Genomic DNA, 46,410 nt, shown 5'->3' on the forward strand with positions numbered 1-46,410 from the left:
ATGGACTCTCACGAGCCTTCGGCTTGAGTCCCGGACGTGCGCGCCCCCGGCCGATCCGCCATTTATTAAGAAGCCTCGCTAACAATAGCGGGGTATTTTATCGGATATCACTGCGTCACTTTGTTCTCGTTTCCACCATTTATCTTAAGCCCAAGCAACTATGCTTGGGCTTTTTGACGTTTAGAGGCTTAGACATAAGCAAGACTGGATGGCTTCTGCCTTTTTTGGTGAATCACAAACAAGGTAATTGCTACCGTTAGCGTGACAAATTCGGCGATCGGTAAGGCAGTAAGAAAGTGCTTTTGCTTAAAGTATATTGAGAAGGTCAGAAGGAAGAGTACTGGGAGCAGCAGCCCTCTGCTGAGTGCGATGACTGTTGATTGTATTGGCTTTTGTATTGCTGTGAAGTAGGCAGAGATTAAAACATTGAGGCCGCTGAACAAGAGGCAAGGCCAAATGATCTTGATATATAGCAAAGCCCTTTGTTGCGAAACGTCTTCTGCTTCTGATAGGAACAACTGAGAGAGCTGATGAGGGTACAGAGTACAGACTATGACGAGTACGCTACTAACACTTATAATCGTTATTGCCGCTAACAACATAAACTGTCTGATACGACGAATATGCCCAGCCCCAAGGTTTTGACTCACCAGAATATGGATGGCATCAACAATTCCATAGTACGCCATCATACTGATGAAAAGCACATAATTGGCAATGGAAAAGCCTGCAATAGCAGCATCGTCACCTTCAATGAGTAAGAGCCAGTGAACAGTGAAGATCACGATACCTACGGATATTTCATTAATAAATTCAGAGAAACCGTTGATGAGTGCACGTGCTGACTCTTTGAGTTTTAGTCCTCTTAACGTGAACGTAAGAGTTCTGTGCTTTCGTGTAAAAAAGCAAAGCAATATAGCGAGTTGAATACACTGCGCAAGGGTTGTTGCCCAAGCAGCCCACTCGATGCCAAGCTTCAAATAGCCAAGAAACAGCACGTCTAGCGCAATGTTTGTCAGTGCGCCAATAATCAGAGCCGTTGTTGCTAATACGGGAAATCCATCTGCACGTACAAAGTAGTACAACACCATGGCGCTCAACTGGATGATTAGGCAGTAAGACATAATCCCAAAGTAGCTATCCATGGCTGGGCGTATAGAAGGGGGCGCATTGAGCGCTTCAAAAAGATACTCACTGTTTGGTGTCACTAACAGTGCCATTGAAACCGTAAATAGCCCAGCACAGAGTAGAGATTGGGAGAAGATGGCATTGGCTTTTTTCTGCTTCTTTTCACCTATATACCTTCCCGCTAATACCGTACCTCCTATCGCAATCATTAAGCAGACGGAAAACATAAACGTAAAGTAAGGAATAAGCAGGTTAATTGAAGCAAGTGCCCCTGCTCCTAGATAGCGTCCAACAAATATCCCATCAACAATACTGGCACTGGAGATTGCGAGTAATCCAACGAGAGATGGTATCGCGAAATAGAAGAACGTCGGGATGATCGGAGCATCAGTTGTTCGGGTTTGAGAAGTCATAGAAAGTCAGGCTTTACGATAAAACGAATATCTTGTTCGAGTGGAGGAATTCTATCTATGAGGGGAATATGAATTTGGGATCTTTCTAGTGGGGTGTTGTAACAAAGGTAACAGTTAGTGAAATGATAATTAATATCAATTAGAGTTCTCAGCCTTGTCGAGTGTAGCGCTTAAAACAGTGTTACTTGCTTTTAAGGTGAGGTCATTTTGAGCCAAAACGCAAAAGTCATCGCAGAGATTGCATCATTTCAGGCATTCTTCAACTGCTACCTAAAAGAGATAGATGAAGGGCATTGGTATACCGCGAAACAATGGCAAGATGCGGAGAACAACATCTCATTTGAAAACGGTGCCTGGGTGGTTGAAACGCCCTTGCCTAACCAAAGCACTAAACTTGCCATTGTCGTTAGTTACCGCACCTTGGTAGGCTGCCACCAATTTTCCAGCGCTTATCTATTCAACTCGTTGAGTGGCGACTGGCACGAAGTGCCTTTCTCTAGTGCTGTGCGTCTCCTGATCGACACCATTTTCTCATCCGATATCTTTTCAACATTTAACATTCAGCGTGAAACGAACAAACAGGAACTGCTCTCTAGAGTGACTGAAAGTCGATCATTGATGGAGGCCTATATTGCACGCAGACTTGGCGATACAAAGCTAGCCAGCACCGATTTTATCGATGCGGAACAATCGCTGTTGTATGGACATTGGCAACATCCAACGCCTAAAAGTCGGCAAGGCATGCTTGATTACCATCATGCCTATTATGCACCTGAAACTAAGGGGAGCTTCGCGCTGCACTACTTCAGTATTGCAAGAGACCTAATATGTCAGCGTTCTGCGCTGACGATTTCAGCAGAAGAGATCATCACGTCTTCATTGCCAATATCATCAATGATAAAAGATGATCATTTGGTTCTACCTATGCATCCACTACAAGCTCAATGGCTGCTTCATCAACCGAATGTTCGCCAGTTGATGGAGGATGGTTTAGTCGTTGATTTAGGTATTCAAGGTGTTGAGTTCACCGCAACGTCTTCGGTTCGTTCACTCTACAGCGCGCATTTGTCTTGGATGTACAAGTTCTCGTTACCTGTCAAAATCACGAACTCATTACGCGTGAATAAAAGGCATGAGCTTGATGCCGGTGTAGTGATGGCAGCGCTTTATCGTAAAACTAGGTTCAGTGAAGCCTATCCTCAATTCAAAATCATTACGGATCCGGCATACATAACGGTTGTTTTACCAGGGCAAAGCGAAACTGGCTTTGAAGTCATCATTAGAGAAAACCCATTCTCTGAAGGCAGGGATACCAATGTCGTCACCATTGCGGCGCTAACCCAAGAAGCGCTTCTAGACGATATTTCTATGCTTTCTCGATTTGTAAAAGCCATTGCACTCAGGGAAACATCCTCGTTATCTCAAGTATCCATTAAATGGTTTGCTAAGTATTGGGAATGCAGCATAGAGCCTATGTTAAAACTCTATGATGAGCATGGCATCGCCTTGGAAGCCCACCAGCAAAATAGTGTTCTTCATATAGAAGACGGCTATCCATCAATCTATTACTTCAGAGATAACCAAGGTTTCTACCTGTCGAACGCTTACAGGAACCACCTTGCTGCCATGGATCCTGAGTCCGTTACTGTTGATGATCTTTACTTTGACGATGACGTTATTTGTGACCGATTTGCCTATTACCTTTTGATTAATAACCTGTTCTCGATTATTGGCCGTATGGGAGCAGACAGCTTGGTCGACGAAAGAATACTGATCAGCTTCGTTCAGCAGCGCCTTTTGGCATTGCGTCGCGTATTTACGGGAGCAGGTACGTTATTTGTCGACCAGTTGCTTTCTCAATCCAATATTCCTGCTAAAGGAAACTTACTTACTCGCGTTCATGATGTTGATGAACTCACCGTCGAAAACGAGCAAGCCATTTACTGCCAAATTCCCAATCCACTTGTAATGACCTGCTTAGAAGAAGCGACGGAGGTTTGCTATGCCTCTGCCTAAATGCGAACGGCTGCCGCCAGAAGTACGAGTGATTAAGCAATTACTAGAAGCTCTACTGTTTGAAAAGTATGTTGAGGTATCGGTTTCACCTTGTATTGAAGAGCTCTCGTGGGTGATGGGAAGCGGTGAATACAGCGTGAAGGGGAAGATTGGTGCGTTTGGCCGGTATCGATTAATCATCAACAGCTTGAAAATAAATCAACGATCCATTGATGTGAGTATCGAGTGGTTAGCAATTATTGATGACCTCCCTACAACGAAAGACATCAAGAAAGCACTCATTAAAGAATTTATTCAAACGGTGCAACTAAGCCGTTGGAACTCTCAGCATTTACCCAAGCGGCTTTCACGACGTTCATCAAGTTACTCGGATCTAGAACATCAATTAGATGAAGGTCATCCTTATCACCCTTCATTTAAAGCCCGAACGGGTTTTGATGATGCGGCTCATCGAGCCTTTGGGCCGGAAGCGGGAAATACATTTAACTTGTATTGGTTGGCTATTCGTCATTCACACCTCAAGCTAGCCTTGCCTGTTGACCAAGCTCATTTTTGGAAAAATGAACTTGGGCATGGTCAATGGAGCCGACTGTCTGGCGCGTTAAATGCGCATGATGAAACTTGGGATGACTATGGTTTACTGCCTATCCACCCTTGGCAATGGCAGCAATTAAAAGACGGTTGGCTGGCGAATCACCTTGAGAACAAAGACATCATATTTCTTGGAATTGGCGCGGATAAATACACGGCAACACAATCTGTTAGAACGTTACTGAATAAAGACGTACCACTGCACCCAAACGTAAAGTTGCCAATGAATATGGTTAATACGTCCTCGCATCGAAACTTGGCGGCGCACTCTGTTTGCCTTGCACCTCATGTATCTCAATGGCTTCGAAATGTCATTGATAGCGATGTCGAATTAATAGGCTTGAGCATTCTCAATGAGTACGCTGGCGCTAGGTTCTCCGATGATTCGTTAGACGTCATCTCATCAATTGAATTAGGCCAGTTGGCTGTTATTTATAGAGAAAGTGTTAATAGTCACTTAAAAGAGGGAGATGACGCCATTCCATTTAATGCCATCATGATGGTTGAAAATGATGGCTTACCGTTCATTGCAGGTTGGGTTGAACGTTATGGACTTGATGCATGGATAGAGCAGCTTATCGAAGTGACGGTAATCCCCATTTGGCATCTGCTGGTTAAGCACGGTATCGGGATCGAACCCCATGGTCAGAACTTGGTGCTGGTGCATCGTGATGGTTGGCCTGAGCGCATCATTGTTCGAGATTTTCATGAAAGCGTCGAATACAACACAACATTTATTCGTGATGCTGACTCGGTTCCAAATTTTGCAGAAATCGAACCTTCGCTGCTCGATGCCCCGCTTGATGATTACTACGCAATGAGTTCGGTTGAACTGTTGCGAGAACTGGTCATGGATACCTTGTTTATCTACAACCTTGCTGAAGTTTCACACCTTATTAGCATTTTCTACCCCTTGTCCGAGCGTGAATTTTGGCTCCGGGTTTCTAGCAAACTCGATGAGTATGAAAAGAATCATCCAGAACTTTCAGAACGCTTGTCATTGCTGGGATACCGATCGCCTGAAATCCTCACCGAGTCTCTTATGACAAGAAAATTGAAGGGGAGCCGCGGCGAGTGTCATCACTCTATTCCAAATCCACTATCCATCGAGCACATTTAAAAGTAGGGACGTTATGATTTTCGTTAACGATGAATTCTATGGTCATGAATATTTTCATGACGCTTACGAGACATTTAAAGCCGATCCCATTCTTGGTGACTGTGCGGGCAAACGTTTTGCGATATGCAGCGGTGACTCTGCTTACGTACTATCTGTGTGTCTGTACTTACGTGAACATGGGGGGTCTTTCTATCCCATATTTTCACCAACGCCTCGACTTGCCGCCAAGCGCCTCGCAAACCGAGCTAAGTGCCATTTCTTGCTTTTCGATAAGCATCAACCTGCGATGACATTGCAAAACAGCGCGATAGATAAAGATGCGGTGCTCGTTCAAACCAGTTCAGGAACAACGGGTGAACCAAAAGTCATTACCCGTACTTGGCAATCAGTAGCCGAAGAAGTGGAAAGCTATGTGTCTTTCTTCAGTGCCCCTCAAACCATGACGCCACTTATTGCCTGTCCTATTACGCATTCTTATGGGCTGATTGCAGGAGTGTTTGTTGCGTTAGAGCGTGGGGTAACACCCGTAATCATCAATAACATCAACCCAAAGTACTTGTTAAAAACCTTGCTGAGCACGCCCAATCATCTTTTGTATTCGTCACCAGCGTTAATTCATTCTGTTGTTCAACTCTATCCTAAAGATCAGGTGCTACATGCTGTGATGACGTCGGGCACGGTGCTTCCAGGTGTTTGGTTTGATGCGCTGAGAAAGAAAACGAAACATGTCTTCCAGCAATATGGATGCTCAGAGGCCGGATGTATCGCCATCAATCCATATACGCAAGCAGCAAATCAAATGGGGCTTCCGCTTCCGCATCTCAATGTGACAGCCGGAAAAAGTGAGGCTTTCCCAGAAGAAATCTTGGTGACCAAAGGCGAATGGGTAATTCGCACGCAAGATCTTGGGTATCTCGATGATAAGGGTGAGCTTTGTTTCGTTTCTCGTTGTGATGACATGATCAATGTCTCTGGGCTAAACGTTTATCCGCAAGACATCGAAAATGTCGTGTTGGAAATTCCAGAAGTGACAGAAGCGATTGTCTTTAAACGCCCAGACTCGTTTTCAGGAGAGCGTGTTTGCCTGCAGTTTATTGCGTCAAATCAGATTGAGCCGAGTCGCATTCGCCAATGGTGCGGTACTAGATTAGCGGCTTATCAATTGCCCGTGGATATTGAGCAATGTGAGGAGATTGAAAAAATGGCGAACGGCAAAGTTAATCGAAAAACACTCTCACAAAGTAAAGTTCTAATTCCAGCAATAGGCTAAGGAGGCACCATGCAGCGCGAAGAAATCATTGAAGCAATCCGACAGGTATTGATGGAAAATATGCAAAGTCGACATATGAGCAGCTTTAGTGAGTCGGCAAAGTTAAATGAGGACCTCTATCTAGATTCGGTGCTAATTCTCCAGTTAATTCTTCATTTAGAGCTCGATCTAGGGCTAAGTGTACCGGAGCAAAATATCACGGCTGCAGACTATATAACCGTATCTAGCTTGGCTGATTTTCTGTGCCGAGTGAACAGGAAAAATGAGGTGTTCGACGATCCTGTCACTGAAGAGTTTGAAGACGTAAAAGTGCATTGCTTTGTTAGCTGTGTGTGTGAGTCATTGAAGCGAAAAGGGATCGATCACCGTCCGTTTTATTTTGGCGTGTGGGATGCAACTTTCACCATCAATGACGACTTTCGGCTTCAATACCATTCCGACGATATCAATCATGAACAGTTTCTTTCGTGGTATCAGCGGCTCTATGGTGTTCGTCTAGATTCTTGGTATACGGAAAGTGCGTCTAAGCAAGAAAACATTCAAGTAATGAATAGGTTGCTATCCGATAAATCAAATACAACAAATCTTATGGTGATGTTGGATATGTACCAACTGCCTGAACGAGAAAATAAATTTAGTCAGAACCCTTTTCCTCACTACGTCATGTTAGAAAACACGGACGATCCTAAAAAGATCATGATGCTAGATCCTGATTTTCGCTGGGAGGGTGAACTTGAGCGAGAGCGCGTCTTTAATGCCATTACACAGCCGAGTGTCGCCGGCGGTTATGTGTTTGACGAGCAGGGTTTAAAGCATGCGAAGCCCGAAGATGTGCAAGCCTATTTTGAAGCATGTTTTATCGCGGCATCGAACCCACTGACTGATGCCATTCGCACCATTCTCCACGCCCATACGTCTGGCGACAATGACGTAGCTTTGTCGGCATTGCACCTCGCAGTGCGTGAAATTCGTGTTATTGCCGTGCGCAAATACGCCTATGAGCATGGATTCGCATTTTTCTGGCGAGCCTTAGGTCTCTCAGATGATGATTTTGAGCAGTGGTGCGATGTGATTGAAGAGCTGATTCAGACTTATTCTTCGATTCAGTATCAAATGATGAAACTTGCCGAGACGAATGACCTGTCTCTTCAAGTCGGTATTTACGCACTGCTAAACAAGCAAAACAAAACCGAAATGCGCATTAAAAAGCGACTTCATGAAGTCTACAGAGATTGGTGCGAACTCAATGACTTGGTTGTTGAAAACTGTGCTGAGGCTGTGTGATATGCAACTGTCTATTTGCACTATTTCATTTCGACATCATTTGGTTTCCCTAGAGAACATCGCAGAGTGGGCGAGGAGTCATGATTTTCAAGGCATTGAGCTTTGGGGGGCTCACGCGCTTGGCTTAGAGCACCAGCCTCAATATGATGCCAAATGGATCAATGAGATGGGGCTATCTATCTCTATGTTAAGTGACTATTTGCCCATCGTTGGTGATGAGCGAGAAGCTGAGAAAAAATGTCAGCATATCTGCCGTCTTGCCAACTACTGGGATACATCAAAAGTACGAACCTTTGCGGGACATCAAGCGAGCGATTGTGTTGATGCTAAACAGCGAAAATCGATGGCGCGCCGCCTGCATCAGATCTGTTGTTATGCCGCCGATTTAGGAATAGATGTGCTAGTGGAAACTCATCCTGGGACGCTTGCCGATACGCCAAATTCAACTCTCCAGTTGTTGGATGAGGTCAATCACCCTGCATTGAAATTGAATTTTGATACCTTACATGTTTGGGAGGCTGGTGAAGATCCTGTCGCCTTCCATCGACGTGTAGCGCATTGTGTTGGTCATTATCATCTAAAAAATGTGCGTTCGAGAGAGCAATTGAATGTATTCTCGCCGCACAATGTTTACTCCCCTGCAGGGAGTCGATATGGCATGGTTCCACTTTTAGAAGGAGCGATGGATTATCATCGATTCTTACCAGAGGTGTTGAGAAACGAAGATTCAACAGCGTCGCTGGAATGGTTTGGTAATGACGTGAAGAAAACCTTATTGGTGGACAAAGCTGCACTTGAGTCCATTAAGCAAAACCTTCATATGTATTCATAAGGGAAATAACACAGCCGCCTAACTTACTAGACTCTAATAGTGTGATCTTGATCTAATCTGTGGTGTGATTCTCTTTCATAAAACGTAATGATATTGATAATCGATCTCATTATCGGGCGATGAAACCTTACGGATGGCGTAATGAATGCACAAGTAGCGCAGTACGGACACACTTTGCTGGTTGTTGAGCCTGATAAGAAATACGGAAAAGCACTCGTTGATCAACTTCAACGCAAAGGTTTCTTGGCGCGATGGTGTGTATCTTCTGGCGAGGCGTTAGCACTTGAAGAGCAACTGGCGACTGAACTTATGATGCTATCAAGCTCACTTCCTGAAATGAAAGGGCATTGCTTACTCAAAAATCTGCGCCAAAAGACATCTATTCCGATCGTATTGTTGGCTGAAGAGTATTGCCAACGCACCTGTATCAATAGCTTTATTTACGGTGCGGATGATTACATCACTCGCCAGCAACCCTTTAGCGAAATCGTGTGCCGAACAGCCGCAATACTTAGGCGCACAGCACAACAACCAGCCTCCTCTCACCATTCGCTTATGACTGTTGATCAATTGGTGATGGATAAAAAGCAGCAAGAGGTGATCTATGATGGGCAAATTATCTCTGTTACGCCCATCCAATTTAAGCTGCTTTGGACGCTGGTGGTTCAACAGCATCAAATCCTGAGTAAAGACTATTTGTATCAACGGGTTCTCTCACGAGAATTTCAGAAATACGATAGGAGCTTAGATATGCATTTGAGTCGAGTCCGCAAGAAACTGGTGGCGGCTGGAATGAATGCAGAGCGTCTACAAACAGCCCATGGGATAGGGTACTGTTTTTCTTAGTCACAGACCACTGGCGTGAACCAGTCACTAATAACTTAAAAATCAATATCTTAGTGCATTTGTAACAGTTGTAAAATTCGTTTACAGTACACCACTCTCATTTGATAATAATGAAAATCATTATCGTTATCATATGGAAGTAGAAAGATGTTCCAAGGAAGCCGCTTCAAAGTATCCCCACTTAGTGTTGCAGTATGTACCGCACTTTTCAGCCATATCGCAATCGCGAATACCTCAAACACTGATGAGACAGTTGTTGTTACTGGTAATCCACTTCAAGCTACTGATGTCGCTATTGATGCCAGCCAGCTTGAGAAGAGCCAAGCTAGCGATCTCAATGATATTTTCCGTACCAGCTCGGAAGTATCGGTAGGTGGTAGTACGGACTATTCACAGAAAGTCTACGTGCGAGGCCTTGAAGATACCATGTTGAACGTCACCATTGATGGAGCGGTTCAAGCGGGTTCTTTGTTCCACCACCAAGGCAGTTTGTTTATTGAACCTGAGCTACTTGAACAAGTTGACGTTTTTGCAGGTGCAGGACGTGCGACCGATGGCGCAGGTGCTTTAGGCGGTGCTATCAAGATGAAAACCAAAGATCCTCGTGCGTTGCTCGAAGCGGGTGAGCAATTTGGTGGTCGAGTGAAAACCACTTACTCAGACAATACGGAAGGTTTTAAGACGTCCGCAACGGGGTATGGTGCACTAACAGAGAAAGTCACTGTTCTAGCATCCTTGGGTTATACCGATCAAGATGATTACGTTGACGGAAATGGCGATACTGCTGATTACACAGGGTTTCGTAATAAGTTCGGCTTTGCGAAAATTGTGGGTGAGCTGACAGATTTTCAAACGGTCACTTTCAGTTATGAGCGCAAAGAAGATGATTCAACGCGCTTTGCACGTCCACATATGGGAGATTTCAGTAGAAACTACCCATTGCTACAAAGCACTTATCGTGACACCGCGACGCTAAACTATTTATTAGATTCTGACAGTGCATGGCTGAATCTGGATACCACGTTTTACTACACCGATATAAATCTTGAGCGTTTTAATGATCCTCGATTCGGAACCTATGTTGGTAACACCGAATCGATCGGTGGTGACATTCGCAATACATCTCTCTTCGATCAGTTCACGTTGATTTACGGCACAGACTTCCGTGGTGATGAATCTACGTTTAGCGGTGGAGGCCAAACTTTCGTCGATAAAGGTGACCAATTTGGCGTTTACCTCCAAGGTGACTACAACGCGACACAGTCATTGGTACTAAGCGCTGGTGCGCGTTATGACCGTTATGCCTTAGATGAAGATCTGCGAGATGGTGATTCTCGCTCCGAAGGCAGTGACATTTCAGATAGCGGGTTTAGCCCGAATGCTGCAGCTACTTACTTCATCACTGACGATGTGAATGTCATTCTTGGTTATGCAGAGGCCTTTAGAGGCCCGCAAATTGGCGAATTGTGGTTGTTGGATTACACCTATAGTGATAATGACCGTAAGGGTGAAACAGCAAAAAATACGGAGCTGACCGTTAACTGGAGCTTTGACAACGGGTATTTGTCGGCACAAGTGTTTGATAGCAAAATCGAAGATGTGGTTGATCGTGATGGTGCCGTTTATGAAAACGTTGGCACGTTAGACAATCAAGGGTATACCGTCTCAGCGGGTTACCAGTTGGAAAGCATTGCAGCGACTATTAGTTATACTCGCGCAGAACCAGAGCTAAACGGTGTCCCTTTGAGCGATAGCGACATGAACATTGGTACTTCGATTGGCGATACGTTGGTTACCAGTGTGAACTATTTTGCGACGGAAGATCTTGAGTTTGGTTGGACAGGACGTTTTGTTAGCCGTTTGACAGATGTGCCAGAGGGCTCTGAAGAAAAACCAGGTTATGGTGTTCATGACGTATACGCTCAGTGGATGCCTGTGAACGGCGAAGATCTTACGTTGACAGCGTCAATCAAGAACGTGTTCGACAAAGCATACCGTGACCAAGCGAGTTTGAGTGAAGATTACAATGGTACGTTTGAACCTGGGCGTAACATCAAACTGGGTGTGAATTGGGGCTTCTAATTGGTAATGAAAGAGGAGTCTGAACTTCTCTTTTATCAGGCCTGAGGCTGGCCGTAATTTTGACGAAAAGGAGAAGCGATGCTTCTCCTTTTTTGATTCGGCTTACAATTCTTTCCATCGTTTAACTCTTTAAGTAACCCTTCGTCACTCGCAGTGGTCTAGCCTGCTAAGATCGTAGAGAATTCTTTGTTGTGGGGCTGAGATGACGAAAACCATATTCATGCTTTTTCTAATGGCTTTGTTTTTATGGGGATTAGAAATGGCATTTGCCAATGAATGGGAACGTGTTGATGCCCCTGCATACGGGCAAGATCAATCAATCGGCAGTTATGCCAATGGGTGCCTTCAAGGCGGAGAAGCCATGCCGCTGGTGGGTGAAGGCTACCAAGTTATTCGACCATCAAGAAACCGTTACTATGGCCACCCAGGCATGATTGCTTACCTAACGAAGCTTGCGGCGAGAACCAAAGGCTTTGGTCTTGATGACTTGTTGATTGCGGATATTTCGATGCCACGTGGAGGGAACTTTACGAGCGGGCATTCCAGCCATCAAACGGGGCTGGATGCGGATATCTGGTTAAGCTTTACGCCGGATAGGCTTAAACAAAGTACATTGGAAGCTCCCACTGCAATTAGCATGGTTGATTTAAAGTCCTATTCGTTGCGCCGTGACAATTGGCTTGAGGAACATGCCATTCTTTTCCAAGTGGCCGCGTCAGAACCTGAAGTTGCACGTATTTTTGTCCATCCAGTGATCAAAGAAACCCTGTGTGAAATGGCATGGGAAGATCGTTCGTGGTTACAAAAAGTGAGGCCGTGGTGGGGACATCACTATCACATGCATGTGCGACTGCGTTGTCCTGACGGAAACGCCTCCTGCGTTGAGCAAGCAACGCCGCCGAAAGGGGATGGCTGTGGCAGTGAATTGATCAGTTGGCGACCGAAGCCGAAAGATGAACAGGAAAAAGTCGTCACGACAAAAAAGAAAAAGCGGGTGAAAGTGAAACCAGAGCAGTGCTTGATTGTGCTTCGCCAGTAGGAGCTGAGCGTTTATTTATTGCAGCCAACAAAAAAGCGCCTTTCGGCGCTTTTCTTATGCAAGACCCTGAAGGGTAACAAACTTTTCTAATAGTTCATCGTTCGTTTCACGACGTTCTGGATCAATAATGATGCAGTTCGTGATCGGGCAAACCGACTGACAGGTTGGCTTTTCATAGTGACCCACGCATTCCGTGCATTTGTCTGGATCGATCTCGTAGATCTCAGCGCCGAACGTGATGGCATCGTTCGGACACTCAGGATCGCACATGTCGCAGTTAATGCACTTCTCGGTGATCAATAGCGCCATCGATTACGCACTCACTGTCTGAATGGTATTTGGGTTACGGGTGTTCGCACCGTCGACCAAGTTACGCATAAGCAGGCCGAAATCTAGGTTCATGTCTTCTGGCATTGGGATAAAGACAAAGTGACCGTTACCTTTCGCATCGTCGATCACTTCACTCTTGCGGTTTTCCATGGTTTCTAGCGTGAATACGACATTGCCGCTTGGCGTCATCACTTCCAGTGAGTCGCCCACAACAAATTTGTTCTTCACTTCGACTTCAGCCAAATCACCACGACGTTTACCAGTGAACTCGCCCACGAACTGCTGGGTATCTGAAACAGAGTAACCGTAGTCGTAGTTTTGGTATTCACTGTGGTTGTGACGACGAAGGAATCCTTCGGTGTAACCGCGGTGCGCTAGGCTTTCTAGCGTGCCCATCAAGGTCTCATCAAAAGGCTTGCCCGCGACTGCGTCATCAATCGCTTTACGATAGACTTGCGCAGTACGTGCACAGTAGTAGAAAGACTTAGTACGGCCTTCGATTTTCAGCGAGTGTACACCCATCTTGGTCAAGCGCTCTACGTGCTGGATAGCGCGAAGATCTTTTGAGTTCATGATGTAAGTGCCGTGCTCGTCTTCAAACGCCGCCATTTTTTCTTCTGGGCGGTGCGCTTCGCTCAACAGCACCACTTCGTCTGTTGGTTTACCAAGACCCAATGTGTTGTCTGGACGCTCTTCAACGTCTTGAACTTGAACGGCGTCTTGAATTTCAACGATTTGACCGGTTTCGTCTTCTTGCGCTTTCTCTGTTTTGTATTCCCAACGGCATGCATTGGTGCAGGTGCCTTGGTTCGGGTCACGTTTGTTGATGTAACCAGAAAGCAGACAGCGGCCAGAATAAGCCATGCAAAGTGCACCATGAACGAAGATTTCAATCTCCATTTCCGGCACTTCTTTACGAACTTCTTCGATTTCTTCTAAAGACAGTTCACGTGAAAGGATCACGCGCTCAATGCCTTGGGTTTGCCAGAACTTCACCGTTGCCCAGTTAACCGCATTCGCTTGAACTGACAAGTGAATTGACATGTCAGGGAATGCTTCGCGTACCATCATGATAAGACCTGGGTCAGACATGATTAGGGCATCAGGGCCCATATCAACAACAGGTTTCAGATCGCGAATGAAGGTTTTTAGCTTCGAGTTGTGCGGTTGAATATTACACACCACGTAGAACTTTTTACCCAGTGCATGGGCTTCATCGATACCGATTTGAAGGTTCTCATGGTTGAATTCGTTATTGCGCACACGAAGGCTGTAACGCGGTTGACCTGCGTAAACGGCATCAGCGCCGTAAGCAAAGGCATAACGCATGTTTTTTAGGCTGCCAGCAGGCGATAGAAGTTCTGGTACAAACATATTCTTAGCTTCTGTTGTCTGAGTGTAAGTCAGGCCACATCGGACTTGATGTGGAATAGCGGGCGATTTTACTGTGATCTTGTTAACATAGCCAGTTCCATTCTGGAAACCAATCGAAGAAAATGGTGTCTTTCTTATGGCCTGCCGATTTACGCGTTTTCAGTGCATAAATTGACATAGTGATGTAACGAATTGTACGGTGCTTGATTATACTGAGGCCTGTAGCTTTCGTTGATTGAGCAACATTGAGAAGTGGATTGATGTACGAAAAGAAAACCAAGACGTTTAGTAAGCTGTCTAAAACGATGCTTGGCTTGATGGGGCTATCCCTCATCACAATGGCAGTTTCCGTATCGGTGAACATGAAAAACGACCCGATCAGAATTATCCCATTGAATCTTACGGACTCAGTGATGCCAACTCAGCCAGTGGTCGAGCTAGAGGCTGAAAGTTCGATTGATCTCCCTGCCTATGAATACACCATTCAATCTGGAGATAGCCTCAGCGAAATCTTCATGAAGCTGGGCATTCCTTATAGCGATTTACTTCAGTTGATGGAAGCAGACCTCAACCACCTGCGTATTGATACCTTACAACCGGGTGACATTCTTCGCTTTTGGATTGATGGGGCAGTAAAGCATCTAGAGAAGCTGGAACTAGAATTTAACATTGCTGAAAAAGTACAGTATCAGCGCTTGGGCGATGAAGGCTATGAATTGGTTGAAGTCAACATTCCCGGCAAATGGAATCAAACCGTCACTACGGGGGATATTGAAGGGAGCTTTTCTGTATCAGCCCGTCGTGCAGGACTTAGCTACAACGACGTAGCGGCGATAACGACACTCCTGAAAGATAAGATTAACTTCTCGCGTGATCTAAGAGCGGGTGACAAATTTGAAGTCGTGCGTGCTGAGCAGTTTGTTGAAGGTCAGCCAAGTGGCAATCGAGAGATTCAAGCCATTCGTATTGAACGACGTGGCGCACCAATAACGGCTTACCTGCATAGTGACGGTAACTATTACGATAAAAGCGGCGATAGCTTACAAAGTGCTTTCCAGCGTTATCCAACGGTGAGCAAGAAACGTATCAGCTCCGGTTTCAACCCTAAACGAAAACACCCTGTAACAGGGCGCGTTTCGCCACATAACGGCACTGACTTTGCTGTGCCGACAGGAACGCCAGTTGTATCGACAGGGGATGGTGTAGTTGTGATGGTACGAAACCACCCGTATGCGGGTAAGTACATCGTTGTGGACCACGGCAACCAATTCCGCACCCGATACTTGCACAACAGCAAAATTTTGGTGCGAAAAGGTCAGCGTGTCACTCGCGGTCAGCGTATTGCATTGTCCGGGCGTAGTGGGCGAGTCACTGGACCGCATATTCACTATGAATTGCTGATACGTGGCCGAGCGGTGAATCCAATGACAGCCAAAATTCCAATGGCGACGTCAGTGTCTCGTCAAGAGATGACCGATTTCAAAAAATCCGTTGCCGTGTTCGACAAGATGATGCTGGCGCAGCAATTCAAATAATTCGTCCGCGGATATTGTCATTGTCACTAAGAAATCAGGCGTTCCAACAGTCCAACAGACATAAAAAGGGGCATCATTATGATGCCCCTTTTTATCGTGTTCATGAAGCATTGCGCTGTGTTAGTCAGCAGATTTCTCTACGCCATCCAACTCTTCATAGAGGTTTGGCAAGAAAGCGCCGAGTTCACCGCACATCAGAGAAAGATCAGCATCAAGGCGCTGAGCCATATCTTCACGGTCGATATCTGCGTTTTGGTCGCGTAGCTCTTCAGAGAACTTAATGCGCTTGATAGACATGTCGTCGCAAAGCATCAGATCGATGCGATCTTGCCAATTCAGTGCCAGCTTGGTCACCAACTTTTCCGCTTCGATGTGCGCAAGGATTTCGTCACTCGACAGATCTTGTTGCTTGCAGCGGATCACGCCACCTTGCTCCAAAATCGCTTTCAGCTCAGCTTCATCACCAATGGTGAAACCTTTCGGCGCAGCATTCGAGCGAACCCATTCTGTCATTGCCAGCTCAACAGGCTTGTTGGTTTCAACAGGAACAACAGGAAGGCTGCCCAATGACTTACGCAGCAACGCCAGAATATCTTCCGCTTTTTTAGCGCTACCTGCATCGACAATCACAAAGCCAAGTTTTGGCATGATCAACGCGTAGGTTTGGCTCAAGCGGCTAAAGGCTCGCGGTAGCAAATCCATCACGATGTCATCTTTGATGCTGTCTTTTTCTTTCTTCTTCAGCGGGCGACCTTGTTCTGTTTCCATCGCTTCGACACGTGCATTTAGCGAGTCTTTGATGACAGAAGCAGGAAGCATTTTTTCTTCTTTACGCGCACAGATCAGCAGGTTGCCGTCGCTGACGTGAGTCATCATGTCGCCATGTTTACCTAACGCCGTCGTCCAGCCGAATTTTTGCATGTCTTGGCTGCCGCAAGGCGTGAAGCGAAACTCAGACAATTGCTTCTCAATGTGGTCTGGGTCGAGGTCGATGTCTCGAGTAAGGCGGTAGGCAAAAATATTTTTGAACCAAATCATGACGAGGCTTTATCCATCCGGTAATGACAAAGGCCACATGGTATTGCATTCATCGCAGAATGTCGCTCCAAATGGAGTACAATTTGGCGCAGATCTAAAACAGCGAGCACACAAACGGCAATGAAAATACTTCACACTTCTGACTGGCATTTAGGGCAAAACTTCTTCACGAAAAGTCGTCGAAGCGAGCACCAAGCCTTCCTCGATTGGTTACTTGACCAGATCGATGATCACCAAATCGATGCGGTTATTGTTGCGGGAGATGTGTTTGATACGGGCGCACCGCCAAGTTATGCCCGAGAGCTGTATAACCAATTTGTGGTATCGATTAGTCAACGTCACTGCTCACTGATTGTCTTAGGCGGAAACCATGATTCGGTCTCCACACTAAAAGAATCGAAATCCTTATTGGCCTGCCTTCATACACAAGTGGTGGCCAATACCAGCGACGATCTTCAAGACCAATTACTGACGTTGAAAAACAAAGCAGGCGATGTCGGCGCGATAGTCTGTGCCGTGCCGTTTGTGCGCCCTCGTGATGTCATGACCAGCCGCGCTGGCGAGTCGGGCACTGAAAAACGCCAAGCGTTAGGTGATGCTATCAAGGGCCATTATCACGCGCTTTATCAAGCGGCGGTCGCGCTTCGCGATGAACACCAATGGCAAGTTCCCATTATTACTACCGGGCATTTAACCGCATTGGGTGTGAGCCCGTCTAAATCGGTGCGTGACATCTATATCGGATCGCTCGATGGCTTTGCCGCGGATGGTTTCCCCCCAGCCGACTATATTGCATTGGGGCACATTCATCGGCCTCAAATTGTCGCCAAGTCAGAGCATATTCGTTACAGCGGATCGCCAATCCCTCTTAGCTTTGATGAACTCAAATTTAGCAAGCAAGTCGTGCTGGTGGAATTCGATGGTGAACAGCGTATTGGTATTGAGCCAATCAGTGTTCCGAGCTTTCAGCCTATGGCTGTCCTAAAAGGGTCACTGGAAGAGATCGAGGTACAGCTTTCTGAGTTAAAAGATCATGATGATCCAAAACCTATTTGGTTGCACATAGAAGTCGCGGTGCAAGACTATTTGTCTGACCTGCAGCAATGCATTCAGCTTCTTACCGAAGGCCTAAATGTGGAAGTGCTTCAGCTACAACGTGCTCGCACACAAAAATCGCAAGCGCTGACCCAAGAGGCAAAAGAAACCTTGGCTGAATTAACCCCGCAAGATGTTTTCCAAAAACGCCTCGACTTAGAAGTGTTTGACGGAGAGGTAGAGGATGCACGCAAAGCACGCATTCAAACTCAATTCGCGCAAATCGTCGCGGAAGTTGAGCATGTGGAGGCCAGCGAATGAAAATCCTCAGCTTACGTTTTAAAAACCTGAACTCCCTGAAAGGCGAATGGAAAATTGATTTCACCCAAACGCCATTCGTAGACAATGGTTTGTTTGCCATTACGGGCGCGACCGGTGCAGGTAAAACCACCTTGTTGGACGCTATTTGCTTGGCGCTTTATCACCAAACACCGCGATTGGGGCTGATCTCTACCTCAAGTAACGAAATCATGACTCGCGGCACGGCTGAGTGTGCTGCGGAAGTGGAATTCGAAGTAAAAGGCCACCCGTATCGCGCGTTTTGGAGCATGCGACGTTCTCGCGGCAAGGTTGACGGTAACTTGCAGCAGGCCGATGTTGAGTTGGTCGATGCGAAAACCGACAAGGTGCTGGCAACACAAGTGAAGCAAAAAAATGAGCTGGTGGAAGACATCACAGGTCTCGATTTTTCGCGATTCACGAAATCCATGATGTTGTCGCAAGGCGACTTTGCGGCTTTCTTAAATGCCAAAGAAAACGAACGTGCGGAGTTATTGGAAGAACTCACGGGCACGGAGATCTACGGTCGAATCTCAGAGAAAGTGCACGAGCATTTTGCGGCAGCGAAGCTTTTACTTAGCCAAAAGGAAGCGGAAGCCAAAGGTGTTCAACTGCTGAGTACAGAAGAAGTCGAGGCAGTCGAAAAGGCCTTGGCCGATGTGGATGCTAACCACAAAACCCAGCAAGGACGACAAGTCGAGCTGACGGCTCATCTTGTGTGGTGGAAAGAGCACCACAAGAGCCAGCAAGAAATGACTCAAGCTGAACAGCAGCAACATCTTGCCCAATCAAATTGGGATGCTGCACTGCCGCGCATTGAAAAACTAGAAAACAGTGAACCTGCTGAAAAGCTGCGTATGCCTTACGAATTATGGCAAGCAGCGATGCAGAAAAGTGCATCAAGTGCCGAAGTATTGGCGGCGAAACAGCAAATGCTGTTAACCAGCACAGTCCAAAACGAGACTGCAGAAAAAGCCTTTTCTCAGGCGCAACAAACGTTGACGCAAACAAAAGCGCAGCACCAAGCGCTTGATGCGCTGATCACCGAAAAAGTCATGCCTCTTGATACCGAGATAAAGCACAGCACCCAGCGTCATCAAGACGTCTCTGCGCAGAGCCTAGCACTACAAACCAAGTGTGCTGATCAAACCTCGGTTCGTGATGAAAAAGCGCGAGCTTTAGAGGAGCAAAACCAAGCGCTGGGAGTGGTAACTGCTTACCTTAGCGAGCATCAATCGGCGGGAATGCTCAAGCAGCATCTTGGTCAATGGGCGCAAATGGGTCAGCAGATCCAACAAGAACAATCCGCCATGGGGTCGCTTGCTGAGCAAGAAAAAACGCTCAACGAATCACTGAATGCTGATAAGGCTCGAGCAGAGAAAGATCAGCAGGCGCAGCGTGCCGCAGTTGCAGCTAGTGATTCGGCAAAACGCCACTGGGAAGCCTTGCAGCATGCCTTTGTAGAAGCGACAGCAAAGGGTGATGTGGAAGCCATCGATAAGCAGCGTGAACAGCTCAACACGCAACTCTCAACGCACTTCCAGTTGAGTCAGTGGCAACAGCAGTGGATTGATATCGATAAAGACAATGTCGAGAAACGAACGCTACGTGAACAGCAAACCGTGTTGGCGACAACCCTAGAGCAAGAACTAGTGGCACTTCGTGGTCAGTTCAAGGACAAAAAGCAGCTTATTGACGCGCTAGGCAAACTTGTCAGCCAAGAAGAGCACCTTGCTCAGTACCGCGCAGCACTTCAACCCAATGAACATTGCCCGTTGTGTGGTTCGACCGAACATCCCGCTTTGACTGGTGCGGTGCTGAATGTGTCTGAAACCGTTCAACAGAAAAATAATGCAGAAACAGCATTGGGTCAGTTGGAGGTTACTGGCAAAGAAACCGGCGTGAAGCTGGAGACATGCAAGCGTTACATCACTGAACTTGAGCAGCAATTGGCGCGCGCACAATCACAGCAAGTAGCTTTAGAGCACCAATGGGCTGAAACCTGTGCCGCATTAGGTATTGCATCGACGATACAGCAACAAGACACGTTTGTAGCCTTCAATGAAGAGCAAAAACAAGCCCGAGATACATTGACCCAAACACTGGCTCAGCTAAAAGACCAAGACAAGCACCTTCAACTGGCGAAGCAACAATGGACTGACGCAGAACGCGCTCAATCGGGTGTTGAGCAAGCTCTGTCATTGCTGACGTTAACCATAAAAAATAATGAACAGCAGCTACACCGCTTGCAAGAAGACAAGCGCCTGCGCCTAGACAAACTCGATACCTTACAAGCTGCCTTGAACACCCAAATTGTGGATAGCGGTTACACCGCGCCTGATGCCGACGCGCTATTAATGTGGCTTGAGGAAAGAAAGCAAGATGCGGAGCTGTGGGAGCAAAACGCGCAGCATAAAGACGCACTTGGAAAAGCGGTGGCTTTGTTGGAATCTGAACTCGCTGGCATCTCTCGTGAGTTAATCGCATTGAACGAACAGCGGTTAGGCATGCAAGCGGACAGCGAAAAACTGCTTGGTGTATTGAATGCAGCGAAAGCACAGCGAGACGCGCTATTTGGCGACAAAGTGGCTGAACAAGAACGACAAAATAGTGCAGTGAAATTGGCGAACGCAGAGCAAGCCCTGACGTTATCTCAGCAGCAAGCGCAACAATGCCAAGGTGATTTACGTGCGATACAAGCGGAAGTGAGCAGCTTAGAACAAGCGCTCAATAGCCAGAAAGAAGATACAGCAAACAAAGAAACAACGTGGAATGAACGCTTGGTTGCTTCACCTTTTGCATCACTGGATGCCTTTCAATCAGCCTTATTGCCTGAAGATGAAAAGCAGCAGTTGTTGGCAGAAAAGCGCCAGCTAGAACATGCGTTAGAAGGGGCGAAAGTCTTGCTTCAAAAAGCGCAAAATCATGTGACAGAGGTGTTGGCTCATGAAAACGCAGAGCGATTGCAGCAAACACCACTCGACGAAGTAGAAACTGCGCTTCAGGCGCAAACTGACGTACTCAACCAATTGGCAAAACGCAGTGGTGAGCTAAGTAATGAATTGTCATCTGACAAGCAACGTCGAGAGAATCAACAAGCCTTGTTTGGTGAGATTGAACGTCTTCGCGCAGACTACGATGATATACAGTATTTGCACTCGCTGATTGGCTCACAAAAGGGCGACAAATTCCGAAAATTCGCACAGGGCTTAACATTGGATAACCTGGTGTATCTCGCGAACAAACAGTTGGAGCGTATTCATGGTCGATATCAACTTAATCGCAAGCAGGGCGAAGGGTTAGAGCTCAGTGTGCTCGATACATGGCAGGGCGATATTGAGCGTGATACGAAGACCTTGTCTGGCGGTGAAAGCTTCTTGGTCAGCTTGGCGCTAGCATTGGCACTTTCTGATCTCGTGAGCCACAAAACCAGCATTGATTCTTTGTTCCTTGATGAAGGATTTGGCACGCTAGATAGCGAAACCTTGGATATTGCATTGGATGCGCTTGATAGCTTAAACGCATCAGGCAAGATGATTGGGGTGATCAGTCATATTGAAGCGATGAAAGAGCGGATACCGACACAACTGCGTGTCTCGAAGAAGACAGGATTGGGGATTAGTGAGTTAGAAAGTGACTATCGTATCACGACAGCGTAATCTGCTATAGACCGTATGTTTCGTGGCATGTAGGGATTAATCGACAAAGGTCAACGTTGTCTGGACACGCATTCATAGTTGCGGGTCACAAAAATGTCATATTAAAATCACATAATGGCGCCCATAAATCATAAGTTAACTGGGTATGGAATAATGGTAAGACGGATTCTTGTTGTCGAAGACGAAGCACCAATTCGTGAGATGCTGTGCTTTGTACTAGAACAAAAAGGCTATCAGGCCGTAGAAGCAGAAGACTATGACAGTGCTCTGGAGAAAATCTGCGAGCCTTATCCTGAATTGATCCTGATGGATTGGATGCTGCCGGGTGGATCGGGGATTAACCTGATCAAACATCTCAAGCGAGATGAACTAACACGTCAAATTCCCGTTGTGATGCTAACGGCTCGCGGCGAAGAAGAAGACAAAGTTCGCGGGTTGGAAGTGGGCGCGGATGACTACATCACCAAGCCATTCTCACCAAAAGAGTTGATGGCACGTTTGAAAGCAGTAATGCGCCGTGTTTCGCCAACGTCTTTGGATGACGTGATTGACGTTCAAGGTCTGAAATTAGACCCCGTTTCGCATCGCGTGACGGCGAATGAAAAACCGCTGGATATGGGTCCAACCGAATTTAAGATGTTGCACTTTTTTATGACCCACCAAGAGCGTGTTTATAGCCGAGAGCAACTTCTGAATAATGTTTGGGGTACCAACGTTTATGTAGAAGATCGCACGGTTGACGTACATATTCGTCGCTTGAGAAAGGCGTTGGAAGAAGACGGTCACGATAAACTGGTGCAAACCGTTCGTGGTGCGGGTTATCGCTTCTCAACACGTGCATAGAAAGACATATTACTAGTCATGTTGCTGTCCGATGGCCACTGGATGGCGTGATGGAGACATAGATGGTCGAAAGACTCACATGGAAAAAGCTGGCTCTAGAGCTGGCTTTTTTTTATTTACCTTGGTTCGTGATTGGCTGGTTCTTTGGCGGCTTGTCTTGGTTGTTGCTGATCGCCACCGTGCTGGTCTTGTTGTGGAACTTTTACCACCAACTGAAGCTTTCTGATTGGCTATGGAAAGAGCGTAGCCTCACGCCACCATCAGGCTCAGGCAGTTGGACACCACTTTTCAATGGCATCTATCGCCTCCAAAAGCGTAACCGTCGTCGTCGTAAAGAATTGGCCAACTTGATTCGCCGATTCCGAAACGGTGCTGAATCCTTACCCGATGCCGTCGTCGTGTTTGAACACGATGGTTCGATTGTATGGTGTAACAAGCTGGCACAGGATCTGCTCGGTTTTCGTATGCCAGATGATGCTGGGCAGTATATTGGTAACCTGATCCGCACCCCTGAATTCATTGAGTACCTGAGTCGCGCAGAGTTGGGTGAAGCTTTTGAAATGCGCTCGCCACTGCATGTGTCCAAAACTCTCGAATTTCGTACCATGCCTTATGCCGAAGGTGAATACTTGATGGTGGCGCGTGACATTACGCAGCTCAAGCAACTTGAAGGCATGCGTCGAAACTTCTTTGCCAACGTTTCCCACGAACTGCGAACGCCAATGACGGTATTGCGTGGCTACTTGGAAATGTCCGAAGACCCAGAGATGTTACAAGGCCCAATGTGGGACAAAGCACATGGCGTTATGACAGAGCAGTTAACGCGCATGGAAGGGCTGGTGGAGCAATTGCTGACGTTGTCGAAAATCGAAGCAAGCGCAAAAATTGCCCTCGATCAGACTGTGAATGTCCCCGCGATGTTGGATGTTTTGCAAAAAGAAGCGCAAACACTGAGTGGTGAACATGCGCATGAGTTGGAGTTTGATGTTGACCACTCGCTGAGCGTGCTTGGTGATGATGACCAACTTCGCAGTGCGATTTCCAATTTGGTTTATAACGCGGTCAAACACACACCAGCCAACGCAAAAATTTCGGTTCGTTGGTATCGAACGCCACAAGGCCCACGTCTGGAAGTTAAAGACAGCGGTGAGGGCATCGCACCTCAACACATTGATCGGTTAACAGAGCGTTTTTACCGCGTCGATAAAGCCCGTTCGCGAGAAACTGGCGGGAGTGGTTTAGGGCTAGCCATTGTAAAACACGCGCTGAATCATCATGAATCTGAACTGGAAATAAGCAGCAAGGTCGGAAAGGGGAGCGTGTTTTCGTTTACCTTGCCGGAGCGTTTAGCATGCTAAAATACGCTCTCGTTTTTATCGCGTTTTTATCTTGGTGCTGCACGGCTAACGCTGATGACCACCTTCCGATTTATCATCGAGCGGATAATATCTCAGGTAACCTTTCGACTGTGGGTTCGGACACGCTGGCGAATTTGGTCACTCAGTGGGGGGCTTTGTTTAAAAAGTACTACCCCAGTGTCAACGTTCAAATCCAAACGTCAGGCTCATCGACGGCCGTTCCGGCGTTGATTGAAGCAACGGCACAATTTGGCACCATGAGCCGTCAAATGCGTCCACGAGAAGTCGCGTTATTTGAGCGAAAATATGGCTATCCGCCAACGGCGATTAAAGTGGCGATTGATGCGATGGCTATTTTTGTTCATCAGGATAACCCGCTAACTGCCCTTGATTTGACACAAGTCGATGCACTGTTTTCTGAGACCTTGCGTTGCGGCTCAACGGAGCGTTTTGAAAAATGGGGGCAACTGGGGCTTGGCGGTAGCTGGGACAAGCGCAATATTCAGCTCTTTGGGCGTAACTCAGTGTCTGGGACCTACGGTTTCTTTAAAGATAAAGCCTTGTGTGATGGTGATTTCCGCGCCGATGTGAACGAGCAGCCTGGCTCTGCATCGGTAGTGCAGTCAGTGAGTACCTCGCTAAATGCTATTGGTTATGCAGGCGTTGGGTATCGCACGGCGGGGTCGAAAATGCTTCCATTAGTAGTTGATGGAGAGCAGGTGTTCGCCACTGTTGATAACGTCACATCGGGCGAGTACCCGCTGTCGCGCTATTTATATGTGTATGTGAACAAGGTACCGGACAAGCCATTAGCACCGCTAGAGTCGGAATTTGTTGAGCTGATCCTATCTCGTCAGGGGCAGGCGCTAGCAGCAGGTGAAGGCTTTGTGCCATTGCCAGCAAGTGTGATCGAAGAGCAGCGCAAAGTGTTAGGGTTATAGGTTGTAAGTCTGACACTAAACAATGAATCAATAACAACAAAGCCGATAGGGTCGACCTTATCGGCTTTGTTGTTATTTGCTAGGAGGCTTCGATGGCTAGCGTCCATCCAGCGGATTGCCAGTAGATTTGCTCGGTGGCAAGGTCTGCGGCAAGCAAGCGATTCTGGTTAAGCCAATTTTCAGGGAAGTGTAATGTCCAGTGGTCGTCATTGGCGATGAGTTTTACATCGGGTAACTCGTCTCCTGAACGTTGAACATTGAGCACGCAAGCAAGTCGCAACGCGCGTACCAGTGGGAAAATATGCTTGAGTTTAAACAACGTGAACTCAGGCATCTCTCCCAGTTTTAGAGCTTTGCGATGAAAGCGAGTGAGCGTCGCTAATACGGTTTGTTGCTCTTGGTTAAATCCTGGCAAATTGGTGTTTTGTAAGATGTAAGCAGAGTGCTTGTGAAAGCCTGAATGCGAAATACTGAGCCCCACTTCATGCAGCAATGCAGCCCAGCTCAACAAAATAGCCAGTTCTGCTTTTTTGCTATTTAGCTGAGGTTCCGCCTGCAAATAGAACTTCTCTGCCGCTTGCTGCACATTGTCTGCATGTGTTTGGTCGATGTGATAACGTTCGGCGAGATCGGCCGCCGTTCGGCTTCGGATGTCACTGTGTTGGAATCTGTCTTCCATTTCATAAAGTAGCCCTTCTCTCAACGCACCGTCTGAGAACACCATTTTCTGAATGTTCAATGCATGGAATACACCGGAGAGAATGGCGAGGCCTGAAGCAAAAACGGGTTGCCTGTCTGGAGAGAGGCCAGGAAGAGAGAGTTCTTCGCAGGATTTAAACGTGAGGACTTGGTCAATCAAGTTGTCGAGACGTTTTCGGGTGATAATGCCATCTTCATGACCGCTGGCAATTAAAACTTCCCGTATCGATTTTATCGTTCCCGATGAGCCCACGGCTTCGTCCCAGCCACGCTTAATATACTGTCTAGCGATGCTTTCTAGTTTCAACTCAGCGGCGAGTTGTGCGGATGCAAAGCGTTTGATTGAGAGTTGTCCATCTTTGAAAAATTGTTCGTTAAAACTGACGCAGCCCATACGCTTGCTGTTAACCAATGAGGGGGTAAACCCTTTGCCGATAACGAGTTCGGTACTGCCTCCGCCGATATCAACCACCAACTTTTGACCTTCTCCCGGCTGAGTATGACTGACGCCTAGATAAATTAGCCGAGCTTCTTCAACACCAGGAATGATTTCGATCGGATAAGGAAAGACGTGCTGTGCGCGCTGGAGAAAAATGTGGCTGTTCTTGGCTTCACGCAATGTAAATGTTGCCGCGGTGCGCACGTTTTCTTGGTTGAACCCTTGTAAGCGTTCGGCGAACATTTTTAGGCATTCAATGCCGCGGTTGATAGCGGCATTATCAATGTTAAGTTGCTCATCAAAGCCAGCGGCAAGCCGAACGCGTTGCTTGTGTCGGCTAACAATTTGCAACCCTTGCCCGACAACACGAGCAACGACCATATGAAAACTGTTTGAGCCGAGATCAATCGCGGCAATTTCGCGTGGTTTTTCTGTATTGGTGGTTTCACTCATTCTTCTGCTTGTCCGCTAACCGTCGTCTTTCTGTTCTCTCTATTTGTTTAAGGTAATCGTAAATTTCAACCTGTGATCGTATTTTTTTGCGATTTCCGCGTTTTACATAAGCATTGGACATGTCTTTATCCAAAACACGGGCTTTGGCGCGGTCGGAAAACTGAATTTCTAAGATTTCCATAATGCGGTCTTTTAAGCGCTGATCTTTTATCGGGGTTGCCACTTCTATTCGGTTATCGATATTGCGCGTCATCCAGTCGGCAGAAGATATGAAGACGTCACGATCGCCGCCATTTTCAAACGCAAAAACGCGCGGGTGTTCGAGAAAGCGGTCAACGATACTGATTGCTTTGATGTTTTGGCTAAGTCCTTTTACCCCAGGGATGAGGGAGCACATGCCACGTATAATCATTCGTATTTTGACACCTTCGTTGCTGGCTTTGTACAGCATGTCGACAAGCCCTGTATCAACCAAATTGTTAACCTTTAGGGTGATGCCCGCTTTTCGTTTTGCTTTGGCGTGCTCTATTTCACGCTCAATAAGGCGATACAGTCGGTTTCTTGAGTTGCGCGGCGACACTATTAGATGATTGAACTTGACCGGCTTGTAAGGATTTTCGATGAAGTTGAAAACCTTTCTCACTTCAGTCGTGAGTGATTTATCTGCGGTGAACAAGGAGAAATCAGTATAAATTCTGGCGGTTTTTTCGTGAAAATTGCCCGTGCCAATATGGGCATATTCGCGCAAGCCATCGTCTTCTCGACGTGAGATGAGACAGAGCTTGGAGTGTATTTTTAACCCTGGCGTGCCAAAGACAACTTTGACACCAGCATCGGTTAAAACTCGCGCCCATTCGATGTTGGCTTCTTCATCAAATCGCGCTTGCAGTTCAACGACCACAGTAACCCGTTTGCCATTATTGGCAGCATCGATCATTGAGTTGATGATCCGACTGTTTTTGGCGACACGATAAACATTAATGCGGATGCTTCGAACTTTGGGATCGTAGGATGCCTGACGAACCAACTCGGTCATATGTCTGAAGGTGTGATAAGGGTAGTGCAGCAATATATCGCGCTGGCGAATAGCATCAAACGCATTGGATGTTTGCCTGAAATCGGCGGACTCTATCGGCGGTAGTGGTGGGTTTTCTAAGTAACGCATCCCCACGTTTGGAAAGCCGATAAAGTCTTTGAAGTTGTGGTAGCGGGCGCCGGGTAATACGCTGTCATAGTCCGAGATACGCAGCATCTTGATGATGCGTTTAACCATAGCTTTGGGCATGTCTCTTTGGTAGACAAAACGTACGGGCAATGCCGTCAAGCGTTGGTCCAAGCTGTCGGACATGTTTTCTAACAGGCTGTGATCAACTTCGTTAGTCAGGTCATACTCAGCATCCCTTGTCATTTTCATGGCAAAGGCTTCAATGCTGTCGTAATCGAAGAAACCATCAAAAATTTCGTCAAGACAAAGACGAATGATGTTATCGAGCAAGATGATTGTCTTGCGACGGCGCCGACCTTTTGGCTCTGGCACTTTAATAAAGCGCTCGATTTCATCAGTGGGAATTTCGATCAATGCGTAACGTGTCGCTTGTCCTTCTTTTTTGAGTTCGACAACGAGGTAGGAATAAGCGTCCTTAAGGAATGACAGCAAATCCATGTCATCAGTCAGTATGATTGGGGTGATATGGGGAAGAAGATTGCTGACAAAGTGCCTTTTCAACCAATTTTTTTGGTATTCCGTCAACTGTAATTCGTTGACTAGGAATATATGGCGACGTGCCATTTCCAGTAAAATGTCGTTGTAGAGGTGGTCAAAATCCTGATTGAGCTTGAGTACTTTGTCTTGAATTTTACTAAGTAGTTCTTTAGCTGTTCCGTCAATTCCTTGCTCTTCATTGATCAAGATTCGACGTTTAACATCTGCAAAGCGGACTTGGTAAAACTCATCTAAATTGCTTGAGAAAATACCCAGAAAGCGCACTCTTTCAATGATGGGAACACTCTTGTCTGCTGCTTCTTGCAGCACCCTTTCATTAAAGGATAACCAGCTGAGTTCTTTGTCTATATAGCAATTATTGGCGCTCATTCTTCCCTGTTCCTGTTACTAAATGTCGTTAGCGTCAAACTCAACGATCAAATCGTCAGATAGGCCTTCCAATGCTTCTCCGAGATCATCTAATGATGTTGTGTTGGCAATATCTAAATCAAAATCGGCAGTGAAAATCATGCCACCCGAATTCGCCGCGCTTTGTGCGTTGGTTTCGAGGTTATTAATGTTTATGCCGAATTTTGCAATTTCTCGAGTGACCTCCTGAATAATCCCCGGTCTATCATTACCGGTGACGGTCAGTGAGTGTGTTGTGGAGTCAGGCTCCGATTGGTGAGGTGCGTCGGCGATAAGCACGTCGAGTTCAGGGATCTTGTTAAGTGCGAGAGACAGCGATTTTGCATCGTCATCTTTAATGTCAACTTGAATGATCCCTGCAAATTTTCCAGCGAGTTTGCTAAGACTACTGGCCTGCCAACTGCCATGATGTTGAAAGACTGTGTCGGAAAGTGTTTCTACGAGGCCAGGACGATCAGTGCCGATTAAGGTGATAACTAACTGCTTCATGGTTGATCCTTAACGTTTACAGCGGGAGGAGATTTCATTATTGGAGTTGTATGAAAGCCTGTCTACTGCTGCTTTAATGAGCACTTCCTTTCTGTGCCTCACATCAATGTTAGAGAAGCCTAGACACAAATTGTGACACTTTTATTTCACTTGGTTGACTAAGTATGTTTTTCTGTACTGTCACATTTATGTCATCAAAAAGAAATATTATGTATCGCTTAACTTAGGAAAAGAGGTACCAATGGCAAACGCCACACATTCGCTGATGCAAGGAGACCCTCGTCGGCGTATTAAGGATAAGTTGGCTCGTCTATCTGTGACCGGTGGCGGCCTTGTGGTGTTGTTCGCGCTATTGCTGATCTTTTTCTACCTCGCCTATGTGGTTTTGCCGCTATTCAAAAGCCCTGACGTTACTCTCAGTGAACAGCTTGATTTAAACGTGTCAGGTGCGCCTGTTCAAATTGGGGTCGATGAAAACAATCAACTTGGTTTTCGCTATTCTGATGCGGGTGACTTGACGGTATTTTCACTGCGCGGCGATCATGATGTCTTAGTTAATAGGCAGGTCGCATCATCTCCTACAAGCTTTTTTGCACAAGATGCGTCTACGGGTTTCAGCGCTTATGGCTCTGATGATGGAAGTGTGTCTTTTCAGAGATTGCGTTTTGTTGCGCACTACAACGATGGCGCTCGTCATTTCACCCCTGATGTTCATGTACTCGACACCTTGCAACTTGGCGATGTCGACCAGACGGTTTCTAGTCTCTCTTTTTCCATAAATGGTAATGAGCGCGTGGTGGCTGGTGTGGTAGGCGACACCGTCAACATTGTTACTGAGGTCGAGGCGATTGAACGTCTTCGCGTTGCTATTCCATCAGAAAAAACCGCAACGGTCTTAGTCACCCCCAATGGGCGAAAGCTCTTTGAAATGGTGGGGGACGAACTGAACATCTATAACCTTTCAACGACCAAGCTAGCATTGCGTGAAACCGTGAACATTAAAGATGTGACGGGTCAAAAACCTATTTCGATGACCTTGCTTGCTGGTGGTCACTCTCTTTTGATTCGTCTTGAGGACGGACGCATCGGTCAGTGGTTTGATGTGGTGAAATCCAACACAAGAACTTTGACCATGGTGCGGGAGTTTTCAACGCCGAAAGGACGTCTAGCGGTTGAAGCGCATCGTAATGTGTTTACTAACCTTGCCGATAATGGTGAGTTGTCTCTTTGGCATGCGCCAAGTGAGTCATGGGACGATTTTGAGTTTTTGACTTTGTCTGGTGGTGTCGAAGCCCTGACGTTTTCACCTCGCGCTGACCGTCTCTTGGTTGAGCAAGCACAGCGACTCACTGTACTCGATGTCGATAATTCGCATCCTGATGTGAGTATTACTTCACTTTGGAAAGAGATTTGGTACGAAGGTTATAGCGAACCAGATTATGTGTGGCAGTCAACGTCAGGGAGTGATGCGTTTGAAGGTAAACTGAGCGCAGTACCTGTGGTATTCGGTACCATCAAAGTTGCAGCTTATGCCCTGATTTTTGCAATTCCGATGGCGGTGGGTGGAGCGATTTACACGGCTTACTTTATGCCATCAGGTTTGCGAAAAGTCGTGAAGCCAACCATTGAAATCATGGAAGCTTTGCCCACGGTTATTCTCGGTTTTCTTGCGGGCCTTTGGTTGGCACCCATTGTCGAATCGCATTTACCTGCCATGTTTATCATTTTCTTTGCGATGCCTGTGTCTTTCTTGCTGACGGCGGTGGTTTGGACTTATATACCACGCGGTTGGCGTAAGAGAGTGCCTGCGGGTGGCCACCTCATCATTTTAGTGCCTTTGATCTTGATAATCGGTTTCTCTGCATTTTCTCTGGGGCCTTGGGTTGAGCAAACCTTCTTAGGTGGCGATAGTCGTGTATTTGTGACGGACGTGCTCGGTGTGAATTTCGACCAACGCAATGCCATTGTGGTTGGTATCGCGATGGGCTTTGCGGTGATACCAACCATATTCACGATTGCTGAAGATGCTATTTTCTCTGTACCCAGCCATTTGACTAATGGGTCTTTAGCGCTTGGTGCGACTCATTGGCAAACCCTCACTCGCGTGGTGTTACTAACAGCAAGTCCAGGGGTGTTTTCTGCGGTGATGATGGGGTTAGGTCGCGCGGTGGGTGAAACCATGATTGTATTGATGGCAACGGGGAACACACCGTTGATGGAATGGAATCCGTTCGAAGGTTTGCGTACGCTCTCTGCCAATATTGCTGTTGAAATGCCGGAGTCCGAAGTCGGCAGTTCGCATTATCGGGTATTATTCCTGACCGCCTTCATTCTGTTTAGTTTTACTTTTTTGATTAATACGGTGGCAGAGTTTGTACGCCAGCAGCTACGAGAAAAATACCGTGCGTTGTAATGTCTCCATGCCGATAGATATCTCGTTCCTTCAGGGGAGTGTAGATGTTTAAGCGATTGAACAGCAGTTCGCCTTGGGTGTGGATGACCGCAGGCATGGTCAGTTTGTGCTTGGTCGCGGTATTGGGTGTGATGCTTTTGATTGGCTGGAAAGGGTTAGCCTATTTTTGGCCAGCGCCAGTATATGAATTCCAAGTAAAAACACTGCAGGGTGAAGAGACCCTGTTTGGCGAGATCTATGGCATTGAGTCTGTGTCATCTCTCCAGTTGAAAGAAGCAGGCGTTGACGTTAGTCCAGAATTTCAACTCGACCAAAATCGACTTTTGATAAAAATTGCAAATCGTGAGCGTGAGGCTCATGACTTTGTTTCTGTGCTCGAACAAAACATTCTATCTCAAACACTTCGTGCTGATATTGCCGTCATTGAACGCACTGAACATGGCGTGTTCTTTGGTATTCCTGTTGGCTTCATGGAAAATGGAGCGATTGTCGACAGGGATGTGAGCCCTGCCTTCTATGAAGAAAAGATAGATGTCGCCGAACAACAGCGAACAGCGATTTCAACACTGGAATACAGTGAGATAGAGAAGGTAAATCGACAGCTAAATGCGATAAAAACGGAAGCCCAGTCCTATCAAAAAGCGGACCAATCTATTCCTCAATTCGTTTCTGATGAAATTGCGATACTGACTCAGCGTTATGATGCGCTGGAGACGTCTTTAATGACGCTACGCACTGCTCACGCGCTGGATTATTTATTGGTAAAAGACCGCAACGGCAATTCGGTGAAAGTCCCGCTAAATAATGTTTTAGCCATGTGGTATCCCAATGCAATGAGTGGGCCCGAAAAGCTCTTTCAGTGGGCGCATCAAATTCTACGGTTTGTGACTGAGAACCCACGAGAAGCGAACTCTGAAGGTGGTGTGTTCCCCGCTATATTTGGCACTGTGCTAATGGTGCTATTGATGTCGATAATGGTGACGCCTCTTGGGGTGCTAGCTGCTGTATATCTTCATGAATATGCGGGAAAGAATGCGTTTACTCGCCTCGTTCGGATTGCAGTGGTCAATTTGGCCGGTGTCCCGTCTATAGTATATGGCGTTTTTGGGCTTGGTTTTTTTGTTTACTTTGTCGGCGGAAATATCGACGACCTGTTTTATTCGGATACGCTACCTAACCCAACATTTGGTACGCCGGGGCTACTTTGGTCATCATTAACTTTGGCAATTTTAACGCTCCCTGTTGTGATTGTATCGACGGAAGAGGGCTTGACGCGAATTCCTCTCTCGGTTCGTCATGGGTCGATGGCATTGGGAGCGACGCAAGCGGAGACTTTGTGGCGAATCGTTTTGCCTATGGCAAGCCCAGCGATCATGACAGGGTTAATTCTTGCGATTGCAAGGGCCGCGGGCGAAGTGGCTCCCTTGATGTTGGTTGGGGTGGTGAAAGTCGCGCCAAGCCTTCCTTTGGATGGTAATTTTCCGTTTCTGCATTTGGATCGGAAGTTTATGCACTTGGGATATCATGTTTATGATGTCGGCTTCCAAAGCCCAAATATCGAAGCGGCACGTCCCTTGGTATATGCAACGTCTCTGCTTTTGGTTACTGTGATAGTGAGCTTAAACCTCGCGGCAATCTCTATTCGTAATCATCTTCGTGAAAAATACCGCGCGCTCGAACAAGAACTGTAGGATCCCGAAAGGAACAATCAACGACATGATATCCATCAATGCCAATATCGGACTACCTGGGCCAATTGACTTGTCATCACTCTCTGATGAGCAGACCGCGCTGGTCATCCAAAATCTCGATTTGTATTACGGCAATACGCAGGCATTGTTCGATATCAATATGCGTATTCCAAAGGGAAAAGTGACCGCATTTATCGGTCCTTCGGGGTGCGGTAAATCGACACTTCTTCGCTGTATCAACCGCATGAACGATCTCGTGGACGGATGCCGTGTAACTGGCGAAATTTTGCTACATGGTACGAACGTTTATGACGAAGCTATTGATGTACCAGCGCTACGCCGAAAAGTCGGCATGGTATTTCAACGTCCAAATCCGTTTCCAAAATCGATATATGAAAACGTGATTTACGGCCTTCGATTGCAGGGAGTCAAGAATGTTAGAACCCTAGATGATGCAGTCGAGCGCTCGCTTCGTGCGGCAGCCCTCTGGGATGAAGTGAAAGACAGGCTTCAAGACAATGCGTTTGGTTTGTCTGGCGGTCAGCAACAGCGCCTTGTCATTGCTCGCGCGATTGCGATTGAGCCTGAGGTCTTGTTGTTGGATGAACCCACCTCGGCGCTAGACCCGATTTCTACGTTAACCATTGAAGAACTGATAAACGATTTAAAGCGCAAATATACTGTGGTCATCGTCACTCACAATATGCAGCAAGCGGCGCGTGTCTCGGATCAGACAGCATTTATTAACTTAGGTAAACTGGTAGAATACGCAGATACAGACACACTCTTCACGACGCCGAAAAGTAAGCAAACTGAAGACTATATCACTGGCCGTTACGGCTAAAGGATTCGGACCTGATGGACAATCATAATTTCAGTCGACATATATCGGGCCAGTTTAATGCTGAGCTGGAATCCATTCGTACGCATGTTCTTGCGATGGGTGGTTTGGTTGAAAGACAGCTGACAGACGCACTTCGTGCTATGCATTATCAAGATGTCGAGCTTGCCAAACAGGTTATCCGAGAAGATCACAAAGTGAATTCGATGGAAGTGGCGATCGATGAAGCCTGTACGCGAATCATCGCGAAGCGTCAGCCCACCGCGGGTGATCTGCGGTTGGTGATTGCTATTATCAAGACGATTACTGATCTTGAGCGTATTGGTGATGTAGCCGATAGCATTGCGAAAATGGCACTGGATAATTTCTCGAACCATCAGCAACCGTTTCTTGTTTCGCTAGAAAACTTAGGCCACAAAGCCGCGCGTATGCTTCATGATGTGCTGGATGCGTTCGCACGCATGGACGTTGATGCAGCGATGAAGGTGTATCACAGCGATGATCATTTGGATAAAGAGTATGAAGCGATCATCCGTCAGTTGATGACCTATATGATGGAAGATCCGCGCTCAATACCTAATGTGCTCAAGGTGATGTGGTCTGCACGCGCCATCGAGCGAGTGGGTGATCGCTGCCAGAATATCTGTGAGTACATTATCTACTTTGTTAAAGGTAAAGATATTCGTCATACCAACAAAGAGCAGCTTGAGAAAATGTTGAAGTAGGCGATGCGCTTTCGTCTTTAAGTCCTAAGTTAAGTTGAGGCAGACGGCGGATGACGGCGTTAGATTAGATATAAAAAAACCCGCGATTGCGGGTTTTTTGTTATTTGATTATCGAATCGCTTCAAAGAAACTTGTACCGGCTTCAAAGTCACCTTTCATGCCGATTAACTGACCACTGTCATCGAAAGAGAGTATCAATTCTTTTTGCTCAGGCTCTGAATGGCCAGGTTTCAGCCATTGAACGAAGTACCAAGTGTTTGGATAACCTGATTCGACCAACATGGGTGGACCGAGTAAGAATTTGACCTGTTCTTTGGTCATGCCAAATTTCAGTTCTTCAACAGAACTTTGGTCGATGTAGTTTCCCTGATTGATATCTATACGGTAAACCAGCTTGTTAACCCAAGAGCAGCCTGAAAGGCTGGCTAGGACAAGAGTGACCGCAACGACGAGTTTCCAATGCATGACTTCTTACTTCATTTCCAAAATAGGGGACGATGATAAACAAGCGAGTGAGAGAAGTAAAAAACTCTTCTCTCAACTTGGTTGTTCGACCGTGCTATTTGAAAAAAGTTTCTTTTCAGATAAACACTATGCAGCCACTAACAACTCTTTGGCATTTGCCAGCGTGTGTTCTGTTATTTCACTACCACCGAGTAAACGAGCTAGCTCTTGCACCCGTGCAGAGATATCAAGCAGTATCATGTTGGTGGAGGTGGTTCCTTTCTCGCTTGTTTTGGTAACAAACATTTGCTGATGACCGCAACCTGCAACCTGCGGTAAGTGGGTGACACACATAACTTGCGTGGACTCGCCAAGTCTGCGGAGCAGTTTCCCTACAATGGCTGCTGTTGGGCCGCTGATGCCAACGTCGACTTCATCGAAAATCAAACTTGGTGTATCCACTTTTTGAGCGGTAATCACTTGAATGGCTAGCGAGATACGTGACAGTTCACCACCAGATGCGACTTTTCCTAATGCTTGCATAGGTTGGCCTGGGTTAGTGGAGACCAAGAACTCGATGCTATCTACCCCCATTGGCGAGAGGTGACTCTCCGGTTGGCTGTTAAGGGCAATATGGAATTTGCCATGTTGCATGCTAAGTTCGTGCATACTCGCAGAGATAAGCTTATCCAACTCTTTAGCGTATCGCTTACGGCTCTTACTGAGTTTCTCTGCGGAAGCGAGACAAGCCTGATGTTTCAATTCAACGTCTTGTGTGAGCTGTTCAATGTGATTGTCACTGTCATTGAGTGAGTCCAATTCGGATATCAATGCTTGATGAGCATCATAGAGTGCTTCAGGTAGCACCTGATGTTTACGAGACAAACGCATAATGGTTGCCATGCGATCGTCTAGATAGTTCAAACGTGCAGGATCCATATCCAGTCTATCCATATAGCTGGTGATCTCATGGCTGGTTTCTTGAACTTGAATGCAAGCTTCGTCCAACATCTGCATAAGCGGTGTGAACTGGCTATCCATCGTCGTTAATTCAGCCAGTTTTTGTTGGGCATATTGCAACAGAGAGAGCGCATTGTTGTCTTCGTCTTCACTAAGCGCTTGAATCACGCTTTGGCTACAAATTGCAATATCGCCGCAGTTAGATAAACGTTTGTGTTCCTCTTCTAGTTCAGGGTACTCCGTTTCTCCCAATGCAAGCTCATTGAGCTCACTGACTTGATATTCGAGTAGCTGTTTTTGCGCCTCGAAGGCTTCTTTGTTTTTCTCAAGTTGCTTTAGTTCATTGCGCTTCGCTCGCCATTCTTGATAACGCTGACGCATGGTCACAAGAAGATGTTGATGACCAGCATACTGATCGAGCAAAGTAAGCTGGTAATCATTGCGCATCAAAAGTTGGTGGGCGTGCTGACCATGAATATTAATCAGGTGCTGACCTAAAGATTTTTGTTGTGAGGCGGGCACTGGGCTGCCATTGATGAAGGCTCGAGAGCGTCCCTCTTTGGTGATCACTCGGCGCAAAATGCACTCATCGCCATCAGTTAGCTCATTATCTTCAAGCCATCGACGTGCTGCTGGATTGTTCTGCAGATGAAAGAGAGTCACGATCTCTGCTTTATCTTCTCCGGGGCGAACCATGGATGCATCAGCACGATCACCGAGACAAAGGCCAAGTGCGTCGATGGCTATCGATTTACCTGCGCCAGTTTCACCAGTGATGGTGGTCATCCCTGAATGGAAGTCGAGTTCTAACGCTTTAACAATGGCAAAGTTTTGAATCGTGATGTGCGCCAGCATGAGTGAGTACCTGTATCTATAAACACCTGTTTGTAATTACAGTATATACTGTGTTTGTATACAGTAAAGTCGTTCAGATCCAGTTAGGGGATAATTTTGTGATATTGGTAACGAAAAAGAGCAGGCTAGGCCTGCTCTTGATGTGGAAATTCCGAATTTAATCTTCTCTGTTGGGTCAGAAGAGCTTGCTAGACCAACCCAATTTAGTCCGCAACGTTTTGTAGTAATTGTAATTTTTAGGGTGAATTAGCTTCAAAAACGAAGGACTTCGATAGATGTGAACTTCGTCCCCAGGATTCACAGGCAGTGAGACTTGGCTATCGCAACTGACTTCCAATGTGCTTCCATTGTCTGGCGACACGACCAATTTAATATGGCGTTTGGCATCGACGACCAAAGGGCGGCTGGAAAGTGTATGAGGGAACATGGGTACCAGCGAAATCGCATCAAGGCTAGGCGATAAAATCGGGCCACCACCAGATAAGCTATATGCGGTAGAACCCGTAGGCGTAGAAATGATTAAGCCATCCGAGCGCTGCGAGAATGCAAAGTTATCATCGATGTACACTTCAAACTCAATCATATGAGCGACTTGACCCGGGTGCAGCACAGCTTCATTGAGCGCGGCATTGTGGCTCTTAATCTGCCCATGTCGATGCACTTCAGCTTCAAGTAAAAAGCGCGGGTCTTCGACGAATTCTCCTGCAAGGACTTCTGATAGGGCAAGTTCGTAGTCATCGGGATCGAGATCGGTAAGGAAGCCGAGATTGCCACGGTTAACACCAATGACGGAGATATCGAAGCGAGAAAGTACGCGAGCCGCTCCAAGCATATTGCCGTCACCACCAATGACGATAGCCAGATCTGCTTTCGCTCCCATCGAGAGAAGGTCGTGAAAATCTTCGGCTGGCACATTGATGTAACTATCCAGTCGATTATCGACAAGCGTTCGATAGCCTTGTTCTGTTAGCCAGTAATACAGTTTTTCGTGTGTTGCTACGGCTTCGGGGTTTCGCGGCTTACCAACCAAAGCAATTGTCTTAAAACGCTTTGACATCTTAGAGATCCTGCGCTGTCTAATGACTTGATTATATACCTAATAATTAAATGAAATCCTGCTCCTTCATGCAGAACATCGCTATCAAAAGGTAAAATCTTGGTATGTCGTCTCAAGAGACACCTTGAAACGTAGCCATACATCCCCATAATAAGCAAAACCGTCGAGATTGATGCCCCAATGCTAATAAATTTGGGGTTCAACACAGTGTATTGTGTCGGAGAGAGCATGAACAAAGAAGAAAACAAGATCCAGGACGAAGAGTTGCAAAACAATTCTGTTGAAGCACAAGACGAAAATGCCCTTGATGCAGAAACTGACGCAATGATTAGCCGGATTACTGAGCTTGAAGCGGCGCTTGAAGCAAGCGAAGAGAAAGTGAAAGAACAGCAAGACAGTGTGCTGCGTGCTCGTGCTGATATTGAGAACATGCGTCGTCGTACTGAGCAGGAAATTGACAAAGCGCGTAAGTTTGCGCTTGAGCGATTTGCTAACGAACTGCTACCTGTTATCGACAACATGGAGCGTGCGGTTGAAATGGCTGATAAGCAAGACGAAGCCATCAAGCCAATGCTGGAAGGCGTGGAGCTGACGTTGCAAACCATGAAAAGCTCGGTAGAGAAGTTTGGCTTGAAAGAGCTTAACCCTCACGGCGAACCTTTCAACCCTGAATTCCACCAAGCAATGTCTATTCAAGAAAGTGCAGAGCACGCGCCGAATACCGTTATGTTGGTGATGCAAAAAGGTTACGAGTTGAATGGTCGTGTTGTTCGTCCAGCAATGGTTATGGTGTCAAAAGCGGCACCAGGAAACGTTGACGAACAGGCATAAGCCTCATATTAAAAAAAAGCCCGCTTTTTGCGGGTTTTTTTGTGTCTGGGCCTTGAAAGCCCAGAATGCGCCCTTATCTAAGGGGCATCAAAAAAGAAAATTTAAAATTTTTCTTGTGCAGGGTTGAACCCTAAACCGCGGCCCCCATATAAGGGGTAACGCAATATAGACGTAAGACGAATTTCGGAGAAAACCTAATGGGTAAGATCATTGGTATCGACTTGGGTACTACCAACTCATGTGTAGCAGTACTGGACGGTGACAAGCCACGCGTAATCGAAAACGCTGAAGGCGATCGCACAACGCCATCAATCATCGCGTACACCCAGGATGGTGAAACTTTGGTAGGTCAGCCAGCTAAACGCCAGGCTGTAACCAACCCAGAAAATACGCTTTATGCAATCAAGCGACTGATTGGTCGTCGTTTTGAAGATGAAGAAGTTCAACGTGACATCGAAATCATGCCTTTCAAAATTGTTAAGGCTGACAACGGTGATGCTTGGGTAGAAGCGAAAGGCCAAAAAATGGCAGCTCCTCAGGTATCGGCTGAAGTTCTTAAGAAAATGAAGAAAACTGCTGAAGACTTCCTTGGTGAGGAAGTCACTGGCGCGGTTATCACTGTACCTGCTTACTTCAACGATGCTCAGCGTCAAGCAACGAAAGATGCTGGCCGTATCGCAGGTCTAGAAGTAAAACGTATCATCAACGAACCAACTGCAGCGGCACTTGCTTACGGTTTGGATAAAGAAGGCGGCGACCGCACTATCGCGGTATACGACCTTGGTGGTGGTACTTTCGATATCTCTATCATTGAGATTGATGAAGTTGAAGGCGAGAAAACCTTCGAAGTTCTGGCAACCAATGGTGATACTCACCTAGGTGGTGAAGACTTTGATAACCGTCTGATTAACTACTTGGTTGACGAGTTCAAAAAAGACCAAGGTATCGATCTTCGTAAAGATCCACTTGCAATGCAGCGTGTTAAAGAAGCAGCAGAGAAAGCGAAAATCGAACTGTCTTCTGCTCAGCAAACTGACGTTAACCTGCCGTATGTAACAGCAGATGCAAGCGGTCCTAAGCACATGAACATCAAAGTGACTCGCGCGAAACTTGAGTCACTGGTTGAAGATTTGGTTATTCGTTCACTTGAGCCGCTTAAAGTTGCTCTTGCTGATGCTGACCTGTCTGTTAGCGACATCAATGACGTTATCTTGGTGGGTGGTCAAACCCGCATGCCAATGGTTCAGGCTAAAGTGACTGAATTCTTTGGTAAAGAACCACGTAAAGACGTGAACCCAGACGAAGCAGTTGCTGTTGGTGCAGCGGTTCAGGGTGGCGTACTGTCAGGTGAAGTTAAAGACGTGCTATTGCTAGACGTGACTCCACTGTCCCTAGGTATTGAAACCATGGGCGGCGTGATGACTAAGTTGATTGAGAAAAACACCACGATTCCTACAAAAGCGAATCAAGTGTTCTCAACGGCGGATGACAACCAAAGCGCGGTAACTATCCACGTGCTTCAAGGTGAGCGTAAGCAATCAACCTACAACAAATCACTAGGTCAATTTAACCTAGAAGGCATCAACCCAGCACCACGCGGCATGCCACAAATTGAAGTAACCTTCGATTTGGATGCTGATGGTATTCTGCACGTGTCTGCTAAAGATAAGAGCTCTGGTAAAGAGCAGAAGATCACTATCCAAGCGTCTGGTGGTCTGAGCGACGACGAAATCGAGAAAATGGTTCAGGAAGCGGAAGCGAACAAAGAAGCAGATAAGAAGTTTGAAGAACTTGTTACTGCTCGCAACCAAGCTGACCAACTAGTACACGGCACTCGCAAGCAAGTTGAAGAAGCAGGCGATGCACTACCAGCTGACGAGAAAGAGAAAATCGAAGCTGCAATCAACGAGCTAGAAGAAGCGCGCAAAGGCGAAGATAAAGAAGCCATTGATGCGAAAGTTCAAGCTCTAATTGCAGCATCTCAGAAGTTGATGGAAGTTGCACAGCAAAAAGCTCAAGCAGCTCAATCACAAGATGCCGGTGCTGAAGCGAAGCAAGACGACGATGTTGTTGATGCTGAGTTCGAAGAAGTTAAAGACGACAAAAAATAAAACCCGCTAATTAGCCGTTTTATTTCGCACGGGCGCAGGAGGGATCTCCTTCGCCCGTAGTTGTATGATGCGAAGCGATATAAATTAGCTTTGTATAGAAACAGGTGACAAGTAGAACATGTCAAAACGTGATTTTTATGAAGTACTTGGCGTAAGCCGTGACGCCAGTGAACGCGACATTAAAAAAGCGTACAAACGCCTGGCGATGAAGTATCACCCAGATAAAAACCCGGGTGATGAATCAGCCACCGACAAGTTTAAAGAAGTTAAACTTGCTTACGAAATCCTGACTGATGCTCAAAAACGAGCAGCTTACGATCAATATGGTCATGCGGCATTTGAACAAGGCGGTATGGGCGGCGGCGGCGGTTTTGGTGGCGGCAACGCAGACTTCAGCGATATCTTTGGCGACGTGTTCGGTGACATCTTTGGTGGCGGTGGTCGTCGTGGCGGTCAAACTCGTGCCCAGCGTGGTGCGGATCTACGCTACAACATGGAACTTACCCTCGAAGAAGCTGTTCGTGGTGTTAACAAAGAAATTGATGTTCCTACCTATGTAAGCTGTGACCCTTGTAGTGGCAGTGGTGCAAAACCTGGCACATCACCACAGACTTGTGGCACATGTCATGGTCAAGGCCAAGTGCAAATGCGTCAGGGTTTCTTTGCGGTTCAGCAAACCTGTCCAACCTGTCATGGTCGTGGAAAGATCATCAAAGACCCATGTGACAACTGTCATGGTCAAGGCCGTGTTCAGAAAACCAAAACACTTAGCGTTAAAATCCCAGCAGGTGTCGATACCGGCGACCGTATTCGCCTAACCGGTGAAGGTGAAGCGGGAGAATATGGTGCACCAGCGGGTGATTTGTACGTTCAAGTACATGTCCGTGACCACCATATCTTCACACGTGATGGCAACAACCTTTACTGTGAAGTACCGGTGAGCTTCACGATGGCAGCATTGGGTGGTGAGGTTGAAGTACCGACACTTGATGGCCGTGTGAGCTTGAAAGTGCCATCTGAAACTCAAACTGGTCGTATGTTCCGCATGCGCGGTAAAGGCGTTCAGTCTGTTCGCGGTGGTGGTTTGGGTGATCTGATTTGTAAGCTGGTGGTGGAAACGCCTGTTAACCTAAGCAGCAAGCAAAAAGAATTGCTAAAAGAGTTTGAAGACTCTTTAGGTGGTAGTGCGGCTAAAAAGCACAAGCCGAAATCGGAAGGCTTCTTTGATGGCGTGAAGAAGTTCTTTGATGACCTGACAAGCTAAGACTTAGAAAAGAAAAACCGGCGAAAGCCGGTTTTTTTATATCCAACATTTATTGTTTAGGGCGACACCATCTTTGTTTTGGTTCGATTGTTCAGAACCAGCATTGATGACCATGATGTAGCAATCAGTATCATTTTTTTGTTTAGACGTTGCCTTTGGTGTGGCCTTTAACTTGTAGGCATTATTTCCCGTACCTCCTACCTCGATGCTGAAAGTGTATTCGTCTGATAACTGACAACTTGTACAATTGATTGCGGCAGGATAAGCCCCGCCAATTGTGTACTGTTGTTCAACCCAAACTTGCAGTTGATACAGATCCGTCTGTACTCGGCTTCTTTCTGACTTAATTACATATTGTCCGAAGGCAGGAATCGAGATTGCAGCGATAGCACCGATTATGGCCACGGCTACCAATATTTCGATCAACGTCATACCAGTTTGAAACGTTCGAGTTCTCAGTGTCATAAATTGTTTCGCCATACAGGATATTTGCTTACGTACCAGAGGGATAAATTATCTCTGTGTTAGCATTCAGACAAGTTGTGTGGGAATAATTGGATGTTCAGTGTGGGTAAATGGAATCGACAGCGCGGATTGAGTCTAATTGAAATGATAACCACTCTGTCGGTGTTGGCAGCGGTCACAGCGGTTGCTGTTCCTAATTATATGTCAGCGCATAAAACCGCTGTGGTTGAAAATAAAGCAATCCAATTACTCTCCGTACTTGAAATGGGGCAATCAGAGTCGCTGAAGCGTCACCGCCATATTTATGTTCACTACGTACCCACTTCTGAGATTGCGGATGGCTGTATTGGTTTAAGTGAAAAGCCAGACGTATCAAACTTTGACTGCTCCGATAGTGAAGGGTTGAAAAAAATTGCCCTTGACCGCTCAGGAACGCTATCTGTTCAAGAACCTGAATTAAACGCCCCGTCTAAGCTTTTTCATTTCTCTCCGATGACCGGACTTCCTTCTAACAATAAAACAGTGAAATTGACGTCGGGTACAGAAACTGGAAAAGAGTCAGGTGTCATGATTCGTCAATACTCTGGCCTAAAAGGGTGTAGCAATACCGCGATTGGAGATTGGGAGTCTTGCCCATCATGAATGGATATCTTTCTCGGGGTTATACCCTGGTTGAAATGATGATTGGTATGACGGTTAGCCTCGTTGTGCTTGCATCATCAATGGCGCTATTTTCTGTTAACACCAGTATGGGAAGCCAACAACTTCAGAGCGACTTTCTGCACACTCATATCAATTCGTTAGCAGCCAATATGAAGCGCGAAATATCGAGAGCAGGCTTTTGCTATGACTGTACTTCTGTAAACCCTTTTATTGTTGAAGGGAGTTCAGGCGGCAATTCTTCAATACTTATTGATGACAGCGCTACACAGCTCGAAGGCGCTTGTATTCGTTTTGCTTACAACCATGATAAACGTTTAGGTGCATCAACTTATGGAAAAGATGATGCAAAAGGGTATCGATTAGGCACAGATCCTGATGGAAACTCGGTTATTGAAATCTATGAAAACTGGAAAGGGTTAGATAACTGGAATTGTAGTAGTGATAGTTCTGGTGGCGGCCTTAGTGGCTATTGGCGAGATATGACTTACGAAAGAATAGTGATTGATACGCTTTCTTTTACGAGATCGAGTTTCTCAGGGGTTGGTGGAAGTTCGAACACGCTTCAATCTGTAGAAGTATCAATTACCGCCTCATTAAAAGCAGATCCAACCATGACGGATACGGTTGTATTTTCTGTTTCAATTCCTAATGTGGATGGTTAGTGATGAATAGTCAAAATGGAATGGCAACACTCGCTGCAGTCAGCGGCATCTTAATCGTGATCGCTTTGTTCTCTGTATCTGTGGCGAGTTCTGGGTTGGGAGATATAAAGAAAGCTCAGAACTTGGTCGAGGATACGAGACAGCGAGCAAACGCAAAGGCGGGGTTAGATTGCGCAATCGCCGTGTTTGAGCAAAAAGAACTTAATCCAAAGGATGCTGACTACAGCGATTCGTCATTCAACGAGTGTGCGAGCGTGACTACCAGCAGCATTACAATCGTAGGTACTGAGAGCCCTTGGTCTTTAATCTCCTCTTCCGGCTATGCCAAATACACAGCCTTAATAAGTGGTGGCGGTGGTACGGCGTCGGCATTTAAAACGTCAGGAAGCATTGTGCTTGAAGGCGGTAACCGTTGGATCCCGGCGAAGGGAGAGTTAGTAGGCAAGGAAGGGAATACAGAAATCTATGAATGTCTTGCCATCATTGCGGGGGGAGATGTCACCATTGACACTGGAGATTCTACTGCAAAATTTGAATCTCAGCTTCTCGCCACCAACAATGAACAATGTAAAGAAGGGTTTAGTACCACAGTCGCTTCAAATACGATTAAGACAAATGACTTTGAAGGCGATATTTTGGATCATCAGCCGGGTATGAACTTGTTTAAAGAAAAGTTTCGGGAGGACAAAAGCAATTGGGAAAAGGTGAAAAGTGGCTTTGATGCCTCATTAAACACTTCGGGCACGACGACTATTGATAATGGTAATGGTACGGTGACGGTCAAAAGCAATGTCGAGTTGTGTGGGAAGGAAATTACAGAGAAAAGAGACGGTATTGTTGCACAGGGAAGCCATAACGAAGGCCAATTAGTAACAATTTGGGTTGATGGTGATTGCAATATGGCCGACATGGCAAGTGACAGTAGTAACCCTGTTTTTATCGTAGTGAAAGATGGTGTTATCGCGTATCACGGGGCATTGGCTAATTTTAATGGCTCCATTTTCCAGTTCAACTATGAAAGAGAGAACTTTCTAGACTCTTGGTTAGAGGTTAGTGAGACGACTGATGAGAACGGTGACCTTGTTACTACAACTTCATGTACTAGTGGCCCAATGGCATTCTTTTGCGATTTGTTTGATGAGCCGAGTTCGTTGGGGCTGGAACTAGATAATTGGAAATATCTTCCTTTCTTATTCAATGGTTCATTTGATACCAGAGGTAGTTACATCGTCGACGTAGAGAAAGGAACCTCGAAAGTGTTTGGTGCTTTTACGCCTGGTTACGATGAAAAAATTGATAACCCTGAATTTTTCCCATCTCAACCTAAACTCGTCAAGGCTAGCATTCATGACTTCTAACCGCGGATTTTCATTGATTGAAGTACTTGTCTCTATTGTCGTTGTGGCTTTGTCTGGGATTGGGACGTTGAAGCTGTATAGCTATATGGAAGTTGAAAAGGCCAATGCGGCCATGTTCGTTGAGGCAAAGCTGATTGCTGAATCTCAATTGGCTCTTCTTCAAACCGTTAACACCATTGGATCAAGTTGTGCAGAAAAGACGTTTGCAAACATTCAAGATTGTATCAATGAGCAAGATGAAGGTAGTCCTTTTATTGTAACCGTCACTAGCATCAAATCTTTAACGCATGAAACCGCAGCTGGAGAAGAAACATATGGAAAAGTCTACCAAGTAGCAGTGGCATGGACGGACAGAAACAATGAAGGAAAAACATTGGCAATTCCTGTTTCTGTGTCTAAATACACCAATCTGCTTGAATAATGCGCGAACAGCACTGTTTTGTGATGTTTTTCACATAAAGCCCTTGCCAAGATCCCAAGCCTCCCTATAATGCGACCTCACTGACACGGCGACCTGCTCCACACGGAACAAGAAGCCCACTCAGTACGGCGAAAACGGCTTCAAAATTGATTGAAAATAAACGCTTGACGTTAACGACTCAATCAGTAGAATGCCCGCCTGCTTCAACGGAAAAGCCCAGTGCTTCTCGCGGTTGAAGGGAGTCAACAAGACGTTTTGAAGGTTGYGAAAGCAACGTTGAAAAATCTCAAAATTTCTTCTTGACTTCATCGCCTGGCAGCGTAGAATTCGCAGCCCTGACGATGAGAAGACGACTCGAAAAGAGC

At 46.4% G+C, this 46,410-nt stretch carries 36 protein-coding genes; 25 read left to right on the plus strand and 11 right to left on the minus strand.

Annotated features, from left to right (window positions below; translation table 11 throughout):
• Positions 1–188: 188 nt before the first annotated feature.
• Positions 189–1,541, minus strand: a complete 1,353-nt coding sequence (locus L4D06_RS24020; RefSeq protein ID WP_429741952.1) for an MATE family efflux transporter — start codon at positions 1,539–1,541, stop codon at positions 189–191.
• A 207-nt stretch (positions 1,542–1,748) separates the two neighbouring features.
• Between L4D06_RS24020 and L4D06_RS24025 the strand changes: the two genes are divergently transcribed.
• From L4D06_RS24025 to mepA, 8 genes are all read left to right on the plus strand, one after another.
• Positions 1,749–3,557 carry an IucA/IucC family protein gene (locus L4D06_RS24025; protein ID WP_429741954.1) on the plus strand — a complete coding sequence of 603 codons (1,809 nt, stop codon included), beginning with the start codon at positions 1,749–1,751 and terminating at the stop codon, positions 3,555–3,557.
• On the plus strand, positions 3,544–5,268 hold the full coding sequence (locus tag L4D06_RS24030) for an IucA/IucC family protein (RefSeq protein ID WP_429741956.1): 1,725 nt from the start codon (positions 3,544–3,546) through the stop codon (positions 5,266–5,268). Before L4D06_RS24025 ends, L4D06_RS24030 begins: the two co-directional genes overlap by 14 nt.
• Before the next feature lie 13 nt (positions 5,269–5,281).
• Positions 5,282–6,538, plus strand: a complete 1,257-nt coding sequence (locus tag L4D06_RS24035; RefSeq protein WP_429741958.1) for an AMP-binding protein — start codon at positions 5,282–5,284, stop codon at positions 6,536–6,538.
• Positions 6,539–6,547: 9 nt separating this feature from the next.
• A complete protein-coding gene (locus tag L4D06_RS24040) occupies positions 6,548–7,822 on the plus strand; it encodes a DUF6005 family protein (protein ID WP_429741960.1) in 1,275 nt (424 codons plus the stop codon).
• A 1-nt stretch (position 7,823) separates the two neighbouring features.
• A complete protein-coding gene (locus L4D06_RS24045) occupies positions 7,824–8,654 on the plus strand; it encodes a sugar phosphate isomerase/epimerase family protein (protein ID WP_274166734.1) in 831 nt (276 codons plus the stop codon).
• A gap of 141 nt (positions 8,655–8,795) precedes the next feature.
• On the plus strand, positions 8,796–9,500 hold the full coding sequence (locus L4D06_RS24050) for a response regulator transcription factor (protein ID WP_429741962.1): 705 nt from the start codon (positions 8,796–8,798) through the stop codon (positions 9,498–9,500).
• Positions 9,501–9,647: 147 nt separating this feature from the next.
• Positions 9,648–11,582 carry a TonB-dependent receptor domain-containing protein gene (locus L4D06_RS24055; protein ID WP_274166732.1) on the plus strand — a complete coding sequence of 645 codons (1,935 nt, stop codon included), beginning with the start codon at positions 9,648–9,650 and terminating at the stop codon, positions 11,580–11,582.
• A 202-nt stretch (positions 11,583–11,784) separates the two neighbouring features.
• Positions 11,785–12,621, plus strand: coding sequence for a penicillin-insensitive murein endopeptidase (gene mepA / locus L4D06_RS24060; RefSeq protein ID WP_429741965.1), 837 nt, complete (start codon positions 11,785–11,787; stop codon positions 12,619–12,621).
• A 54-nt stretch (positions 12,622–12,675) separates the two neighbouring features.
• Here mepA and L4D06_RS24065 read toward each other — a convergent pair whose 3' ends face one another.
• On the minus strand, positions 12,676–12,930 hold the full coding sequence (locus L4D06_RS24065; protein ID WP_274166730.1) for a YfhL family 4Fe-4S dicluster ferredoxin: 255 nt from the start codon (positions 12,928–12,930) through the stop codon (positions 12,676–12,678).
• Between the two features lie 3 nt (positions 12,931–12,933).
• Positions 12,934–14,325 carry a prephenate-dependent tRNA uridine(34) hydroxylase TrhP gene (gene trhP, locus L4D06_RS24070; RefSeq protein ID WP_274166729.1) on the minus strand — a complete coding sequence of 464 codons (1,392 nt, stop codon included), beginning with the start codon at positions 14,323–14,325 and terminating at the stop codon, positions 12,934–12,936.
• A gap of 260 nt (positions 14,326–14,585) precedes the next feature.
• On the opposite strand from trhP, the gene L4D06_RS24075 reads away from it, so the two are divergent.
• On the plus strand, positions 14,586–15,860 hold the full coding sequence (locus L4D06_RS24075) for a peptidoglycan DD-metalloendopeptidase family protein (protein ID WP_274166728.1): 1,275 nt from the start codon (positions 14,586–14,588) through the stop codon (positions 15,858–15,860).
• Between the two features lie 120 nt (positions 15,861–15,980).
• On the opposite strand, the gene rdgC is transcribed toward L4D06_RS24075, so the two are convergent.
• Positions 15,981–16,895 carry a recombination-associated protein RdgC gene (gene rdgC, locus L4D06_RS24080; RefSeq protein WP_429741997.1) on the minus strand — a complete coding sequence of 305 codons (915 nt, stop codon included), beginning with the start codon at positions 16,893–16,895 and terminating at the stop codon, positions 15,981–15,983.
• A gap of 123 nt (positions 16,896–17,018) precedes the next feature.
• Between rdgC and sbcD the strand changes: the two genes are divergently transcribed.
• The 5 genes from sbcD (at position 17,019) to L4D06_RS24105 (ending at position 25,073) form a co-directional block, all read left to right on the plus strand.
• Positions 17,019–18,254, plus strand: coding sequence for an exonuclease subunit SbcD (gene sbcD / locus L4D06_RS24085; protein WP_429741968.1), 1,236 nt, complete (start codon positions 17,019–17,021; stop codon positions 18,252–18,254).
• The gene (locus tag L4D06_RS24090; protein ID WP_429741970.1) at positions 18,251–21,931 is read left to right on the plus strand and encodes an AAA family ATPase; all 3,681 of its coding nucleotides are present in this window, start codon (positions 18,251–18,253) and stop codon (positions 21,929–21,931) included. The genes sbcD and L4D06_RS24090 overlap by 4 nt, the downstream gene beginning before the upstream one ends.
• Positions 21,932–22,084: 153 nt before the next feature.
• Positions 22,085–22,774, plus strand: coding sequence for a phosphate regulon transcriptional regulator PhoB (gene phoB / locus L4D06_RS24095; RefSeq protein ID WP_016960564.1), 690 nt, complete (start codon positions 22,085–22,087; stop codon positions 22,772–22,774).
• A 62-nt stretch (positions 22,775–22,836) separates the two neighbouring features.
• Positions 22,837–24,132, plus strand: a complete 1,296-nt coding sequence (gene phoR, locus L4D06_RS24100) for a phosphate regulon sensor histidine kinase PhoR (protein WP_274166725.1) — start codon at positions 22,837–22,839, stop codon at positions 24,130–24,132.
• Positions 24,126–25,073 carry a PstS family phosphate ABC transporter substrate-binding protein gene (locus L4D06_RS24105; protein WP_429741972.1) on the plus strand — a complete coding sequence of 316 codons (948 nt, stop codon included), beginning with the start codon at positions 24,126–24,128 and terminating at the stop codon, positions 25,071–25,073. The genes phoR and L4D06_RS24105 overlap by 7 nt, the downstream gene beginning before the upstream one ends.
• 79 nt (positions 25,074–25,152) lie before the next feature.
• Here the strand turns inward: L4D06_RS24105 and ppx are convergent, their stop codons facing one another.
• The 3 genes from ppx to L4D06_RS24120 are packed head-to-tail and all read right to left on the minus strand — an operon-like array spanning position 25,153 to position 29,284.
• Positions 25,153–26,664 carry an exopolyphosphatase gene (gene ppx / locus L4D06_RS24110; protein ID WP_429741974.1) on the minus strand — a complete coding sequence of 504 codons (1,512 nt, stop codon included), beginning with the start codon at positions 26,662–26,664 and terminating at the stop codon, positions 25,153–25,155.
• Positions 26,657–28,756: a polyphosphate kinase 1 gene (gene ppk1, locus L4D06_RS24115; protein WP_274166722.1), complete on the minus strand. Its 2,100-nt coding sequence runs from the start codon at positions 28,754–28,756 to the stop codon at positions 26,657–26,659. Before ppk1 ends, ppx begins: the two co-directional genes overlap by 8 nt.
• A gap of 18 nt (positions 28,757–28,774) precedes the next feature.
• The gene (locus L4D06_RS24120; RefSeq protein ID WP_274166721.1) at positions 28,775–29,284 is read right to left on the minus strand and encodes a glycine cleavage system transcriptional repressor; all 510 of its coding nucleotides are present in this window, start codon (positions 29,282–29,284) and stop codon (positions 28,775–28,777) included.
• 241 nt (positions 29,285–29,525) lie between these two features.
• Here L4D06_RS24120 and L4D06_RS24125 point away from each other — a divergent pair, with 241 nt between their 5' ends.
• From L4D06_RS24125 to phoU, 4 genes are read left to right on the plus strand one after another with little or no spacing between them, the layout of a single operon-like run.
• Positions 29,526–31,697: an ABC transporter permease subunit gene (locus tag L4D06_RS24125; protein WP_429741976.1), complete on the plus strand. Its 2,172-nt coding sequence runs from the start codon at positions 29,526–29,528 to the stop codon at positions 31,695–31,697.
• A gap of 44 nt (positions 31,698–31,741) precedes the next feature.
• A complete protein-coding gene (gene pstA, locus L4D06_RS24130; protein ID WP_429741978.1) occupies positions 31,742–33,388 on the plus strand; it encodes a phosphate ABC transporter permease PstA in 1,647 nt (548 codons plus the stop codon).
• Between the two features lie 25 nt (positions 33,389–33,413).
• Complete coding sequence (gene pstB, locus L4D06_RS24135) at positions 33,414–34,232, plus strand: phosphate ABC transporter ATP-binding protein PstB (protein ID WP_429741980.1); 819 nt, start codon at positions 33,414–33,416, stop codon at positions 34,230–34,232.
• A gap of 14 nt (positions 34,233–34,246) precedes the next feature.
• A complete protein-coding gene (gene phoU, locus L4D06_RS24140) occupies positions 34,247–34,954 on the plus strand; it encodes a phosphate signaling complex protein PhoU (protein WP_028024592.1) in 708 nt (235 codons plus the stop codon).
• 108 nt (positions 34,955–35,062) lie between these two features.
• On the opposite strand, the gene bamE is transcribed toward phoU, so the two are convergent.
• The 3 genes from bamE to nadK all read right to left on the minus strand — a co-directional run bounded on the left by bamE (position 35,063) and on the right by nadK (position 38,270).
• On the minus strand, positions 35,063–35,419 hold the full coding sequence (bamE, locus tag L4D06_RS24145; RefSeq protein ID WP_429741982.1) for an outer membrane protein assembly factor BamE: 357 nt from the start codon (positions 35,417–35,419) through the stop codon (positions 35,063–35,065).
• A 126-nt stretch (positions 35,420–35,545) separates the two neighbouring features.
• Positions 35,546–37,213, minus strand: coding sequence for a DNA repair protein RecN (gene recN, locus L4D06_RS24150; RefSeq protein WP_429741984.1), 1,668 nt, complete (start codon positions 37,211–37,213; stop codon positions 35,546–35,548).
• A gap of 175 nt (positions 37,214–37,388) precedes the next feature.
• Positions 37,389–38,270 (minus strand): NAD(+) kinase, encoded by an 882-nt coding sequence (gene nadK, locus L4D06_RS24155; protein ID WP_274166715.1) that lies wholly within the window; start codon positions 38,268–38,270, stop codon positions 37,389–37,391.
• A gap of 228 nt (positions 38,271–38,498) precedes the next feature.
• Here nadK and grpE point away from each other — a divergent pair, with 228 nt between their 5' ends.
• The 3 genes from grpE (at position 38,499) to dnaJ (ending at position 42,476) form a co-directional block, all read left to right on the plus strand.
• Positions 38,499–39,101 (plus strand): nucleotide exchange factor GrpE, encoded by a 603-nt coding sequence (gene grpE / locus L4D06_RS24160; protein WP_429741986.1) that lies wholly within the window; start codon positions 38,499–38,501, stop codon positions 39,099–39,101.
• 197 nt (positions 39,102–39,298) lie between these two features.
• On the plus strand, positions 39,299–41,212 hold the full coding sequence (gene dnaK, locus L4D06_RS24165) for a molecular chaperone DnaK (protein WP_274166713.1): 1,914 nt from the start codon (positions 39,299–39,301) through the stop codon (positions 41,210–41,212).
• Positions 41,213–41,330: 118 nt separating this feature from the next.
• Positions 41,331–42,476: a molecular chaperone DnaJ gene (dnaJ, locus tag L4D06_RS24170; protein WP_429741989.1), complete on the plus strand. Its 1,146-nt coding sequence runs from the start codon at positions 41,331–41,333 to the stop codon at positions 42,474–42,476.
• A gap of 36 nt (positions 42,477–42,512) precedes the next feature.
• Here dnaJ and L4D06_RS24175 read toward each other — a convergent pair whose 3' ends face one another.
• On the minus strand, positions 42,513–42,956 hold the full coding sequence (locus L4D06_RS24175) for a type IV pilin protein (RefSeq protein ID WP_429741990.1): 444 nt from the start codon (positions 42,954–42,956) through the stop codon (positions 42,513–42,515).
• A gap of 78 nt (positions 42,957–43,034) precedes the next feature.
• Between L4D06_RS24175 and L4D06_RS24180 the strand changes: the two genes are divergently transcribed.
• The 4 genes from L4D06_RS24180 to L4D06_RS24195 are packed head-to-tail and all read left to right on the plus strand — an operon-like array spanning position 43,035 to position 46,045.
• Positions 43,035–43,583: a pilus assembly FimT family protein gene (locus L4D06_RS24180; RefSeq protein ID WP_274166710.1), complete on the plus strand. Its 549-nt coding sequence runs from the start codon at positions 43,035–43,037 to the stop codon at positions 43,581–43,583.
• Positions 43,580–44,266, plus strand: coding sequence for a PilW family protein (locus tag L4D06_RS24185; RefSeq protein WP_429741992.1), 687 nt, complete (start codon positions 43,580–43,582; stop codon positions 44,264–44,266). The genes L4D06_RS24180 and L4D06_RS24185 overlap by 4 nt, the downstream gene beginning before the upstream one ends.
• Positions 44,267–44,268: 2 nt before the next feature.
• Positions 44,269–45,624, plus strand: a complete 1,356-nt coding sequence (locus L4D06_RS24190) for a hypothetical protein (RefSeq protein ID WP_429741993.1) — start codon at positions 44,269–44,271, stop codon at positions 45,622–45,624.
• Positions 45,614–46,045, plus strand: coding sequence for a type IV pilus modification PilV family protein (locus L4D06_RS24195; RefSeq protein WP_429741995.1), 432 nt, complete (start codon positions 45,614–45,616; stop codon positions 46,043–46,045). The genes L4D06_RS24190 and L4D06_RS24195 overlap by 11 nt, the downstream gene beginning before the upstream one ends.
• The last annotated feature ends 365 nt before the right edge of the window (positions 46,046–46,410 follow it).

The organism is Enterovibrio makurazakiensis, from assembly GCF_050336585.1.
In the GTDB taxonomy this organism is placed as follows: Bacteria; Pseudomonadota; Gammaproteobacteria; order Enterobacterales; family Vibrionaceae; genus Enterovibrio; species Enterovibrio gelatinilyticus.

What these genes read in the sequence shown, in the direction of transcription:
- L4D06_RS24020 (WP_429741952.1), bottom strand. Translation starts at nt 1,541, where the DNA reads ATGACTTCTCAAACCCGAACAACTGATGCTCCGATCATCCCGACGTTC.
- L4D06_RS24030 (WP_429741956.1), top strand. Translation starts at nt 3,544, where the DNA reads ATGCCTCTGCCTAAATGCGAACGGCTGCCGCCAGAAGTACGAGTGATT.
- L4D06_RS24035 (WP_429741958.1), top strand. Translation starts at nt 5,282, where the DNA reads ATGATTTTCGTTAACGATGAATTCTATGGTCATGAATATTTTCATGAC.
- L4D06_RS24040 (WP_429741960.1), top strand. Translation starts at nt 6,548, where the DNA reads ATGCAGCGCGAAGAAATCATTGAAGCAATCCGACAGGTATTGATGGAA.
- L4D06_RS24045 (WP_274166734.1), top strand. Translation starts at nt 7,824, where the DNA reads ATGCAACTGTCTATTTGCACTATTTCATTTCGACATCATTTGGTTTCC.
- L4D06_RS24050 (WP_429741962.1), top strand. Translation starts at nt 8,796, where the DNA reads ATGAATGCACAAGTAGCGCAGTACGGACACACTTTGCTGGTTGTTGAG.
- L4D06_RS24055 (WP_274166732.1), top strand. Translation starts at nt 9,648, where the DNA reads ATGTTCCAAGGAAGCCGCTTCAAAGTATCCCCACTTAGTGTTGCAGTA.
- mepA (WP_429741965.1), top strand. Translation starts at nt 11,785, where the DNA reads ATGACGAAAACCATATTCATGCTTTTTCTAATGGCTTTGTTTTTATGG.
- L4D06_RS24065 (WP_274166730.1), bottom strand. Translation starts at nt 12,930, where the DNA reads ATGGCGCTATTGATCACCGAGAAGTGCATTAACTGCGACATGTGCGAT.
- trhP (WP_274166729.1), bottom strand. Translation starts at nt 14,325, where the DNA reads ATGTTTGTACCAGAACTTCTATCGCCTGCTGGCAGCCTAAAAAACATG.
- L4D06_RS24075 (WP_274166728.1), top strand. Translation starts at nt 14,586, where the DNA reads ATGTACGAAAAGAAAACCAAGACGTTTAGTAAGCTGTCTAAAACGATG.
- sbcD (WP_429741968.1), top strand. Translation starts at nt 17,019, where the DNA reads ATGAAAATACTTCACACTTCTGACTGGCATTTAGGGCAAAACTTCTTC.
- L4D06_RS24090 (WP_429741970.1), top strand. Translation starts at nt 18,251, where the DNA reads ATGAAAATCCTCAGCTTACGTTTTAAAAACCTGAACTCCCTGAAAGGC.
- phoB (WP_016960564.1), top strand. Translation starts at nt 22,085, where the DNA reads ATGGTAAGACGGATTCTTGTTGTCGAAGACGAAGCACCAATTCGTGAG.
- phoR (WP_274166725.1), top strand. Translation starts at nt 22,837, where the DNA reads ATGGTCGAAAGACTCACATGGAAAAAGCTGGCTCTAGAGCTGGCTTTT.
- L4D06_RS24105 (WP_429741972.1), top strand. Translation starts at nt 24,126, where the DNA reads ATGCTAAAATACGCTCTCGTTTTTATCGCGTTTTTATCTTGGTGCTGC.
- ppx (WP_429741974.1), bottom strand. Translation starts at nt 26,664, where the DNA reads ATGAGTGAAACCACCAATACAGAAAAACCACGCGAAATTGCCGCGATT.
- ppk1 (WP_274166722.1), bottom strand. Translation starts at nt 28,756, where the DNA reads ATGAGCGCCAATAATTGCTATATAGACAAAGAACTCAGCTGGTTATCC.
- L4D06_RS24120 (WP_274166721.1), bottom strand. Translation starts at nt 29,284, where the DNA reads ATGAAGCAGTTAGTTATCACCTTAATCGGCACTGATCGTCCTGGCCTC.
- L4D06_RS24125 (WP_429741976.1), top strand. Translation starts at nt 29,526, where the DNA reads ATGGCAAACGCCACACATTCGCTGATGCAAGGAGACCCTCGTCGGCGT.
- pstA (WP_429741978.1), top strand. Translation starts at nt 31,742, where the DNA reads ATGTTTAAGCGATTGAACAGCAGTTCGCCTTGGGTGTGGATGACCGCA.
- pstB (WP_429741980.1), top strand. Translation starts at nt 33,414, where the DNA reads ATGATATCCATCAATGCCAATATCGGACTACCTGGGCCAATTGACTTG.
- phoU (WP_028024592.1), top strand. Translation starts at nt 34,247, where the DNA reads ATGGACAATCATAATTTCAGTCGACATATATCGGGCCAGTTTAATGCT.
- bamE (WP_429741982.1), bottom strand. Translation starts at nt 35,419, where the DNA reads ATGCATTGGAAACTCGTCGTTGCGGTCACTCTTGTCCTAGCCAGCCTT.
- recN (WP_429741984.1), bottom strand. Translation starts at nt 37,213, where the DNA reads ATGCTGGCGCACATCACGATTCAAAACTTTGCCATTGTTAAAGCGTTA.
- nadK (WP_274166715.1), bottom strand. Translation starts at nt 38,270, where the DNA reads ATGTCAAAGCGTTTTAAGACAATTGCTTTGGTTGGTAAGCCGCGAAAC.
- grpE (WP_429741986.1), top strand. Translation starts at nt 38,499, where the DNA reads ATGAACAAAGAAGAAAACAAGATCCAGGACGAAGAGTTGCAAAACAAT.
- dnaK (WP_274166713.1), top strand. Translation starts at nt 39,299, where the DNA reads ATGGGTAAGATCATTGGTATCGACTTGGGTACTACCAACTCATGTGTA.
- dnaJ (WP_429741989.1), top strand. Translation starts at nt 41,331, where the DNA reads ATGTCAAAACGTGATTTTTATGAAGTACTTGGCGTAAGCCGTGACGCC.
- L4D06_RS24175 (WP_429741990.1), bottom strand. Translation starts at nt 42,956, where the DNA reads ATGGCGAAACAATTTATGACACTGAGAACTCGAACGTTTCAAACTGGT.
- L4D06_RS24180 (WP_274166710.1), top strand. Translation starts at nt 43,035, where the DNA reads ATGTTCAGTGTGGGTAAATGGAATCGACAGCGCGGATTGAGTCTAATT.
- L4D06_RS24185 (WP_429741992.1), top strand. Translation starts at nt 43,580, where the DNA reads ATGAATGGATATCTTTCTCGGGGTTATACCCTGGTTGAAATGATGATT.
- L4D06_RS24190 (WP_429741993.1), top strand. Translation starts at nt 44,269, where the DNA reads ATGAATAGTCAAAATGGAATGGCAACACTCGCTGCAGTCAGCGGCATC.
- L4D06_RS24195 (WP_429741995.1), top strand. Translation starts at nt 45,614, where the DNA reads ATGACTTCTAACCGCGGATTTTCATTGATTGAAGTACTTGTCTCTATT.